At 49.1% G+C, this 57,671-nt stretch carries 46 protein-coding genes, 1 other RNA gene and 1 riboswitch (2 of these 48 only partly in view); of the genes, 34 read left to right on the plus strand and 13 right to left on the minus strand.

Translation table 11 applies throughout. The features are described 5' to 3' along the window. The 3 genes in view from NQ534_RS11550 to NQ534_RS11560 are tightly spaced (at most 25 nt apart) and all read left to right on the plus strand, a layout consistent with a single transcriptional unit that may run on beyond the window. Positions 1-121: the final stretch of a M20/M25/M40 family metallo-hydrolase gene (locus NQ534_RS11550; RefSeq protein WP_074679980.1), read on the plus strand. 1,274 nt of this gene lie to the left of the window's left edge; the window shows 121 of its 1,395 coding nt (coding positions 1,275-1,395); its start codon lies off the left edge, out of view; it ends in the stop codon at positions 119-121. Then, on the plus strand, positions 108-1,025 hold the full coding sequence (locus tag NQ534_RS11555) for an aldo/keto reductase (protein ID WP_006859884.1): 918 nt from the start codon (positions 108-110) through the stop codon (positions 1,023-1,025). Before NQ534_RS11550 ends, NQ534_RS11555 begins: the two co-directional genes overlap by 14 nt. Before the next feature lie 25 nt (positions 1,026-1,050). Next, positions 1,051-2,331 carry an L-cysteine desulfidase family protein gene (locus tag NQ534_RS11560; protein WP_006859885.1) on the plus strand — a complete coding sequence of 427 codons (1,281 nt, stop codon included), beginning with the start codon at positions 1,051-1,053 and terminating at the stop codon, positions 2,329-2,331. 155 nt (positions 2,332-2,486) lie between these two features. Here the strand turns inward: NQ534_RS11560 and NQ534_RS11565 are convergent, their stop codons facing one another. Further along, positions 2,487-3,251 carry a DeoR/GlpR family DNA-binding transcription regulator gene (locus NQ534_RS11565; RefSeq protein ID WP_006859886.1) on the minus strand — a complete coding sequence of 255 codons (765 nt, stop codon included), beginning with the start codon at positions 3,249-3,251 and terminating at the stop codon, positions 2,487-2,489. Positions 3,252-3,529: 278 nt separating this feature from the next. Here NQ534_RS11565 and NQ534_RS11570 point away from each other — a divergent pair, with 278 nt between their 5' ends. The 7 genes from NQ534_RS11570 (at position 3,530) to NQ534_RS11600 (ending at position 11,582) form a co-directional block, all read left to right on the plus strand. Then, the gene (locus NQ534_RS11570) at positions 3,530-4,519 is read left to right on the plus strand and encodes an autoinducer 2 ABC transporter substrate-binding protein (RefSeq protein WP_006859888.1); all 990 of its coding nucleotides are present in this window, start codon (positions 3,530-3,532) and stop codon (positions 4,517-4,519) included. A gap of 91 nt (positions 4,520-4,610) precedes the next feature. After that, complete coding sequence (locus NQ534_RS11575) at positions 4,611-6,107, plus strand: sugar ABC transporter ATP-binding protein (RefSeq protein ID WP_040781231.1); 1,497 nt, start codon at positions 4,611-4,613, stop codon at positions 6,105-6,107. Between the two features lie 15 nt (positions 6,108-6,122). Continuing rightward, positions 6,123-7,136: an ABC transporter permease gene (locus NQ534_RS11580; protein WP_006859890.1), complete on the plus strand. Its 1,014-nt coding sequence runs from the start codon at positions 6,123-6,125 to the stop codon at positions 7,134-7,136. Beyond that, positions 7,133-8,140 carry an ABC transporter permease gene (locus NQ534_RS11585; RefSeq protein ID WP_006859891.1) on the plus strand — a complete coding sequence of 336 codons (1,008 nt, stop codon included), beginning with the start codon at positions 7,133-7,135 and terminating at the stop codon, positions 8,138-8,140. Before NQ534_RS11580 ends, NQ534_RS11585 begins: the two co-directional genes overlap by 4 nt. Before the next feature lie 12 nt (positions 8,141-8,152). Next, positions 8,153-9,667, plus strand: a complete 1,515-nt coding sequence (locus NQ534_RS11590; protein ID WP_040781234.1) for an FGGY-family carbohydrate kinase — start codon at positions 8,153-8,155, stop codon at positions 9,665-9,667. 19 nt (positions 9,668-9,686) lie between these two features. Continuing rightward, positions 9,687-10,493: a BtpA/SgcQ family protein gene (locus NQ534_RS11595; protein WP_040781236.1), complete on the plus strand. Its 807-nt coding sequence runs from the start codon at positions 9,687-9,689 to the stop codon at positions 10,491-10,493. Positions 10,494-10,517: 24 nt separating this feature from the next. Beyond that, a complete protein-coding gene (locus NQ534_RS11600; RefSeq protein ID WP_006859894.1) occupies positions 10,518-11,582 on the plus strand; it encodes an aminopeptidase in 1,065 nt (354 codons plus the stop codon). Positions 11,583-11,653: 71 nt separating this feature from the next. Here the strand turns inward: NQ534_RS11600 and NQ534_RS11605 are convergent, their stop codons facing one another. Both NQ534_RS11605 and ffs read right to left on the minus strand, forming a co-directional pair. After that, the gene (locus tag NQ534_RS11605) at positions 11,654-12,556 is read right to left on the minus strand and encodes an RpnC/YadD family protein (protein ID WP_006859895.1); all 903 of its coding nucleotides are present in this window, start codon (positions 12,554-12,556) and stop codon (positions 11,654-11,656) included. Positions 12,557-12,774: 218 nt separating this feature from the next. Further along, an RNA gene (ffs, locus tag NQ534_RS11610) (signal recognition particle sRNA large type) lies at positions 12,775-13,036 on the minus strand. 343 nt (positions 13,037-13,379) lie between these two features. On the opposite strand from ffs, the gene NQ534_RS11615 reads away from it, so the two are divergent. The 5 genes from NQ534_RS11615 (at position 13,380) to NQ534_RS11635 (ending at position 20,366) form a co-directional block, all read left to right on the plus strand. After that, complete coding sequence (locus NQ534_RS11615; RefSeq protein ID WP_006859897.1) at positions 13,380-15,011, plus strand: extracellular solute-binding protein; 1,632 nt, start codon at positions 13,380-13,382, stop codon at positions 15,009-15,011. Between the two features lie 159 nt (positions 15,012-15,170). Further along, complete coding sequence (locus NQ534_RS11620; RefSeq protein ID WP_242655295.1) at positions 15,171-16,040, plus strand: ABC transporter permease; 870 nt, start codon at positions 15,171-15,173, stop codon at positions 16,038-16,040. Between the two features lie 22 nt (positions 16,041-16,062). Continuing rightward, positions 16,063-16,923, plus strand: a complete 861-nt coding sequence (locus tag NQ534_RS11625) for a carbohydrate ABC transporter permease (protein ID WP_006859899.1) — start codon at positions 16,063-16,065, stop codon at positions 16,921-16,923. A 71-nt stretch (positions 16,924-16,994) separates the two neighbouring features. Beyond that, positions 16,995-17,996, plus strand: a complete 1,002-nt coding sequence (locus tag NQ534_RS11630) for a family 43 glycosylhydrolase (RefSeq protein ID WP_143115757.1) — start codon at positions 16,995-16,997, stop codon at positions 17,994-17,996. Positions 17,997-18,053: 57 nt separating this feature from the next. Then, on the plus strand, positions 18,054-20,366 hold the full coding sequence (locus NQ534_RS11635) for a helix-turn-helix domain-containing protein (RefSeq protein ID WP_143115758.1): 2,313 nt from the start codon (positions 18,054-18,056) through the stop codon (positions 20,364-20,366). Between the two features lie 19 nt (positions 20,367-20,385). Here NQ534_RS11635 and NQ534_RS11640 read toward each other — a convergent pair whose 3' ends face one another. The 3 genes from NQ534_RS11640 to NQ534_RS11650 form a co-directional block, all read right to left on the minus strand. Further along, the gene (locus tag NQ534_RS11640) at positions 20,386-21,003 is read right to left on the minus strand and encodes an HAD family hydrolase (protein ID WP_006859902.1); all 618 of its coding nucleotides are present in this window, start codon (positions 21,001-21,003) and stop codon (positions 20,386-20,388) included. Positions 21,004-21,237: 234 nt separating this feature from the next. Then, positions 21,238-22,905 (minus strand): glycoside hydrolase family 13 protein, encoded by a 1,668-nt coding sequence (locus NQ534_RS11645; RefSeq protein ID WP_006859904.1) that lies wholly within the window; start codon positions 22,903-22,905, stop codon positions 21,238-21,240. 163 nt (positions 22,906-23,068) lie between these two features. Continuing rightward, complete coding sequence (locus NQ534_RS11650; RefSeq protein WP_006859905.1) at positions 23,069-23,989, minus strand: helix-turn-helix domain-containing protein; 921 nt, start codon at positions 23,987-23,989, stop codon at positions 23,069-23,071. Between the two features lie 232 nt (positions 23,990-24,221). After that, positions 24,222-24,424: riboswitch (cobalamin riboswitch) on the plus strand. 328 nt (positions 24,425-24,752) lie between these two features. Between NQ534_RS11650 and NQ534_RS11655 the strand changes: the two genes are divergently transcribed. The 6 genes from NQ534_RS11655 to NQ534_RS11680 all read left to right on the plus strand — a co-directional run bounded on the left by NQ534_RS11655 (position 24,753) and on the right by NQ534_RS11680 (position 32,962). Beyond that, entirely contained in the window at positions 24,753-25,775 is a 1,023-nt protein-coding gene (locus tag NQ534_RS11655) for a sirohydrochlorin cobaltochelatase (RefSeq protein WP_006859906.1), read from the plus strand. Positions 25,776-25,829: 54 nt separating this feature from the next. Beyond that, entirely contained in the window at positions 25,830-26,747 is a 918-nt protein-coding gene (locus tag NQ534_RS11660; protein WP_006859908.1) for a hypothetical protein, read from the plus strand. Beyond that, complete coding sequence (locus tag NQ534_RS11665; protein WP_006859909.1) at positions 26,747-27,898, plus strand: ABC transporter substrate-binding protein; 1,152 nt, start codon at positions 26,747-26,749, stop codon at positions 27,896-27,898. The genes NQ534_RS11660 and NQ534_RS11665 overlap by 1 nt, the downstream gene beginning before the upstream one ends. Positions 27,899-27,997: 99 nt before the next feature. Next, positions 27,998-29,026 (plus strand): FecCD family ABC transporter permease, encoded by a 1,029-nt coding sequence (locus NQ534_RS11670; protein WP_040781361.1) that lies wholly within the window; start codon positions 27,998-28,000, stop codon positions 29,024-29,026. A 578-nt stretch (positions 29,027-29,604) separates the two neighbouring features. After that, positions 29,605-30,702, plus strand: coding sequence for an ABC transporter ATP-binding protein (locus NQ534_RS11675; protein WP_040781239.1), 1,098 nt, complete (start codon positions 29,605-29,607; stop codon positions 30,700-30,702). Between the two features lie 583 nt (positions 30,703-31,285). Further along, positions 31,286-32,962 carry an ATP-binding cassette domain-containing protein gene (locus NQ534_RS11680; protein ID WP_040781241.1) on the plus strand — a complete coding sequence of 559 codons (1,677 nt, stop codon included), beginning with the start codon at positions 31,286-31,288 and terminating at the stop codon, positions 32,960-32,962. 107 nt (positions 32,963-33,069) lie between these two features. On the opposite strand, the gene NQ534_RS11685 is transcribed toward NQ534_RS11680, so the two are convergent. After that, positions 33,070-33,645, minus strand: a complete 576-nt coding sequence (locus tag NQ534_RS11685) for a TetR/AcrR family transcriptional regulator C-terminal domain-containing protein (protein WP_040781244.1) — start codon at positions 33,643-33,645, stop codon at positions 33,070-33,072. 182 nt (positions 33,646-33,827) lie between these two features. Here NQ534_RS11685 and NQ534_RS11690 point away from each other — a divergent pair, with 182 nt between their 5' ends. The 4 genes from NQ534_RS11690 to NQ534_RS11705 all read left to right on the plus strand — a co-directional run bounded on the left by NQ534_RS11690 (position 33,828) and on the right by NQ534_RS11705 (position 40,633). Further along, complete coding sequence (locus NQ534_RS11690; protein WP_006859916.1) at positions 33,828-35,915, plus strand: efflux RND transporter permease subunit; 2,088 nt, start codon at positions 33,828-33,830, stop codon at positions 35,913-35,915. A 30-nt stretch (positions 35,916-35,945) separates the two neighbouring features. Next, positions 35,946-38,474, plus strand: a complete 2,529-nt coding sequence (locus tag NQ534_RS11695) for a YhgE/Pip domain-containing protein (protein ID WP_006859917.1) — start codon at positions 35,946-35,948, stop codon at positions 38,472-38,474. Positions 38,475-38,851: 377 nt separating this feature from the next. Then, complete coding sequence (locus tag NQ534_RS11700; protein WP_006859919.1) at positions 38,852-39,703, plus strand: AraC family transcriptional regulator; 852 nt, start codon at positions 38,852-38,854, stop codon at positions 39,701-39,703. 204 nt (positions 39,704-39,907) lie between these two features. After that, the gene (locus NQ534_RS11705) at positions 39,908-40,633 is read left to right on the plus strand and encodes a nitroreductase family protein (RefSeq protein ID WP_006859920.1); all 726 of its coding nucleotides are present in this window, start codon (positions 39,908-39,910) and stop codon (positions 40,631-40,633) included. An 83-nt stretch (positions 40,634-40,716) separates the two neighbouring features. Here the strand turns inward: NQ534_RS11705 and NQ534_RS11710 are convergent, their stop codons facing one another. The 5 genes from NQ534_RS11710 to NQ534_RS11730 all read right to left on the minus strand — a co-directional run bounded on the left by NQ534_RS11710 (position 40,717) and on the right by NQ534_RS11730 (position 47,825). Then, on the minus strand, positions 40,717-41,697 hold the full coding sequence (locus NQ534_RS11710) for a hypothetical protein (protein ID WP_006859921.1): 981 nt from the start codon (positions 41,695-41,697) through the stop codon (positions 40,717-40,719). A gap of 426 nt (positions 41,698-42,123) precedes the next feature. Further along, on the minus strand, positions 42,124-43,452 hold the full coding sequence (dnaB, locus tag NQ534_RS11715; protein WP_006859922.1) for a replicative DNA helicase: 1,329 nt from the start codon (positions 43,450-43,452) through the stop codon (positions 42,124-42,126). A gap of 15 nt (positions 43,453-43,467) precedes the next feature. Then, a complete protein-coding gene (gene rplI, locus NQ534_RS11720; RefSeq protein ID WP_040781249.1) occupies positions 43,468-43,914 on the minus strand; it encodes a 50S ribosomal protein L9 in 447 nt (148 codons plus the stop codon). Between the two features lie 13 nt (positions 43,915-43,927). Beyond that, positions 43,928-45,976, minus strand: a complete 2,049-nt coding sequence (locus tag NQ534_RS11725) for a DHH family phosphoesterase (protein WP_040781252.1) — start codon at positions 45,974-45,976, stop codon at positions 43,928-43,930. Positions 45,977-46,058: 82 nt separating this feature from the next. Continuing rightward, a complete protein-coding gene (locus NQ534_RS11730) occupies positions 46,059-47,825 on the minus strand; it encodes a DUF885 domain-containing protein (protein ID WP_006859925.1) in 1,767 nt (588 codons plus the stop codon). 336 nt (positions 47,826-48,161) lie between these two features. On the opposite strand from NQ534_RS11730, the gene NQ534_RS11735 reads away from it, so the two are divergent. Genes NQ534_RS11735 through NQ534_RS11755 form a run of 5 tightly spaced genes read left to right on the plus strand, consistent with a single transcriptional unit; the run spans position 48,162 to position 51,865 of the window. Next, entirely contained in the window at positions 48,162-48,656 is a 495-nt protein-coding gene (locus NQ534_RS11735) for a SipW-dependent-type signal peptide-containing protein (protein ID WP_157200707.1), read from the plus strand. Beyond that, positions 48,653-49,459, plus strand: a complete 807-nt coding sequence (locus NQ534_RS11740) for a SipW-dependent-type signal peptide-containing protein (RefSeq protein ID WP_006859928.1) — start codon at positions 48,653-48,655, stop codon at positions 49,457-49,459. Before NQ534_RS11735 ends, NQ534_RS11740 begins: the two co-directional genes overlap by 4 nt. Positions 49,460-49,474: 15 nt before the next feature. After that, positions 49,475-50,779, plus strand: coding sequence for a hypothetical protein (locus NQ534_RS11745; RefSeq protein WP_006859929.1), 1,305 nt, complete (start codon positions 49,475-49,477; stop codon positions 50,777-50,779). Beyond that, a complete protein-coding gene (locus tag NQ534_RS11750) occupies positions 50,754-51,254 on the plus strand; it encodes a signal peptidase I (RefSeq protein WP_006859930.1) in 501 nt (166 codons plus the stop codon). Before NQ534_RS11745 ends, NQ534_RS11750 begins: the two co-directional genes overlap by 26 nt. Further along, positions 51,251-51,865, plus strand: coding sequence for a hypothetical protein (locus NQ534_RS11755; RefSeq protein ID WP_006859931.1), 615 nt, complete (start codon positions 51,251-51,253; stop codon positions 51,863-51,865). Before NQ534_RS11750 ends, NQ534_RS11755 begins: the two co-directional genes overlap by 4 nt. A gap of 316 nt (positions 51,866-52,181) precedes the next feature. Here the strand turns inward: NQ534_RS11755 and NQ534_RS11760 are convergent, their stop codons facing one another. Next, a complete protein-coding gene (locus NQ534_RS11760) occupies positions 52,182-54,785 on the minus strand; it encodes a TIM-barrel domain-containing protein (protein WP_050778254.1) in 2,604 nt (867 codons plus the stop codon). 209 nt (positions 54,786-54,994) lie between these two features. Between NQ534_RS11760 and NQ534_RS11765 the strand changes: the two genes are divergently transcribed. From NQ534_RS11765 to NQ534_RS11780, 4 genes are all read left to right on the plus strand, one after another. After that, positions 54,995-55,207 (plus strand): glycoside hydrolase family 25 domain-containing protein, encoded by a 213-nt coding sequence (locus NQ534_RS11765; protein ID WP_040781255.1) that lies wholly within the window; start codon positions 54,995-54,997, stop codon positions 55,205-55,207. After that, complete coding sequence (locus tag NQ534_RS11770) at positions 55,182-55,685, plus strand: hypothetical protein (protein ID WP_006859938.1); 504 nt, start codon at positions 55,182-55,184, stop codon at positions 55,683-55,685. The genes NQ534_RS11765 and NQ534_RS11770 overlap by 26 nt, the downstream gene beginning before the upstream one ends. 115 nt (positions 55,686-55,800) lie before the next feature. Then, positions 55,801-56,697 (plus strand): alpha/beta hydrolase, encoded by an 897-nt coding sequence (locus NQ534_RS11775; RefSeq protein ID WP_040781369.1) that lies wholly within the window; start codon positions 55,801-55,803, stop codon positions 56,695-56,697. Between the two features lie 404 nt (positions 56,698-57,101). Further along, on the plus strand, positions 57,102-57,671 hold the beginning of the coding sequence (locus NQ534_RS11780; RefSeq protein WP_006859942.1) for an ABC transporter substrate-binding protein. It continues 723 nt past the right edge of the window; 570 of the gene's 1,293 nt are visible here — the first part of the coding sequence; it begins with the start codon at positions 57,102-57,104; its stop codon lies off the right edge, out of view.

Here is a 57,671-nt window from a genome sequence, read left to right on the forward strand (position 1 = left end):
CCACAGCGCGGATGAGGCACAGTCCATAGAAAATCTGAAAACAGCGGTAGTTGTTTACGTTAAGGCACTTATAAAAATAAATCAGTGGATAAAGGAGAAGAAAAAAGATGAAAATGTTTAAAATCAGTCCGGAGGTGCCGGAGGTTTCCAGAATCGGTCTGGGGTGTATGCGGATTCCGGAGCTGGAAAATGAAAAAGCGGTAAGAACCCTGATAGAAGGAGCTCTGGAATGCGGAATTAATTTTTTTGACCATGCGGATATTTATGGAGGCGGCAGGGCGGAAGAGCTTTTTGGGGATGCTTTAACGCCGGAACTGAGAGAAAAGCTGGTAATTCAGACAAAATGTGCAATCCATCCGGGAACCAGCTATGATTTTTCAAAAGAGCATATTCTGGAATCGGTAAACGGCAGCTTAAAACGTCTGAAAACGGAGTATGTTGATTTGCTGCTGCTGCACAGACCGGATGCACTGATGCAGCCGGAGGAGGTTGCGGAAGCGTTCGAAATTTTGAAAAGAGAGGGCAAGGTAAAAGCGTTTGGTGTCAGCAATCACAATCCGATGCAGATTGAGCTGCTGAACAGCGCGTGTGACAATCAGATTTGTGTAAACCAGATTCAGTATTCTGTAGCTCACTGCCCGACGATTGATGCCGGATTTAATGTGAATGTCGGCAATGATGCCGGATGCAGCAGAGACGGCAGTGTGATAGAATACTGCCGTCTGAAAAAAATAACGCTGCAGGCATGGTCGCCGTTCCAGTATGGGATGTTTGAGGGAACCTTTATCGGAAGTCCCAGATTCCCGGAACTGAATGATGTGTTAAACCGTCTGGCGGATAAGTATCAGGTGAGTGTAAATGCGATTGCGATTGCCTGGATTCTGCGCCATCCGGCTGGCATACAGGCGATTGTCGGGAGCACGAAGCTTCAGAGAGTACGCGATACGGCAGAAGCAGCCGGGGTTGAGCTGACGAGAGATGAGTGGTATGAGCTGTATATGTCGGCGGGGAAGAATCTGCCGTAAACGGTAAAAGGACAGGTGAGATAATTTGGATGCGAAATGCTACCAGACGTATCTGGAGATACTGCATGAGGAGCTGGTTCCGGCACTTGGCTGCACGGAGCCGATTGCGATTGCTTATGCATCGGCTTACGCAGAAGAAGTGCTGGGAGAATTTCCGGTGCATATGGATATTTTCTGCAGCGGAAATATCGTGAAAAATGTGAAAAGCGTTACTGTTCCGAATTCCGGGGGATTAAAAGGAATCGAAACGGCTGCGATTCTGGGGGCGGTGGGCGGAGATGCGCACAAAAAACTGGAGGTTCTGGAGGGCGTGACAGACGAACACCGGAAATTGACGAAAGAGCTTCTGGAGGGGGATTTCTGCACCTGTCATCTGCAAAAGGGTGCGGCAAATCTCTATATCCGTGCAGAGCTGCAGGGGAAGGAGCACAGCAGTCTTGTGGTGATAGAGGACAGTCATACCAATATTGTTCTTGTCCGGAAGGATGGGCAGACGCTTTTTGAAGCTGCAAAGACAGGCGGAACGCCAGAGGAAAAAACGGAAAAGCGGGATTTGCTGAGTATAGAGAAAATTCTGGAGTTTGCGGACAGCGTGAGCATGGAAGACATAGAGGAAGTTATCGGCAGACAGGTAGATATGAATACGGAAATTTCGGATGAAGGTCTGAAGCATCCTTATGGCGCGCAGGTAGGAAGAACGATTCTGAAAGCATATGGCGGGGATGTTAAGGAACGTGCCAGAGCCAGAGCGGCGGCTGGCTCGGATGCCAGAATGAACGGCTGTTCCATGCCGGTGATTATTAATTCCGGCAGCGGCAACCAGGGCATGACCTGTTCGCTTCCGGTTATTGAATACGCGAAAGAATGGAAGGTTTCCAGAGAGAAAATGTACCGGGCGCTGGTTGTCAGCAATCTGGTTGCGATTCATCAGAAAAAATATATCGGCAGCCTTTCGGCTTACTGCGGTGCCGTTAGTGCGGCGTGCGGTGCAGGCGCGGCAATTACCTGGATGCATGGGGGTGATTACGACGCGGTGTGCAGGACCATCACAAATACCATCGCAAATATGGGCGGAGTGGTCTGTGACGGCGCAAAATCCTCCTGTGCGGCAAAGATTGCCTCAGCGGTGGATGCGGCAATTCTGGCATATTCGCTGGAAAGAGAAAACCGCTGTTTTCAGCCGGGCGAAGGTCTGGTGCGCAGCGACGTGGAAGGCACAATAAAAAGTATGGGATATGTGGGAAGAGTGGGGATGAAGGAAACAGATGAGACCATCCTTAATCTGATGCTGCAAAAAGATGTCTGAATGTAAAGGAACATACCCTTGATTATTGTTTTTTTATATGGCAACGGTGGCTCAATACCTTCCTTCTGATATTTTTATTATATTAGAATAATGGTTATGGATATAGAAACGCCCGGCTTTCACCGGGACGATGTCTACAGTCTGACCGGACAGCTTCAGGGCTGTCCGGTCGTAATAATTTCTACACCTTTTTCGGAGAAACCGCGCCGGTTACGCTCGTCAATCTGGTTAATGATAAGCTTGTCTATTGCGGAAATATCACATAAATAGCAAAATACTTTTTTATCCAGTTTACTGTTATCTGTTACCATAATAATTTCATCTGCTGCGCGAATCATGGCAGATTTAATATCTACCTCTCCATAGGTGCGGTTTGAAATGCCAAAATCCAAATCTACCGCGTCACATCCGAGAAAGGTCTTGTTTACATGGAGACGGGAAAAAAAATCAACTGCGATGTTTCCTGTCAGAGTATAAACGGGGTCACTCAGAGTACCACCGCAGACAATCACTGTTACATTTTCTCTGCCGGATAGTTCCATAGCTATTTTAATATCATCCGTTACGACTGTAATATTTTTCTGGGTAATATTTTTGGCAATTTCCAGTGTGGTGGAACCGGAATCCAGAATGATAATGTCTCCATCCTTGATGTAATTAGCAGCGGCGATGCCGATGCTTTTTTTTGCTGCCTGGTTATGCTCTGCTTTACGGGCATAAGGGATTTCATGGAGTCCCTCCGTAACAGCGACAGCGCCGCCGTGGGTTTTTACAACCAGTCCCTCGGCAGCCAGCATTTCGATGTCACGACGGATGGTAACTTTCGAAACGTTAAAAATTTTTGCCAGTTCGGTAGTATTGGCTTTCTGGGTTTTGTTAATATACTCCTGAATGTGCTTTTGGCGTTCGATTTGAAACATACTGATTCCTCCGTGGATTATTTGGAATTATTCACGTACGCATGCCTTATTCTGGTGCTGTCAGCGTTTTGAAAGGCCGTTCTATCTATTATGACAGATTATACCATAAAAGTGCACAAAGTAAAAGAGAAAATAAAAATAAACAAAAACACAAAAAAATACATTGACAAGAAAGGAAAAGCAAGTTATAATTACCAATATCAAGGGAAAAGGAACACGAAAACAAGTAAAAAGACATGAAAATAAAACGTGTCAGATAAGAAAAGGAGGCAAAGTACATGAAGAAGAAAATGGCAATGGTTATGGCTGCTTCAGCAGCAACGGCAATTTTTGCAGGCAGCGCAATGACGGCGATGGCAGAGGGTTATACAATTGCAAATACCCCGAAGTGCATCGGTATTTCCTGGTGGGACAGAATGCAGGTGGGAAATGAAAGATTTACAGAAGCGACAGGAAATGAGGTATATCAGTCGGGACCAACCGGAGATGCAGACGTAGCGGTGCAGATTTCCAGTATTGAAGATGCAATTGCATCAGGGGTCGATGCAATTACAGTAATCCCTTCTGACCCGTCTGCAGTGGAAACTACGCTGGCAAAAGCACTGGATAACGATATTGTCGTGATTTCGCATGAAGCGGAAGGGCTTGAAAATACAGACTATGATCTGGAAGCGTTTGTAAATGAAGAGTATGGCGCGCATATGATGGATTTGCTGGCAGAGCAGATGGGTAGCGAAGGCGGATATGTTATTATGATGGGAACACTGACTGCCTCTTCACATCAGCAGTGGACGGAAGGAGCAATTAAGCGCCAGGAAGAAATGTACCCGGACATGTATCAGGTATGCGACCCGGTTGAAGGCTCCAGCCAGGAGGCATCCTACAATGCTGCAAAAGAGGTAATAGCTGCTTATCCGGAAATTGGCGGATTTATTGGCTGCGATACAAATAATCCTCCGGGAATTGCAATGGCGGTCGAGGAAGCCGGTAAATCAGGGGAAATTGCAGTAACCGGTACCTGTCTGGTTTCACAGGCAAAGGATTATCTGAATAGTGGAACTATAAAGACATTTACTTTCTGGGACCCGGCTGATGCGGGAGAGGCAATGTGTGCGCTGGCAGTAAAAGTTCTGGATGGGGAAACCATTGAAGATGGTATTAATCTTGGCGTGGATGGCTATGAAGCATGCACGGTAAAGGATAATATTATTTATGGAGAGGCATGGGTAGACGTAACAACAGACAACATGGGTGATTACGATTTTTGACAGACGGCTGATTACATGCGGAAATTGACGGGGCTGTACTGTACGGTCCCGTCTTTTGTTTTTTGGCTATTGCGGCGGGGGTGGTGGAAATTTGAAAAATATCGTCCGGATTAATAATATGTATAAATCCTTTTACGGCGCAATGGCGCTGGACGGGATGAACTTTGAAATTAACGAAGGGGAAATACGCTGTCTGATTGGTGAAAACGGATGCGGAAAATCCACAATGATTAAAGTGATTTCGGGATTCCATCCGTTTGACAGTGGAGAATTGTATATCAATGATAAGTTATATAAGAAAATTACTCCGGCGGAATCTATCGCAGAAGGGGTGCAGGTAATTTATCAGGATTTTTCGCTGTTTCCCAATATGACGATTGCGGAAAATATAATGATGTACGCTACGGTGGCGGAAGGCAGGACGATCGTACGGTGGAAAAAAATCCGGGAAAAAGCGGTGGAAATTCTTCAGCGCGTTCAGTTTGAGATTGATCCGGATACTTATGTGTCGAAGCTGAATGTAGCACAGAAGCAGATGGTGGCGATATGCCGTGCAATCGTGCAGAATGCAAGACTGCTGATTATGGATGAACCTACTACAGCACTGACGAACAGAGAAGTAGAGAGGCTGTTTGAAATTGTACGCAGACTTCAGCAGGAAGGGGTATCTGTTCTGTTTGTGAGCCATAAACTGGATGAAATTTCAGAAATATGCGATAGTTATACCATTATGAGAAATGGGAAAAATGTGTTTCAGTCGGAAAAAGGCGATGGAAAGATGCCCAGAGAAGATATGGTTCGTTATATGACCGGCAAAAAATTTACAAGTGAGACACATGTTTATGTAAAACGGGATTCGGTTCCGGCTTTGAAGCTGAATGCGCTGACATTAGATGGAGCTTTTGAGGATATTAGCCTGTCTCTTTATAAAGGAGAAGTGCTTGGCATTACAGGGTTGCTGGGCTGCGGCCGAACGGAACTTGCGGAAACGCTGTTCGGATTGCGGCAGGCAACGGGCGGAAATATTGATGTTTCTGGCAAAAATACAGGTGTTTTCCGAAGGGTGGATGATGCACTGAAGAATAATATTGCCTATGTGCCGGAGGACCGTCTGACAGAGGGACTATACCTGGAGCAGAGCATTGCGGATAATGTGATTGCCCGGATCGTACGGAACTATGCAGGAAAATGCGGACTTCTGAGAATGAAAGCATTGAAAAAGAAACAACGGGAAGTTCTGAGTTCCATGAATGTTGCCGGTATGGTTCCGAAAAATCCGGCAAGTTCTCTGTCAGGTGGGAATCAGCAGAAAATCGTACTAATGAAATGGCTGGCTTCCGAACCGGATATTCTGATTCTGAATTGTCCGACAGTAGGGGTGGATGTGGGCGCCAAAAGCGATATTCATAAAATCATACGTGACCTTGCAAGAGAGAAGGGCGTGGCAGTGATAGTGGTATCTAACGATATGTATGAAATTATGCAGACCTGCAATCGCGTCCTGATTATGAAGGAAGGCAGGATTTCAAAAGAACTTGATATCAGAGATACAACGATGGATGAACTGGAATTACTGGCGGCAGAATGAGAAGGAGGAAGAAGGATGAAGAAAATATGGAAAAGCAGTCAGTTTGCCCTGTTCTTTCTGCTGGCGGCTGCAATTCTGATTTTTGGTGTGATTAACCCGGACATTTTGTCTGCAGCAAGCTTATATTCGCTGGCGAGAACCTGCGCTGTTCCGGCAATTTTTGCGCTGGCGATTATGGTAGTGATGATACTTGGAGAGCTGGACATGTCATTTTGCGTGATAGGTGCTTTTGGCTCCTATGCAACGATGTATTTCTTGACATCATACGGTTATATGGATGTGCCGCTGATTGTTATCTTTCTTATGTCCATAGCAGTTAGTGTAGCGCTTCAGCTTGTAAACTGGGTCCTGATTGACCGGATGAAAATGCAGTCTTTTATCGCGACGCTTGGTATGCAGACATTTTTGAAAGGAGCGGTTCTGGCATTTATTGGCTCATCATATATTTATACGCTGCCAACGGCGGCAGTAGGCTTTGGCTCTACCTATCTGGCGACTGCGAAATATGCAAGCGGGGTAGAAAGTCAGCTCCCGGCGGCAATTCTTCTGACGCTTGCAATGTATCTTGCTTTACATATTGTACTGGAACACACCTGTTTTGGAAGAAAGCTGTATGCTATAGGTGGTGATGCGGATGCAGCAAAGCGTGCAGGCATATCTGTTTCACATATCCGTTTTTCTGCTTTCGTGATTGTAGGAGTGATTTGCGGGATTGGCGGGGTAGTACATAATAGTCTTGGACGCTGCTCGCTGCCGATGCCGACGGACCTGGTGGGACAGGAGTTAAACGGGATTGCAGCTGTTGTGCTGGGGCGGGGCGCCGCACAACAGGCAAAGGGTACTGTTATTGGTACATTGCTGGGGGTTCTGCTTTTGCAGTTTATTTCCAATAATCTGATTATGATTGGCGTTCCTTCGTATTATCAGGACTTTGTGACCGGTATAATTATTTTTGTGGGGCTGATTTCACAGTCTTATCAGAGAAAGGGACGCAGAGGAAAACTGCGGAAAAAGGAGGCGCAGGTATGAAAAAGGAAAAGAGTTTCTGGTCTGGTGCAGACCGGGATGTTATGAAAATGACTGTCATTACAGTTCTGATTTTTGTGATTATGGTTTCCATGAATGAAAAATTTCTGAGAGCCAGTAACCTGACTTCTATGTGCTTCCAGCTTCCGGAACTTGGATTGTATTCGCTTGCCATGATGATGGCGATGCTTTCGGGCGGGATCGATTTGTCAGTAGTTTCCACCGGGAACCTGGCGGCAATCAGCGCGGCACTGATTCTGCATCCGGCGGCGGAGAACGAAGTAACCGGCGGAGTTTTGTTCGGTTGTGTGATATTGGCTGTTCTGGCATCGTTGGCAGTGGGGGCTTTGTTTGGATTCATAAATGGTTTTGTAATTGCGAATCTGAATGTGCCGCCAATGCTGGCAACGATGGCTTCACAGACCTTTATCAAAGGAATTTCCATTATTGTAACACAGGGAAAGAGCGTTTCGGGAACGCCGGAGCAATTTGTTTATTTTGGTTCAGCCACTCTTCTGGGAATTCCGTATACTATGTGGCTGTTGATAGTGGTGTTTGCAGTAACAGCAGTTTTGCTATATAGGACGCGGTTTGGCTTTGAAGTAAAAATGGTGGGTGCAAATCCAAAGACCAGTCATTTTACCGGAATGAATATTAAAAGAATATACATTAAGGCATACCTGTATTCCGGCATCGTCAGTGCAATCTGTGGTCTTGCAATTCTGATGAGAACGGACACCGCAAAGGCGGATTATGCATCTACTTATGTTATGCAGGCGATTCTCTGCAGTGTGCTTGGGGCAACGAATCCGGATGGGGGAACCGCAAAAATCTCCTGTATGGTGCTTTCTCTGCTGTCGCTGCAATTTTTGTCATCGGGCTTTAATATGATGCATTTGAGCAGTTATTTTAAAGAATTTACCTGGGGATTGCTCCTGATTGCGGTGCTGAGTATTAATTTTTTCACAGCTTATATCCGCCAGAAACGCGGTCTGCATAAGGCATAAGGAGGAGATGTGTTGAAAAAGTATTTACTTGGATTTGACGTGGGAACCTCGGAATCGAAAGGAACGCTTACGAATTTGACAGGAAAGGTTCTGGCGACTGCAGCCGTAAAGCATGGCGTGATTTCCATGCAGCCGGGATTTGCGGAGCATGACCCGATGAAAGACTGGATGGAGGATTTCAGAAAAGTAATTTGCAGTCTTCTCGGACAGGTCCGGGGAAATGCGGAAGAAATTGCGGCAGTGGGAATCAGTACGATTATGGCGGCGGTTACATTTGTGGATGAAAACTGTGAGCCTTTGCGCAACGCCATATTATATGGCATTGACACAAGATGTGTGAAGCAGACAGAAGAAATCAATAGAATAATCGGGCGTGAGCGCATGGAAGAGGAATTTGGAACACTCTGTACAGTAGAGCATTTTGGACCGAAGATTTTGTGGGTAAAAGAAAACGAACCGGAAATTTTTGCAAGAACAAAGCATATTACTTTTGCATCTGGCTTTCTGACAGCGCGGCTTACCGGAAAGTATTTTGTGGATAAATATTCTGTCAGCAGTGCGCTGCCTATGCTGGATGCGAAGACAATGCAGTGGGGAAGATTCTGTGATTTAATCTGTCCCCGGGAAATACTGCCGCAGATTGCCGAGAGCACCTATTCTGTTATTGGAACGGTTACCCGGCAGGCGGCAGAAGAAACAGGGCTGGCGGAAGGTACTGCTGTTATCTGCGGTACAACGGATGCCGGTGCGGAGGCGGTAAGTGCTGGTGTGGTACAGCAGGGGGATACGATGCTTATGTATGGGTCTACCGCTTTCTTTATCGGGGTGACAGAGAAGAAAACGGATCATACGAAGTTATGGCACTGCGATTATACCATTGACTGGCTGCACTGTTATACTGCGGGAATGGCAACGACAGGTTCGCTTACCAGGTGGTTGCGGGATGAAATGGCTTTGGATCTGGTAAAGAAGGAGGAAGCTGGCGGTGAAAATGCCTACACAGCGCTTTTCAGGGAAGCTGAGGAAATACCGGCGGGCAGCGAGGGACTGATTGTGCTCCCTTATTTTCAAGGAGAAAGGATGCCCTTGCAGGATCCAAAAGCAAAAGGTATGATTTTTGGACTGAATCTGCGCCATACCAGAGGGCATGTTATACATGCAGCTCTTGAAGGAATTGGTTATGGGATTGCACAGAATATGCAGCTTTTTGCAGATGCAGGAATACCGGCTGATTGTGTGACAGCAGTGGGAGGGGGAACAAAATCTCTTTTGTGGCTGCAAATTGTCAGTGATATCTGCGGGATTACCCAGCAGGTTCCGGAAATAACGATAGGCGCTTCTTATGGGGATGCCCTGATGGCTGGTCTGGCCGTGGAAACGATAGAAGGACCGGAGGCGATAAAACGTCTTGTCCAAATACGGCATGTGATTAAACCGGATATGGAAAATTTTCGTAAGTATCAGAAATATAAGGAAATGTTTGCGCAGCTTTATGAGCGCAATAAGGATATTATGCACAAACTTTAAAAGGATGGAGGATATTACAATGAAGTGGATTAAAGAAGTATTTGGAACAGAAAAACCGATTGTTGCAATGTGTCATCTGCAGGCAATGCCGGGGGATCCCTATTATGATAAGTCCAAAGGAATGAAAGAGATTCTTGATAAAGCAAGACATGATTTGCTTGCACTGCAGAGAGGCGGTGTGGATGCTGTAATGTTTAGCAATGAATTCAGTCTTCCCTATCTCACAAAAGTAAAAACAGAGACGGTTGCCTGCATGGCACGGATTATTGGAGAACTGAAGGAAGAAATTGAAATACCGTATGGGGTGAACTGCCTGTGGGATCCGGTTGCATCTCTTGACCTGGCAGTGGCGACAGACGCAAAGTTTATACGTGAGATTTTTACCGGGGTTTATGCGAGTGATTTCGGGTTGTGGAATACGAACTGCGGTGAGACGGTGCGTCACCAACGGGAAATCGGCGCTGAAAATGTAAAACTTATGTTTAATATTGTACCGGAAGCAGCACAGTATCTGACGGACAGGTCTATTGAATCTATTGCGAAGACGACGGTATTTAACTGCCGTCCGGATGTGCTTTGCGTATCTGGTGCGACCGCAGGTTCTGCGACAAATCCGGATACCTTGAAGCGGGCAAAATCGGCAGTTCCGGAGACACCTGTTTTTGCGAATACTGGTTGTCGTGTGGATACGATTGAAGGGCTTCTTCAGATTGCAGACGGGGCGGTTGTTGGAACAACTTTTAAGGAAGACGGAAAATTTGAAAATCTTACAGACGAGGGGCGCGTAAAAGAATTTATGGATACTGTAAAGTCCTTCCGCAAATAGATAACACGCACAGAGAGGTGTAAAATGAATACCGATAAGAGATGGAAAGTGTTAGGTGAATCACTGGTTAATTATTCTCTGACCATTCAGCCGGGAGAACGTCTGATGATTGCTATGTATGAGACGGAATCATATCCGCTGGCGTTGGCTGTTTACGAAGCATGCATAAAAGCGGGAGGCTATCCGCAAATTCAGTTTATGAGTGAGGCGCTGAAACATGCTGTGCTAAAATATGGTAACGAGGAGCAGATTTCCTGGGTGCCGGAAATTGAAAAATATGGGATGGAGTGGGCAGATTGTTATCTGGCGCTCAGAGGAGCATTCAATTTGAATGAATGTTTTGATATTCCGGCGGATAAACTGGCAAAATATCAGAAGGCAATGGGCGTAATATCCGGGCTGCGCTGGAAAGAAACGCGCTGGGCACTGGTGAGGGTGCCGAATGAACGGTTTGCACAGCAGGCAAACGTAAGTTATGAATATATGATGGATATGTTTTTTGATGCCTGCAGTATAGACTGGGCGGAGCATGTAAAGGAATGGCAGAGAGTGGCGGATATTCTGGATAAGGGGAATCATCTGCGTCTGACCGGAGACGGAACAGATTTTTCTTTTGATTATGGCGGAAAGAAGTGGATTGTTGCCGATAATAAGACTAATATTCCGGATGGAGAAATTAATGTGGCGCCCATCTGGAATACGGTGCAGGGAGTGGTTTCTTTTGATTTTCCTGCAACTATCGGAGGAAAGGTAATCCATAATCTGAAGTTGACCTTTGCAGACGGTGTGGTAACGGAAGTACAGGCAGATGACAATGTGGACTTTGTAAAACAGATTATTGCCACCGATGAGGGGGCTAATCGTATAGGTGAGTTTGCGTTTGGGACAAATCCATATGTTAATGTGTGTACAACAGATATATTGATTGATGAAAAGATTTTTGGCACGATTCATATGGCGCTTGGAAGACCGTATGATAATGCGTATTATTCGTCCATCCACTGGGATATTATTAAAGATATGCGCAAAGGTGGAAGCGTGACGGTGGACGGAAAAGAGATTTACAGAGATGGGAAATTTTTGATATAACTCCATGTATAACAAAGTCTCCCCGGCAAATGAGCCGGGGAGTTTTTCGGTGATGCATGTTGCTTTAATGGTTATGCAGTGGGAGAACTGACGTTATCAGGTGAACTGTGCTTTTTCTTCAATTCTTCAAGCTGTGCACGAAGCGCAGCAAGTTCACCTTTCAACTCACTGTTTTGCGTTTCCAGTTCGTCAATTCGTATCCGGTATTTGTCATTTGGCAATTCTATGGCGCCTGGCAGTAATGGTTTCATTTGCTCGCCTCCGTTTTTTTGATAATACAACACAATGTTTTCATACAGAAGATTCGTGAGCTCAACTAACTGATTGGCATCGTCTCTGGTAATGTTGCCGACCATCAGATTCGCTTTTATACTATTTAGTATATCAGATTCAACGATCTCTTTCAACTTCTGAAATTTATCAGGTGAGAAAATTTTTGATTTCCTGCTGTCCAGAAGCAGCCTGCGCAGGCGCAGTACCTGGAAAGGGATAAGTACGATCAGCTTTTTTCTGTTTAGCTCGGCCAGTGGATGACGGAGGTAAACATAATTTTTTACTTTATAATCAAACGTTCCTTGACCGGCAAAATGTATATGTATGACGCTTTCCTCCGGAACATTTTCCTGCTCACTGAGGTAAACGATGACCGGTTCTGGAAAACACAGAGAAAGATGGTCGCTGCGTGTTTCCAGAGCATGGTAAAAGCCGTACTCGAAAGCACGGAGGACAATAGACTTATCATATGTCATCTGTGCCTCAAGATGATAGTGATACTCTCCGGCGACAGTAATAAAAATATCCGCAAACCGGTGTTCCAGAGCAGCGTTTGTTGATTCACGGTTATTGTATATAATACTGCTGCCAGGGGAATGGTCTGTATCAAATAAACCATTAATAAGTAATATAATGGCGGCATCAGATAGTGAAAAAATTCTTTTAAAAATACGGTCAAAAACCTGATTGGTTATTTCCATAGGCAAACTCCTTTTTATTCATAAAAGTTTTTTATGTTAGCATGCGTATACGCGAATTCGTGGCGATTAGCCGGATCTTTTGAAATGTATCTATATGATAGCATGACAAAAAGGCTATGTCAATAATATTATTTGATGACACTAAAGATATATAAAACGGAAGAAAAAAAGCAGCTTCCATGCTGCTTCTTAACATCAGATAATTCTGCATTTTATATCCACGCGCCGCACTTCGAATTCCCACCACAGACGTTACCTCTACAGTTAACTCGGCCCAGGCACCCTTGCAACACACAAAAGGTTCTGCTTAGTGCTGCTTCATTCCTGACCTGACACGGTTCACAGAGTTCTGTTGTGCAAGACCCAGACGTCAACGCCACTTATAGAGGGCAGCTCCACAATGAAAAACCCTCGGATTGGCATCACCCCTGCTGTAGCGGATTGCAGGTACAGGGCACCGCTATCTCCCCGGTTGCGTGGACTTTTTAACTATACCCTGTTTTCGATGAAATGTCAATGAAATTAAGCAGAATCTTATAATCAATTCGTATGTGCCACTTCAGAACCCGGCTATTTCATGAAATATGACAATTTTGAACAGACAAAACAAACGATTTCAAACAAAATCCGTGATAATACTGTGAAAATGCATAAAAAGGAAAAAACTGTTCCTTTAAAATTGTACAGAAATGACATATACTGATTTCATCAAAACCAAAACGCATTTGAAACGGCCGAAAAAATGAAGTGGGTTTGAGACAGATGGCTTTGTTCGGGAACACGATGTTTCCGGTAAATTTGAAAAGGGAAGGAGAGCTTTTATATGAGGAAAAGATTTATTAGAAAAATAACAGTGGTTTCTATGGCAGTAATGATGACAGCGGCAGGTGGAAGGACAGCTTTTGCAGAAGAAATACCCGATATAGATGCGACAGGTACCGTTTATGATCTGGGAGGACAGACTCTTCCTATCTGTGAACCGGGCGAGGTAAGTCTTACTTATATGGGAAACGATACCTGGTGTGCGGGCGTGAGCTACAATGATGGAACAGCGGTACAGAAGGAGATTGAGAAGCGTACCGGCGTACATATTGAATGGGATACCTACAGCAGTGATGTAGAGACTGTGCTACAGACCAGAATGGCTTCCCTGGAAGGGCTGCCGGATATGGTGGAGGTACCTCCGTTTGATTCTAATGTAGGAGTAGATACATATTCCAGAAACGGCATCCTGATACCGCTTAATGATTTGATTGCGGAATATGCGCCAAATATCCAGGCGCTATTTGAGAAGTACCCGGCGCTTGAGGCAATGTGTACCTCCTCTGATGGCAACATCTATGCTCTGGCTGGATGGTGGGGCGATATCAATGATTATGTGCCGGACTATCTTTATATCCGGCAGGACTGGCTTGATAATCTGGGACTGGAAATGCCGGGCACGATAGATGAGCTTTACGATGTTATGGTAGCGTTTAAGGAAAAGGATGCGAATGGAAACGGGGATCTGAATGATGAAATTCCGCTTGCTACGAAGGCAGGTCTGAAAAATCTTTATTTTCTGATGACCGGTTTTGGATATGATACGAACAGCCTCTGGTACACTGATGCAGAAGGCAAGGTACATTACGCAGCGGTGGAGCAGCAGTACAAGGATATGCTGACTTTTTTGAATAAGTGCTACTCTGAAGGTCTGATTTCAGATGACCTGGATGGCACGCTGCTTACTCAGAATATCACAGAAGACAGGGTGGGAATTGTGTGCCATGATCCGGCAGACAATATGGCTTCTTCTGACGATCTGGCAATGACGAAAAATCCTGACTGTAATTATCAGTTTATGCCGGTGATTCAGGCAGATGAAAATGGGACTGCACAGATGACGAAGCGGGCATTAACCTGGCATTATTACGGAATTACTTCTGCCTGCGAAAATCCGGAAGCGGCAATCCGGTGGATTGATTATGTGTACGCCAGTGAAGATGGCAGAATGCTTTACAGCTATGGAATAGAAGGATTGTCCTATGAAAAGGATGAAAATGGCAATATTACTTTTACGGATCTGATTACCAATAATGAGACTTATACATCTGCATTTTCTGCGCTGCGCAGTATCGGCGCGTGGCCAACTTATTTTATTAATGATTCTGGTGAAGCTTTCATGAAAATTTTTGAAGGAACCAAGGTTGAGGATGCGTGTAAGGCAGCTTACGGAAATATGAAGGATCCGTTCCCGGAGATGCTGGGAACTGCGGAGGAATCAGAGATATATACAAGCATGTGGCCGGATCTGTCCACTTATCTGGATGAGATGTTTACGGCATTTGTAATAGGTACAGAGTCATTGGATAATTTTGACAGTTACGTAGAAACAGCGAATAGCATGGGGATGCAGCAGATTATTGAGACGAAAGAAGCGCAGTATGTCAGATATCAGGAGATTACTGCCGGGTGAAAATGAGAAATTCAGAGAAAACATATGGATAATATTTTAAGAAATTGAAAGAAGTAAACTCCGGCGCCGGTTCAGGAAACGGCGCCGGAAAGAAAAATAAGGAGCTGAGGCAAGATGACAGTGATACGGACATGGAAAAAGTATATTAAGCGGGACTGGATGCTGTTGTTGATTATCCTGCCTGGGGTAGTTTACTTTGCTGTCTTTTGTTATGGACCAATGTATGGCATTCTGATGGCATTTAAAGATTACAATATCTCAAAGGGGATATGGGGCAGTCCCTGGGTGGGGTTGAAGCATTTTAAAGAGCTTGTAAATTCTGTTTATTTTGGAAGGCTGGTGAAGAATACCTTTCTACTGAGTATTGAGCAGCTGCTCTGGTCCTTTCCGGTACCTATTGCCTTTGCTTTGTTGTTGAATGAGATACGGAGCAAAAAATTTCAGCGATTTGCCCAGACTGCGGCATATCTTCCGCATTTTGTTTCTGTGGTGGTGGTAGTGGGTATTCTAAAGGATATGCTTTCCTCTGATGGAGGCGTGCTGACTCAGTTTCTCTCTTTTTTTGGTGTGACACCGAAAAATTATTTTAATTTACCGGAGGCTTTCAGACCTTTGTATGTTGGTTCGGGCGTATGGCAGGAGTTTGGCTGGAATTCTATTATCTATGTAGCTGCTATTGCAGGAATCGACCAACAGCTTTATGAATCAGCAGCTCTGGATGGGGCGGGGCGATGGAAGCAGCTGATACATATTACACTTCCGTCTATTGCGCCAACTATCATTTTGCTGTTGATTTTAAATATGGGGAATATGTTGAATATAGGCTATGAAAAGGTTATTCTGATGTACAATGAAGCTACCTATTCCACAGCGGATATTTTTTCCACCTATGTATACAGGAAAGGATTATTGAACGCACAATACAGCTTTGCTTCTGCAGTGGGGCTGGCTAACTCGGTAATCAATGTCATTATTCTGCTGTGTGCAAATTTTCTTGCAAAAAAGACAACGGAAACGAGCATTTTCTGAATGACAGGAGAGGAGGCGGAAAATGAACAAAAAAGGGAAAATACAGAGAGCGGATATTTTGGTGACGATGATGACGGTTCTGATAATAATTATTACTCTGTATCCGGTTATTTATGTAATCAGTATGTCTTTCAGTGACCCGAACCATGTGCTGGCAAAGGATGTATACCTTTTTCCTAAGGGGTTTTCATTAAAAGCATACAAAATGATTCTGAATAATAAAACAGTTCTACGTTCCTTTGGAAATACAGTATGGTATACAATTGTGGGAACGCTTATCAGTGTGACGATGACTGTGTCTACTGCCTATCCCCTGTCCAGAAAACGGTTTTTTCTGCGTAAACAGTTATCATTTTTGATGACGCTGACGATGTTTGTCAGTGGAGGACTGATTCCGCTCTATATTCTGGTACAGAAGCTACATCTCTACAATACAAGATGGTCTGTCATATTGCCTTATATTATCAGTGCCTATAATCTGATTATTACCCGCTCTTTTTTTGAGTCCCTGCCGGAGGAGATAGCGGATGCGGCTAAAATAGATGGGGGAACAGAGTGGACCATTATGACGAAAGTTTTTATTCCGCTTTCGAAGCCGATTATTTCTGTACTGACTTTATTTTATGGGGTGGGATACTGGAACAGCTATTTTGCGCCGCTGATTTTTCTGTCTAATGATAAATTACAGCCGATTCAGCTTTATCTGCGGGGCATTCTACTTACCAGCGAGATGCAGTCTGCCGGTATGGGGATGGATGCGGTGCTGATGAATGAACAGATGAAGTATGCCGTGATTGTGGTGGCTTGTTTCCCGATTATGCTTTTGTATCCTTTTATTCAGAAATATTTTGAGAAGGGTGTACTTATCGGGGCCGTAAAATAGAAGAACGGCACAATATCTGGAAAATAATTTTGGGATATATGTTAGGGTGTGTTTTGCCGGGAGGAATGAAGATGAATATAAAAGCGCCGGAAAATATGAGCAGCGTGGAACGGATTGCGTTTTATGACTGCGAGGAAAATAAAAAATTTTATCAGTATGGAACAGCGGGAGGTTGGAAAAAATACAGGGAAAACCCGGTGTTTGGAGGAGAACATGGTACCTGTTTTGACGTGTCATTGCTGCGGGATGAGGAAGCTTCTTTATTTAAGATGTGGTTTTCCTGGAGACCCAGAAAGGCAATCGGCTATACTGAGAGCAGAGACGGAATGCATTGGAGTGAACCCAGGGTAGTGCTGGAACCGCTGAAAGAATCTGCCTGGGAGGCGGATGAGATAAACCGTCCTACGGTAATTTTTCATAATGGGAGATATCAGATGTGGTATTCCGGTCAGATGAAACCGTATCAGGAGAATGGACGCTCCGTGATAGGATATGCGGAAAGCATGGATGGAATTCATTGGATCAGACGGGAAACACCGGTAATGATTCCTGACCAGCTTTGGGAAAAACAGGCTGTTATGTGCCCGCATGTGCTTTTTGATGATGAAGATGGACAATATAAGATGTGGTATGCGGCAGGCTGCAACCATGAGCCGGATGCTATCGGATATGCCTGGAGCAGAGATGGTATCCGGTGGGAAAAATATAGGGAGAATCCAGTGCTTTCACCGGACATAGAACATTTGTGGGAGCAGCATAAGGTAGTAGCACCATGTGTGATTAAGGAAGATGGCTGGTTTTACATGTTTTATGTGGGACATCTCCATGAGGAGCGGGCGCAGGTAGGACTGGCACGCTCAGAAAATGGTATTACCGGCTGGGAAAAGCACCCGGATAATCCCTTAATCTGCCCGGATGAAGGAAGATGGGATTCTGTAGCAGTATACAAGCCGTTCGTTTTAAAGGTGGGAAATCAGTGGTGGATGTGGTATAATGGGGCAGAATATGAAGAGCCGGTCTGGGTATTTGAGCAGATTGGTCTGGCAGTGCTGGATAGAGAAGCGTTGTTTTAGGAAAAACGGGAAGTGAAAAAGGAGTGGGAGAATTTTGTTGTAAATGAGGGGTGGAGAATGAAGAACAGAAGAAAAAACCAGACAAAATCTAAAATGTTTGCCTCCTACATAGTGATTCCGGTCTTGATTCTGACAGTGATATCCTGTCTGTTTTCATCAGCTTATTATGAAGTATCGCAAAGACGAAATTTAGCTTTTGAGGATTCGGCTTCTGAAAATGTCAATGAACAGCTGAAGGGAGTGATGGATAATCTGTTGAAATCAGCGGTTCAATATTCTATGACACCCTGGGTCCGGCGATTGAAATATATGCAGAAGATTCCCGATATGATGCAAAAGAGCATTACCGCGTCTGACATTCTGGATTATGCCAGTACGGTGTCGCTGGCTGAGATAAATGAGAATCTGGTGGAATCCATCTACATTTATTACAGTCTGGAAGGTTTTGGGATTAGCAGTATTGGTCGGGTAACATGGGATGAATATATAGATATTTACGGGATTATCTGTGAAGAGAAAAGCGTTCAGACCGGAGAGGTGCTGAGTGAGAATAATCAGCAGGCTATTTATCACCATGTTTCAATGATTAAAAATGGAAAGCGGATGGATGGTTTTTTCCTTATCCAGACAATTCCGATGGAGAATACGTACAATGGAGAAGTAAATATTTTGTTTTATGTTTCCTATGATGCATTATGTGACTATATTTGGAAATTTGCAGGTGACGGGACAGAACAGCTTTATCTTACGGATGGACAGGAAATACTGTGCAACCTTGCGAACAGAGCAGGGGATATGGAACAAATTGGAAAAGAGCTGCGGACAGAGGGGGCGGAGGAAACGCAGCTTTTACCGGGGGACTCCATCAAAGAATTGAAGTCCGGGGAAAAGGGATTTGTTTATCGGAAGAGCCTTGATAAATATGTTTCAGAATATACGAAGACAGGAATGGATATTGGTGTATTGCAGATTCTTGAACCGGATTTTCTGCGCAGTGATTTTTTTAGTTTTTTAAAGTGGATTGTGGCAGGGGATTTTTTGTTGTTTGGATTGATTGTGATTGTATCATCCCGGCTTACAAAGCGCAGCTACCAGCCGTTGGAGCACATTATGAATCTGATTGACGAGAAGAATCGGGAAAATCTTGATGAATATCAGCTGATTGAACATACGTTGAAAGCATTCAACTCCCAGAAGGAACGGCTGGATATATCGGTTTATGAACAGAATCCTTTAGTGGAGCAGTATCTTCTTCATAATCTGTTGAATCAGGGGCGTCTCCGGCAGGATGAGGTTAAATATATTAATACTATGCGGAGGTATGCAGGGTTCCGTTGTCTGGTGTTGAAGGATAGCCTGGAGACCGGGCAGTATGCGGGGGAAATAGATGCCTGTCTGGCGGTATATCCGCAGATTCACGCCGCTTCCCTGAAGGGGGAGAACTGCTATATCTGGGTACTCAGCTACGGTGAGGAGAGTCTGGTAGAAGAGATTGTGGACACTTTGGAGCAGACCTTTACGGAGATGGACTATCGGGAGGCAGTAATGGCTATGAGCGGCAGATATGAGGAACTTCTCAGGATGCAGGAAGCGTTTCGCGAAGCGGTCTGTACGCTGAGTTACCATTATTTCTATCCGGAGAGAAAGCTGTTGCTATATGATGGAGATTTTATTGGGGAACGGGAACAAAGTAAAGTGACCTTTGAGATAGCGGACGGAGTCATGGAGGAACTCCGGAAATATGTGGAAGCTCTTCAGCCCAGGGCGGTTGTTACAGTGTATTGCCAGTTGGTCTGGTATAATTTCCGGGAACGTATGCTGAGCCGGGAAAAATGGTTTGCAGGAATCCACGAGTTAAATGAACATATGGCAGATATGTTTAGGGACTCCGGCAGAGAGGAGGCTCTTGAACGTATCGGGCTTCTGGAACCGGAAAATTTTGGGAGTTTAGATGGCTATCTGCAAACCTTTGAAGTGAAAATTACCCAACTGATAGAACGCTGTGCTTCCCGGGAAAATCCTATATATACAGTGCGTAATCAGATGATACGTCAGTATGTGGAGGAGCATCTCGCGGACGCGAACCTGTCGCTGAGCGAGACAGCACGGGTAACGCGCTACACCTCCACCTATTTTGGCAAATATTTTAAAGAACAGTTCGGATGCGCCTTCCAGCAGTATGTGGCTGTGCGGCGGATTGAATGCGCAAAGAAATACTTACTGGAAGATCCGGAACGGAGAAATATGAGTATCCAGGAGATTGCGCTGGCCTGCGGTTTTACCAATGACGTGACCTTCCGCCGGACTTTTAAGCGGTATACGGGAGTTACGCCGTCCCAATTCGAAAAGGAAAACCTGAGCGAGACGTAATCAGTGCTGAATAGCTGACTTAAAACAGCGAAACAAGGTCCATCGGGCAGGAAATCCTCATATCAGGCTCTGCCACGCTGCCGAAGCCATACTCGGCAAAGACGAAGGGGATTCCGGCTTCTTTGCAGGCATCGGCATCGCCCTGGGTGTCGCCGACATAAACCGGATCCTGCAGATTGTTTTCGCGCATCAGACGCAGAATGGTCTGTCCCTTGGAGGTGCCGGTCTGCCCGAAGCAGAGGTGGTCTTTAAAATATTTTCCGTATCCGGTCTTGCGAAAAAGCAGCTCGATATAGCCGGACTGGCAGTTGCTTACAATAAAGAGCGGGTATTTTGCGGACAGAGCCTTCAGCGCGTCCTCCAGACCTTCATACACAGTCCCCGGTGTTTTTTCGAGCTCTTCGTGCTCCTGCGTGAAGCACATTTCGGCAAGCGCGCACTGGCGCTCATAGGGAAGACTGGGGAGCAGAGTGGCAAAAATCACATCCATCGGTTTTCCGAAAAGCTGCTTTAAATCGTCCGGCGTCACCCGGATGGGCAAATCAGTATTTTCGCTGATTGTCCGGTTATAGGCAACGGCAACGACATCCGTAGAATCCCAGAGCGTGCCGTCTACATCAAAAATAATTCCATCCATGACAGTTCTCCTTATATATCTTGAGATAGTTTTTTCCGGGCACATGCCGGAACTAAAAACGTCCACCGGACGTTTTTTCGTATGCATGGCAATAAAAAACTGCCCGTCGTTCCCGCCCGCGCCTGCAGGAGCAGACTGGTGGGAACATCTGCGGACAGTTTATCATAAAAAGAGAAAAATCACAATGAAATTATCAAATATAGCGGGTAACAAATTATGAAACACAGCCGGGGGCTACAGCTCCAGCACTACTGCCTGATAGCCCTCCAGATGAAGCTGCGTGCCTTCTGCGGCGAGCTGTCCGAGATTGTTGAGCAGCACTTTTTTATAAGGCGCATCAAGTGTGACGGTCTGCGGCTGTTTCTGGTAATTGGCGATAACCAGCAGCGTCTGCTGGCTGCCGCGGCGGTAAAATGCCATCAGATTGTGACAATCTTCCCACACCGGTTCCAGATCCCCGTAAACAATGGTGTCAGCGTACTGCGGATTTTTTCGCAGCGCTGTCAGCTTTTTATAATAATTCAGTACGGAATCTTCGCGCTGCGTCTGTTCGGCAGCATTGATCTTTGTGTAATTTGGATTCACGCGCAGCCAGGGCGTACCGCTGGTGAATCCGGCATTTTCGCTGTCGTTCCACTGGAACGGAGTGCGGGCGTTGTCACGGCTCAGGCGGTTGACCGTTTTCAGTGCTTCCTCCGGAGAAAGCCCGGCATCTAAGGCAACCTGGTATTCGTCGAGCGTGCTGATGTCGTCCACTTCGTCAATCGAAGTGAATGTCAGATTTTCCATGCCAAGCTCCTGCCCCTGGTAGAGGAAGGGCAGACCCTTCAGCATAAAGGAAATAGTTCCGAGCATTTTTTTGCTCGTCTCGCAGCAGTCGCCTTCCGGAATGTAGCGGCTGACGCCGCGGGGCTCGTCGTGGTTTTCAATAATATTCGAAAGAAAACCGATGTTTTCTACCTTGCGCTGGCTCTCGAAGCAGCAGTGCTTAAAATCATCCGGCGTAATCAGGCGGCTGTCGTACCAACCCTTCGGACTGCCGCCGAAGATGGTCTCGTTAAAGTCGAACATGGTGGAAAAGCAGCCGTTATCGCCGATGAAATCCGGCAGCTCCTCCTGTTTTTCGTTGAAGACCTCGCCGACGGAAAAGGCGTTGTGGGGCTTAAAGGTGTTGTCTGCCATTTCGTGCAGGAAATCGAGTACACCCTGCGCGTCCTCCAGCATATAGTGAATCGAGGAAAGCCCGTCCTCGCGGTCAACCGGATAATCCTTAAAGGGCAGCGCTTTTTTGATATTGATAATCGCATCGATACGGAAGCCGGCAACGCCCCTGTCCAGCCACCAGTTAATCATTTTGTAGATTTCATGGCGCACTTCGGGGTTTTCCCAGTTTAAATCCGGCTGCTTTTTGTGAAATACATGCAGGTAATATTTGTCGGTTCCGGGAATCTTTTCCCATACCGGACCGCCAAAATAAGAACGCCAGTTGCACGGCAGCTTTCCGTCTTTGCATTCTTCGATATAAAAATATTTTCCGTAAGGACCGTCCGGGTCGGCAAGCGCCTTCTGGAACCATTCGTGCTCATCGGAGCAGTGGTTTACGACCAGATCAAGCACGATATACATATCGCGTTTTTTGGCTTCGGCAATCAGCTCATCCATGTCCGCCAGCGTTCCGAAGCGCGGGTCGATATTGTAATAATCGGAAATGTCGTAGCCCTGGTCTGCCAGCGGGGAGCAGAAGCAGGGGGAAATCCAGACGATATCCACGCCAAGCTCCTTTAAGTAATCAAGTTTTTCAATAATTCCGCGAAGGTCTCCGATACCGTCCCCGTTGGTATCATAAAAGCTCTTCGGGTAAATCTGATAGGCAACCTTTCCATGCCACCATTTTTTCTGCATAATCAAATCCTCCTTCCGGGTAATTCAGACCGAATGCGCTCCGTTACTGTGAACGGAGTAAACAGTAACTGCGCCCCGGCTCTTACAGGCTGGATACAGTATAATTCCAGAGCCGGAAAAAATCTTCTGCAAATATGACTAAAAATTACGAAATATTGACTTTCTAAAGCCCTTTCCGGTATTGCAGGGGCGTACACCCGCACACCAGCCGGAAGGTACGCATAAAGTTGCCCAGATTATTGAAGCCGCTTTCCAGGGCGATTTCCGTTACAGAATGGTCGGTTTCTTTCAGAAGACGGCAGGCATACCGGATACGCATCTCATTTAAATAGGTAATTGGCGGTCTGCCGATGATTTTTTTGAAGAAGCGGCAGAAATACTGCTCGTTCATGTTTGCCTGGGCGGCAAGCTCCTGCATGGTAACTTTTTCGGTCATGTGTTCCTGCATGTAGGAGAGCGTTTTTTTGACGGTGTCTACCCGCCTGTCTGCGGGCATCTGGGAGACAGCAAGGAGATTCTGCTCGGAAAAGGCGGCGAAAATATTTAAAAGCGACGCCTTTGCGCGCATATACTGCGGGAGGCTGCTCACACGATACTGGCTGCGGAGGTTGGAAGCGCCGGAGGGAAGCCCGGCGGCGTCCGCAATCTGCAGAAATTCGCGTTTCAGAATGACGAAGCAGGGATTTTGGCGATAAATCAGTCCGGGAAGCGATAATGAGCCTTCTGCAAGCGGCTGCACAAGCTTTTCCTGCACCGGGTCTGCGGCAAAAGCGCGCAGCATGGACAGGGAAAAGACGAACGCCATTTCCCGGTAATCTTTTTCTGAATAAATGTAATGGAGGTCTCCGCTTTTTATCAGACAAAAGCACTCTTCTTCAATTTCATATTTTTCCATATTGATTTCCAGATGAAAACAGCCCTGTTCAAAATAAATAATCTCCAGCTCCTCATGCCAGTGGTGCTTTGCCAGAAACGGCGTACCGGCGGGAGAGGCGGCGCTGTCCGCCTGATAACAGGCGCAGGGAAAAGCGGCGGTGCCGTGCAGCCGGTTTTCTTTCAGGGGCGTGATGTCAGAATGCTTCATAGATTCCTCCTGTGGGGTTGAGGCGTAAAAACATGATTCAGGTGTGAGCAAATCCCATTTGCGAAGCAAATATAAAATGGATCTGCAAAGGTTACCGGAACAGAGTGAACAGCAACACTGTATCATATATTGGGGATACTGGCAAGCGTAATAACAGGATAAAAATACTATTAAATCAATATTTATAAAATACTTGTACTTTTGAAAAAAGGGTGATATGATGTATATAACTTCATAGAGCAATGCAACAGGTGCAGAGAACGGCATCGCCGTACTTTTGTTAAAAGGGAAACAGGTGAAAATCCTGTACGATCTCGTCACTGTATGCAGGGAGTGCAGAACAAAGCGCGTCGGCGCAGCCACTGGGAAACCGGGAAGGCAGTTTCTGTGTGATGATCTGCAAGTCAGGAAACCTGCCTGCTGCTGGTACGGGACCAGGGATACCGGTCCGAATCACGAGTAATTGATTGTACCGTTTTGCATGTTCTGCAGCCGCACGAATCTTTTACTTATCCAGGTAAAAGATTTTTTATTTTGTGAGAGATTTTCGCAGATTTCTGCCGGATAAGAAAGAGCGGAAAGCAGATTTTTGCGGTTGTGCATGTTCCTTCTTCCGTGCCGAAATGGAGACGACGTCCGGGCAGAAACGCCCTGTGGATTCAGAATTTCTGAACCGGCGTCACGGATATTGCTGATGCAAAAATTTACATACATCAGAGACAGAGCGGACTGCTTTGTCTGAAAAATTAAGGAGGATAAGAACATGAAAAACAGATTGTGGAAATTGCTGGCAGCAGGAGTTGGAGCAGCAACCTTAATGATGGGCGCTGTAGGTGTACAGGCAGAGGAAGCAGCTACAGAGGCTGTATCGGAAGAGGCGACCGAAGCTGCAGCAGAGGATACGACTGAGGCTGCGGAGGAAGAAGCAGAGGACGAAGAAAACTATGAGACCGGCGATGCTTCCAAGGACAATCCGAGAAACCAGGATGAGATTGGCGAGAAGGAGCTGCTGGTAGTAAGCTTCGGTACAAGCTACAATGACAACCGTGTGGCAACCATCGGCGCTATCGAGAACGCGATGGAAGAAGCATTCCCGGATTACTCCGTAAGAAGAGGCTTCACAGCACAGATTATCATCGACCATGTAAAAAATCGTGACGGCGAAGTAATTGATAACTTTGGCGAAGCGCTGAACAGAGCAATCGACAACGGCGTAAAGACGCTGGTTGTACAGCCGACACATCTGATGAATGGTCTGGAGTATAACGATGTGATTGATGAGCTTGCACAGTATGCAGAGGAATTTGAGCAGGTTGTGGTAGGCGATCCGCTTCTGACTACCGACGAGGACTACGACACTGTAATCAGTGCGATTACAGAGGACACAAAGGCACAGGATGACGGCGAGACCGCAATCGTGTTCATGGGACATGGCACGGAGGCAGAATCCAACCAGATTTATGCAACCATGCAGGAGAAGCTGACAGCGGCAGGCTATGCAAACTACTTTGTAGGTACAGTAGAAGCAACTCCGTCGCTGGATGATGTACTGGCAGCAGTACAGGCAGGTGAATATAAAAAGGTAGTTCTTCAGCCGCTGATGATTGTTGCGGGCGACCACGCAAACAACGATATGGCAGGCGACGAGGAAGGCGCATGGAAGAAGACTTTTGAGGATGCTGGCTATGAAGTAACCTGCAATCTGAAGGGTCTGGGAGAGATGCCGGCAATCCAGGAGCTTCTGGTTGCACATGCACAGAAGGCGATTGACAGTCTTGCTGAATAAACGGACATGTCTGCTGATGCAGGCGTCACCATTTATGAAAAGAGGCATATTTGAATGAAAAAGTTTAAAGCAACAGTGCTGGCTGCGGTATTCGCAGCCGGCATGATGAGCGCACTGGCGTGCGCAGAGGAAACGGAAACAGAGGTAACGACGGAAGCGGTCTCAGTGGCGGCAGAGAGCGGCACAGAAAGCCAGGTGGCGTCGAAGGATGAAATGGCGCCGGTCGAGGATATTGTGACGGAAGACATGACGCCGGTTTATGCAGACAGTCTTGTGGACGGCGTGTACAGTATCAAAGTGGATTCCAGCTCCTCCATGTTCAGCATTGAGGAATGCGAGCTGACGGTGGCGGACGGAAAAATGACAGCCGTCATGACAATGGGCGGTACCGGTTATCTGTACCTGTACATGGGCACCGGCGAGGAAGCCGTTGCCGCATCGGAGGAGGAGTACATACCGTTTGTGGAAACAGAGGACGGAAAGCACACCTTCGAGGTTCCGGTGGAAGCGCTGGATATGGGCGTTGACTGCGCTGCATTCAGTAAAAAGAAGGAAAAATGGTATGACCGTACGCTGGTATTCCGGGCAGATTCCCTGCCGCAGGAAGCATTTGCGGAGGGCACCATTACATCGCTGGAGGATTTGAACCTGGAGGACGGCAGCTATCAGATTGAAGTCGGGCTGGAGGGCGGCTCCGGCAGGGCTACGGTGGAATCTCCTGCAACGCTGACGGTGGCGGACGGCAAGGCTACGGCTACGATTATCTGGAGCAGCAATTCCTACGATTACATGATCGTAAATGATGAAAAGCTTGAGCCGGTTACGATGGAAGAGCATTCTACGTTTGAAATTCCGGTGACGGGCTTCGACTGGAAAATGCCGGTGGTTGCGGATACGATTGCCATGAGCACGCCGCACGAGATTGAGTATACCCTGTATTTTGATTCATCGACGATTGAAAAGGCGGAATAATGAAAAGAACGATTGTTTTTTTCCGGACGTTCCTGCTATCAGTGTTTTTTCTGCTCTGCTGCGCCGCTGCGGTGTGCGCGGCAGAGCCGTCTGATACGGCGCCGGATTTTGGAAGCATGAAGAAAGAGAGCAGTATGGAGCTTCTTTATGCAGAGCAGTTTTCAGTGGACTATTATGAGGGCGGCTATGCCCTGATTACAATCAGGGAGAGCGGCCGTTTTCTTGTTGTTCCGGAGGATAAACCGGTTCCGGAAAATCTGGATGAGGATATTGTGGTCATTCAGAAGCCTCTTCAGAATATTTATCTTGTCGCCACCTCGGCGATGGACCTGTTCTGTGCGCTGGACGGCACGGACGCCATCAGCCTGTCGGGCACAGACGCTTCCGGCTGGTACGTGGAGAAGGCGCGCGAGGAAATGGAAAATGGTAATATTGTCTATGCCGGAAAATACAGTGCGCCGGATTATGAGCTGATTTTATCGAAGAACTGTGACCTGGCGGTGGAATCCACCATGATTTATCACACGCCGGAGGTAAAGGAAAAGCTGGAGGAATTTGGCATTCCGGTGCTGGTGGAGCGTTCTAGCTACGAGACGCATCCACTTGGCAGGACGGAGTGGCTGAAGCTGTACGCGGTGCTCCTTGGAAAAGAGGAGCTGGCGGATACGCTGTTTTCCGAGCAGGCGGAAAAGCTGGAGGAAGTGCTTGCGCAGGAGAATACCGGGAAAACGGTGGCATTTTTCTACATCAGCTCCAGCGGCTATGCAAATGTGCGTAAAAGCGGCGATTATGTGGCGAAGATGATTGAGCTGGCGGGCGGAAAATATATTTTTGACGATCTGGGTGATTCTGATAATGCGCTTTCCACCATGAATATGCAGATGGAGGAATTTTACGCGAAGGCAAAGGATGCCGATTATCTGATTTACAACAGCACGATCGACGGAGAGCTGTATACGCTGGATGAATTGTTTGCCAAAAGCAGTCTGCTGAAGGATTTTAAGGCGGTACAGAACGGGAATGTTTACTGCACCGGGAAGAATCTTTTCCAGGAGACGATGGGACTTGGTACCATGATTGCCGATATTCATACGATGCTCACGAGCGAGACGGGAGCGGATGAATTTACGTATATGCACAGGCTGAAATAATGTAACAGTCCGGGCAGGCTGCTCTGCCTTGGAAGAATGGCGTCTGTCCGGCATGGGCAGACAGGATTTGTTTTAACAGCGGTAAGGAGCGCGGAAAGCATGAAGCATAAATCTTATATCCGGTATCAGATTTCGTTTATTTTATTGTTTGTTCTGCTCGCTGTGCTCTTTTTCTGGAATATTAACTCCGGCAGTATTCATCTGTCGGTAAAAGAAGTCTACGATATTATTGTGCACCGGACAGGGGAGGATACTGCGTACAATATTGTCTGGGAAATCCGCCTGCCGCGTATTCTGGCGGCGATTATCCTGGGAGGCGCGCTTTCCGTGTCCGGTTTTCTGCTGCAGACGTTTTTTAACAACCCGATTGCCGGTCCCTTCGTGCTGGGCATTTCCTCCGGCGCGAAGCTGGTGGTTTCCCTCGTGATGATTTACCTCCTTGGCAAAGGGCTTGTAGCCGGGTCGCAGATACTGATTCTGGCGGCGTTTGCCGGTTCTATGATTTCGATGGGCTTTATTCTGTTGATTTCCAGAAAGGTAAACAGTATGTCTATGCTGGTAATCGGCGGCGTCATGATCGGCTATATCTGTTCCGCAGTTACGGATTTCGTGGTGACTTTTGCGGATGATTCCAATATCGTGAATCTGCACAACTGGTCGATGGGCAGCTTTTCCGGCATGAGCTGGGACAATATTTCTGTGATGGCGGTGGTGGTTTTTGCAGCGCTGGCTATCACCTTTTTGATGTCGAAACCGATCGGGGCATACCAGCTCGGCGAGGTCTATGCCCGCAACATGGGTGTGAATATCAAAGCGTTCCGCATACAGCTGATTTTGCTCTCCAGTCTTTTGTCCGCCTGCGTTACTGCCTTTGCCGGACCGATTTCTTTCGTGGGTATTGCGGTTCCGCATCTTGTCAAAAGTCTGATGAAAACAGCAAAGCCGATTCTGGTGATTCCGGCGTGCTTCCTGGGCGGCGCAGTCTTCTGTCTTTTCTGTGACATGATCGCCCGGACAGTATTTGCCCCCACCGAGCTGTCCATCAGCTCCGTGACGGCAATCTTCGGTGCTCCGGTCGTCATATATGCCATGTTCGCGCAAAAATCAAGCCGTGCGAAAATGGACTGATGTCTATGCGGCTGCTTGCAGACGCAGGAGACAGCAGCCATTTTCATAGGGCGGAGCCCGCGACCGAGATGGAGCGAAGCGGAATCGAGGTGAGCACGGCTTGATTTCGGGAAAAGAGAGAAAATGGACTGATGTCTATGCGGCTGCCTGCAGACGCAGGAGACAACAGCCATTTTCATAGGGCGGAGCCCGCGACCGAGATGAAGCGAAGCGGAATCGAGGTGAGCACGGCTTGATTTTAGGAAAAGAGCGAAAATGGACTGATGTCTATGCGGCTGCTTGCAGACGCAGGAGACAGCAGCCATTTTCATAGGGCGGAGCCCGCGACCGAGATGAAGCGAAGCGGAATCGAGGTGAGCACGGCTTGATTTCGGGAAAAGAGAGAAAATGGACTGATGTCTATGCGGCTGCTTGCAGACGCAGGAGACAGCAGCCATTTTCATAGGGCGGAGCCCGCGACAGAGATGGAGCGAAGCGGAATCGAGGTGAGCACGGCTTGATTTGAGGAAAAGAGAGAAAATGGACTGATGTCTATGCGGCTGCTTGCAGACGCAAGAGACAACAGAGGGGAGGTTTCTATGGATAATTTTTATATTTATACAGACCACATGACGGTCGGCTACAACGGCAGACCCTTAATCCGCGATATTGAAATCAAGGTGCGTCGCGGGGAGATTCTTACCCTCATTGGTCCGAACGGCGCCGGAAAATCCACCATTTTGAAGAGCATTACGAAACAGCTTTCCCTGATTGGCGGCACGGTTTATCTGGAGCAGAAAAATATGCAGGCGATGTCGGATAAAGAGCTTTCGCGCAAGCTGTCGGTGGTGATGACAGACCGCATCCGGCCGGAGCTGATGACCTGCGAGGACGTGGTGGCGGCAGGGCGTTATCCGTACACCGGGCGGCTGGGGATTTTGACGGACAATGACCGGAAAATTGTGCGGGAATCTATGGAGCTGGTGCATGCACTGGATTTGTGCGACTGCGATTTCACGCAGATCAGCGATGGACAGCGCCAACGGGTTTTGCTTGCAAAAGCCATCTGTCAGGAGCCGGAAATTATCATTCTGGATGAACCGACCTCGTTTCTGGATATCCGGCACAAGCTGGAGCTGCTGACAATCCTCAAAAAGCTCGTGCGTGAAAAGCAGATTGCGGTCATCATGTCGCTGCACGAACTGGATCTTGCGCAGAAAATTTCCGATACGGTCATTTGCGTGCACGGGGATAAAATCGATAAATACGGGACGCCGGAGGAAATATTCACGGACAGCTATATCCATAAGCTGTACGGGCTGACAAGCGGCAGCTATAACGCGGATTTCGGCTGCCTGGAAATGGAGCCGCCGCACGGCAGACCGGAAATTTTTGTAATCGGCGGGAACGGGAGCGGTATCGCACAGTACCGCAGACTGGCGCGCGGCGGCGTGCCGTTTGCTGCCGGTATCCTCCACGAAAATGATGTCGATTACGAGGTGGCGAAAGCGCTGGCGGCAGAGGTAGTCTGTGAAAAAGCCTTTGAGCCGGTCAGTGGGGAAACATACCAGAGGGCTCTTGCTGTCATGAAGGAGTGCCGTCAGGTGCTCTGCTGCCTGCAGGAATTCGGAACCCTGAACCAGAAAAACAGGGAGCTTCTGGAGGAAGCGAAACGGCAGGGAATAGAAATTGTGTAGCGACTGGGAACGGAAAACGGGGGTTGACATCCGCCGGAAATGAAATTATAATGGCAGAAACGAACGGTTATCGGAAAGGAGAAGAAATGAAGAAATAACAGACTTCTAGTAACAGAAAAGATGTCAGAGTGTTCTGCAGACTTTTGCAGACAGATGTTTTTTGGTTGCCATGCATCCGAAGGGAGCTGCCGGTGGCAGGTCCTGCAGGTGTTGCTGGAAGTGGGGTTATGTTCATTTCTTCTCTTTTTTCATGCGCGGAAACGGCGATTGCCTGCGCCGCAGTGCGGGACAGACGCCCGGCGGCTAAATATATGCACGCCGGTAAGCCTCCGCCGGATGACAATACATGCGGAGGGTTTCTGCCAGGCAGATAATGTGTGTGGCGAATCGCCACCGGGCGAACAATGCGTGTGGCGGTCGTCTGACGGACAGATAAAACGCACGGCGGGTCGCTATCGGACAGACAAACCGCGCTGGCATACTTCCCGGTGCGCGCGGGGCGTTGTGCAGATGAAAACAGAGAAAGAAAATACCGGTGAGCATCCCTCCTCTGGCAGCAGCTATTATGCCAGGGAGGGATTTTATGTCACAGATAAGCGTATCAGATCTTACCTTCTGCTATGAAGGAAGCTTTGACAATATTTTTGAAAATGTATCTTTTTCCATTGACACAGACTGGAAGCTGGGCTTTGTCGGGCGCAACGGAAAAGGAAAAACTACTTTTCTGAAGCTGCTGCAGGGAGAGCTGGAATACCGGGGGACAATCAGTGCTTCCACCGCCTTTGATTATTTCCCATACCAGGTGGACGAACGGCGGCAGAAAGCGTGCTTGGGTGAAATTCTGGAGGAAATCCGGCCGGACTGCGAGCTGTGGCGGGTAATCTGCGAGCTTGACAGGCTGCAGGCGCCGGCGGAGGTGCTTTACCGGCCGTTTTATACATTAAGCTACGGGGAGCGCACGAAGGTGATGCTGGCAATCCTTTTTTCGCGTGATAATTATTTTCTGCTGATTGACGAGCCGACCAATCATCTGGATGCAGGGGCGCGGGAGCTTGTGAAAGCGTATCTGCGCAGCAAAAAGGGGTTTATTCTGGTATCCCACGACCGCGATCTGCTGGATGCATGCGTGGACCATGTGTTGGCGCTCAACCGCAGAACCATTGAGGTGCAGAGCGGGAATTTTTCCTCCTGGTGGGAAAACCGGGAGCGCAGGGACGCTTTTTGCAGGGCGGAAAATGAAAAGCATCAGAAGGAAATAAAGGCGCTTGGCAGGGCGGCGGAGCGCGCGCAGAGGTGGGCGGAGGCGAATGAGAGGAGCAAAATTGGATTCGACCCGGCTAAGGAGCACGACCGCGGCAACGGCACGCGCCCGTATATCGGAGCAAAAACGAAAAAAATGCAGCGCCGGGTAAAAAATCTGCAGACGCGGATCGACAGCGAGATTGCGCAGAAAGAGGGACTTCTGCAGGATGTGGAAAATCCGGCGGAGCTGAAGCTGATGCCGCTTTCCTTCCGCAGGGAGGTGCTCGTGCGGGCGCGCGACTATACGCTTGCTTACGAAAACGGCGATGGAAGCTGCCGCGTGGTTTTTGACAAGCTTTGCTTTGAACTGCGCCGGGGTGAGCGGGTTTTCTTAAACGGGAGCAATGGCTGCGGAAAATCCAGCCTCCTGAAGGCAATCCTGGCACAGCAGGAGAAGAAGAACGGCAATGCGGCCGCCGGATATGGAAAAGAAGACCGGAACCGCGCGGAAACAGACGGTGAGAACATATGGAGTGGGGAGACGGACCGCACGAATGTATGGCGCGGGGAAACGGATTGCACGAATGCATGGCACGGGGAAACGGACTGCGCGGGCATACGGGAGAACGGGCTGCTGGAGATCTCCTCCGGACTGCGCATTTCTTACGTCAGTCAGGATACGTCTTTTCTGCACGGGGATATCGGCAGCTTCTGCGCACAGCAGATGCTGGAGGAAAGCCTGTTTAAGGCGGTATTGCGGCAGCTTGATATGGAGCGCGCGCAGTTTGCGAAAAATATGGAGGATTTCTCAGAGGGGCAGAAAAAGAAGGTGCTGCTTGCGGCAAGCCTGCTTCAGCAGGCGCATCTTTACATCTGGGATGAGCCGCTGAATTATATCGATGTTTTCACAAGAATGCAGATAGAGGAGCTGATTCTGAAATATGCGCCGACCATGCTGATTGTGGAGCATGATGTGCGTTTCCGGGAGCGGATTGCCACAAAGATAGTGGACCTGTAGGGATTGTCGGGGAGTCGGATGCCCCGACGCAGCATACGGGGCATCTGGCTGGCAGGGATGGCGGCATGGGAAATTTGCTTCTTGCTGCAGCCGGAGCAACATAAATATCAGTCCGGCTCAGGCGCCAGGATACCGTTGAGAGATTTCCGCATGGTTTCATAGATAAAACGGACGGTGGCTTCCCGGTTACGCGAGGAGCCATCCTTCAGCCAGTTTATTAGGATTCCGGCAATCGCCTCTGTGTAAAACTCTGTTACAAACTGACGGTAATCATCCTCCAGTTTCAAATGAAAATTTTCTTCCGCGGACTGTATGAGGGAAGAAATGATACCGGTAAATTCCGGGTAAAAGAAACGCTTCATTTCCTGCTGTCCGATAGAATCGTAGGCGCAGTTTAAAATATGGTCGTTCGATTCCACATAATCCATCACAAAGAGAATTGCTTCTTTATAATCTTTAATCAAATCAAACTGTTTTACCACTTCGATTGCTTCTGTTTCCAGCATCCAGCGCAGCAGCGCATAAATATCCTCGAAATGATAATAGAAGGTATTACGGTTTACACCGCAGTCGGCAATCAGCTCGCTGACCGTAATTTTGGAAAACGGCTTCTTTGCCATAAATTTTTTCAGAGATGCCGCCAGCATTTTCTTGGTATTCAGTGAGATTTCTTCATGCTTCATATACACTTCCCCCTTCTTATTAATTATACAGATGTCCGGCAAATTTTCAATAATCCGGAAAAAATTTATTAGACAAATTTTAATTTATGCCTATTTATGCACATTTGGCGTTGTCTGTCCATTCCAAATGACGGAAAATTACGCTATGCTTATTCCCGAAAACGAGAAAAGGGGTATGTCTGATGAAAAAGTTTTATACCGGAGTGGTAAAGTGCCGCAAAGCGATTATGGTATTGTTTATTGCGGCGGCAATCGCCGGTCTGTTCCTCAGCAGGCTGGTGTCAGTAAACTACGATATTACCGATTATCTTCCGCCGGATTCACCGTCCACGGTGGCGCTGGATGTGATGGGGGAGGAATTTGACGGCGGGATACCGAACGCCCGCGTGATGATTCGCGATGTGTCAGTCGTGCAGGCGCTGGAATACAAGGAAAAGCTGAAGCAGATTGACGGCGTGCAGGAGGTTACCTGGCTGGACGATGTTGTGGATGTGCGCGAGCCGCTGGAGACACAGGAGACGGATACGGTGGAAGCCTACTACAAAGACGACACGGCGCTGTTTACCGTTACCGTCGAGGAGGAAAAGCGTCTGGAGGCGGTAGAAGCCATGCGTGAGCTTGTCGGAGAGAACGGTGCGCTGACCGGAAACGCGGTTTCTACGGCAACGGCAACGACGGATACGGTGGCGGAAATTTCCAGAATCGTGGTAGTCGCGGTATTGTTTGTACTGCTGGTGCTGATTCTGACAACAAATTCCTGGGTAGAACCGTTGATTGTGCTGGGCGGTCTTGGCGTCGCTATTTTAATCAACAACGGGTCGAATCTCATCTTCGGGGAGATATCCTTTGTGACGAACGCCGCCGGAAGTATTCTGCAGCTTGCGGTATCGCTGGATTATTCCGTATTTCTGATTCACCGGTTTGAGGAATGCCGGAAAACAAATCCGAATGTCGAAGAAGCGATGGTTGACGCTCTGTGCAAATCTACGGGCTCGATTCTTTCCAGCGGTCTGACAACGGTAATCGGTTTTGTCGCACTCTGCCTGATGCGTTTCCTGCTGGGACCGGACCTTGGACTTGCGCTGGCAAAGGGCGTGGCGCTCAGTCTGATTACGGTGTTTATCTTTATGCCGGCGCTGATTTTATCGCTGCACAAGCTGATGGATAAAACACGTCATAAGAATTTTATGCCGTCTTTCCGCGGCTTCGGACGTCTGGTACAGAAGCTAATGCTGCCGCTGGTGTGTGTGTTCCTGGTTCTGGTTGTGCCTTCCTACCTGGCATCAAATTCGAACAGCTATTACTATGGTTCCAGCCATATGTTTAATGAAGAGACCCGGATGGGAAAGGACATCGCGCAGGTTGAGGCGGTTTTCGGACAGAGCGACAGCTATGTGCTGCTGGTGCCGGCAGGTCAGACCGCGGTGGAAAAGGAGCTGTCGGATGAGCTGCACACGCTGCCGGAGATAACAGGAATTATTTCTTATGTGGATATGGCGGGCTCGGAAATTCCCACGGAGTTTCTGGATGCGGACACACTGGCGCAGCTGCAGTCCGATAATTACAGCCGGATGGTGCTTTCCGTGGATGCCGACTACGAAGGCGAGGAAACCTTCCGGCTGGTGGAGCAGATACGGGAGATTGCGGAAAAATATTATCCGGGCACCTATTATCTGGCGGGCGAGGGCGTCAGCTCTTATGACCTGATGAATACGGTGACGGCGGATATGGTGAAGGTAAACGCGATTGCCATCGGCGCGGTGCTTGTGGTACTGCTGATACTGCAGAAATCCATCGTGCTGCCGGTAATCCTGGTACTGTGTATTGAAACGGCTATCTGGATCAATCTTTCCATACCGTATTTTGCAGGCGATATCGTATTTTACATTGCGTACCTGATCATCAGCTCCATCCAGCTTGGCGCGACCGTGGATTATGCGATCCTGTTTTCCGACCGCTATCGGGAAGCCCGGCTGACGTATTCCAAAAAGGATGCGATCGTGGAGACTGTTTCCGCGGTAACGGTATCGGTGCTGACATCGGGCAGCGTACTGACGGTGGTGGGCTTTCTGCTCGGCAAAATGTCTTCCAACGGACTGCTGGCGCAGCTCGGTATGTTCCTCGGCGTCGGGGCAATCTGCTCGCTGGTGATTGTGCTTTTTGTCCTGCCGGGATTCTTATATCTGCTGGACGGGTTATTTATAAAGAAGAGCGCCAAGGAGCACAAACCCCGCGCCCATGCGAAAAAACATGACGTGCAGGCTGGTTAAACAAGATATTTCAGAAGGGGGAAAATCATTATGAACCGAAACAGGAATTATAAGAAAACGATAGCGGCGGCGCTTTGTGTGGCGCTGTCCGCAGAAGCAGTCGCTCCGGCACTTGCGGCAGGAGCCATAGAGGATAAAGATGAAAATGTGTATGTCAACTTAAACCAGGATGGCAGCGTTTCCGGAATTTATGTGGTAAATGAATACACGCTCGGAGAGGACACGGAGATTGTGGACTATGGAGATTATTCCGCTGTAAAAAATCTTTCCACGGAGGATGAAATTCTTCTGGAGGATGGCAAGGTGACGGTGAATGCGGCAAAGGGAAAATTCCTTTACCAGGGCGACATGGCGGATACAACGCTGCCCTGGCTGATTGACATTTCCTATACGCTGGATGGCAAAGAAATTACCGCGGAAGAGCTTCCGGGCAAAAGCGGAGCGCTTAAAATTTCGGTGTCGGTGAAGGACAATCCGGCTTCGGACGACGAGTTTTTTGACAATTATCTGATGCAGGCGACGGTGACGCTGGATACGGAGAAATGCAGCAACATCCGGGCGGACGGCGCGACAGAGGCAAACGTCGGCAAGGACCGTCAGATTTTATACAATATCATGGCGGGGCAGGAAAAGGAATTTACGATAAGCGCTGACGTGACAGAGTTTGAGATGGATGCGCTTTCTTTCCAGGCGGTTCCGATGTCTTTTGATATCGATGTGGATTCTCTGGACACAAGCTCGATTACGGAAAAAACGGATGAGATCAAGGATGCGGCGGAGGAATTTGATGATGGAGCGGGAGAGCTTGACGATGGCGCGCAGGAGCTTCTGGACGGCGTAGAGGAACTGAAGGATGGTGCAGAGGAACTGAAGGACGGCGCTTCTGATTTAAACAGCGGTACGGGAGAGCTGGTATCCGGAGCGGGCGAGCTGTCTTCCGGCACGGGCGAGCTGGTATCCGGGGCAAATGAGCTGTACTCCGGAGCGGCTTCCTTAAACAGTGGACTGAAAACATTAAACAGCGGCGCAAAATCTTTGAATAAGGGTATCCAGAGCGCTGCGTCGGGCGCACAGGCTGCGCAGAAGGGCGCGAAGGAGCTTGCGGAAGGGGCAAAGGAGGCTGCTGAGGGCAGCATGGAGTTAAAGGACGGTTCCGCAACACTGGCGGAAAGCCTTAAGCAGCTGCAGACGGGCGCAGGCAGTCTGCAGGCGGCGCTGAACACGCTGACGGAAAAATCGCCGGAGCTTACCGGAGGCTCGTCGCAGATTCAGGCGGCGCTTCTGCAGATCCAGAAGAGTCTGGACGGCATCACGGTCGGAACAGAGCAGATGCAGACGCTGCTTGACAGTTCCACCGCGATTCTGACGGCAATCGGGCAGGCGGCGGACGGCGCGCAGGCGGTATCCGACGGACTGGCGCAGATACAGGGCAGCTATAGTCAGATTGACGGGCTGGAAACACAGAACAGCAGCGCGTCCGCTTATCTGAGGGGAATCGCTGCGCAGGCATCGGGAATTTACAGTGGACTGGATGATAAGACGAAGCAGTTAATCAGCAGCATGGCCGGCGTAGATGTCCAGAGCGTTATTGATATGGTGAATAATGTTGCCAGCCTTCTGGACGCCAATACAACGGCATTTGAATCTTTAAAGAGCGGCATCGATGCGGCAGGCACGGGAGCCGCCAGCGTTTCGGCAGGCATGGCACAGCTGGAGCAGCAGTACCAGCTTTTCGATGCGGAGGTACAGAAGCTGCCGGTGGTGCTGGAAAACATGATTACGGCAAACATGGAGCCGCTGAAAGAGGGAATTGACCAGCTTGTAACGGCGGACGCCACATTGAACGCAGGTATCCAGGAATACACGGAGGGTGTTCGGGCGGTTAAGGAAGGCTATGATGCGCTGTATACGGCATTCGGACAGGTGACGGAAGGCGCTGCATCGCTGGCAGAGGGCGCGGAGGCGCTTGCGGAAGGCAACAGCGCGCTTGCCGAGGGCTCAGAGGAGCTTTACAGCGGAACAAAATCTCTTGCTTCCGGGGCAAAACAGCTTTCCTCCGGCTCAAAAGAACTGGCATCCGGAGCGGGAAGCGCCGCAAAGGGCGCGTCGCAGCTTCAGTCCGGCGCCGGCAGCCTGGCAGGGGGCGCAGATGCGCTGCGCCAGGGCGCAGGCTCCCTCTACAGCGGAACCATCACGCTGCAGGACGGCGCGACACAGCTCTATGACGGTACCGTGGAGCTGTCGGACGGTGTCTCGGAGTTGTATGACGGCGTTGTGGAGCTGAAAGACGGCACCGCAGAGCTGAAAGACGGTACAAACGAGTTCGTGGAAAAGACGCAGGACATCGACGAAACCATTGATGAAGAAATCGACAAGGCGGTCGATAAGATTGCCGGCGGCGACTTCGAACCGGTTTCCTTCACCTCAGAGAAAAATGAAAACATCGGTCTGGTACAGTTTGTCATGAAAACAGAATCCATTACCATACCGGAGGTGGAAGAAACAGAGACAGAGGAAGTGGAAGAAAGCATTTCGGAGAAGCTGAGGGATTTATTCTAACGGGAGAAAGGTAAGATACTGTTCACGCAAGGCTCAAACACCTGCTGTGAACGGAGTGAGCAGCAATAAATTTAATCCCCTTCGTCAGGCGAAAGCCTGATGAAGGGGATTATTTAGGTGAATCTGGTAGAAGGAATCGGTCCGACACTGCAGATAGCAGAATTTTACCGTTGCCTCCCTTTTGCATTTCTGATATAATTCAATTTTATATAGTGCATTGTCTTAACGGAAAAGAGAGAGTTTGTATGGGGATGTCCATTCAAGTTGTTTCGTTTTGCTGATATGATATGATGCAACCTCTCTTTTTGGTGCAGAAATTAAGAGGAAAAAAGCGAAGAAATACGATATACTGAAAAATATCAGGAGGATAACGGGTTATGGAATGGATAGAGAGACTAAATGATGCGATGGATTATCTGGAAGGGCACCTGACAGAGGAAATTGATTATGAAAAGCTTGGAAAGATTGCCTGCTGCTCTTCGTATCATTTTCAGCGCATGTTTGCCTATATGGCGGGTGTTCCTTTATCGGAATATATTCGCAGAAGGAAGATGTCGCTGGCAGCCGTTGATTTGCAGAGCGGGAATATGAAAATTATTGATGTGGCTGGAAAATATGGATATAATTCGCCAACTGCATTTAACAGGGCGTTTCAGTCTGTCCACGGAATGGCGCCTTCAGCCGTGAAAAATGAGGGAATATCTGTAAAAGCCTTTCCTCCTGTCCGGTTTAAGATTACAGTCAAAGGAGTGGAAGAGATGAATTACCGAATTGAAACAAAAGAGGCTTTCCGTATTGTGGGCGTGTCTGTGCCGCTGCATAAGGATATTGAGAAAAATTTTGCGGCGATACCGCCAAAGTGGGAGGAGATTTCTGCGAATGGAACACTGCAGAAACTTATAGGCATGATGGATACCCCGCCTATGGGTGTTCTTGGCATCAGCACCTGTAATGATACGGAGCCGTGGAGATACTATATTGCGGTATCTACTTCACAGGAAAACAATGACCTTGAAGAATACGTTGTTCCGGCAGCTACCTGGGCGGTGTTTCCCGGAGAGGGGACAAATCAGTCTATCCAGGAACTGGAGCGGCGCATTGTGACGGAATGGCTGCCAACTTCGGGATATGAGTATGGGGATGCGCCCGATGTTGAGGTTTATTTGAATCCGGACCCGCAGAATGCACAGTATGAGGTCTGGATACCGGTAGTGAAAAAAGAAAACTGAATTATGCGCATAAAAATAACCGCTATCTTTCGCCAAATGCGGTTATTTTTGTAACCAGATATGAAATGGGCTGACCGTCTATCGGCAGCGCTTTTGTTGTTTTTTGGCTGGCGTTTAATCTGGTATGAAGTATATGCTGTTTGACGCAGATAATTAGAATGTATATAATGGAAAACAGAAGTATGGAATGGAGGGAAGAGACATATGAATGAAATCATCCGGTCACTGTATGAGCGGAAGTCGATGCGTGTTTATGAGGAATGCCCGATATCGCCGGAGGATAAGCGGCTGATTCTGCAGTCCGCAATGGAAGCGCCGACGGCTGGAAATCAGCAGATGTATACGATTCTGGATATTACGAATCAGGAGCTGAAGGAAAGGCTCTCGGAAAGCTGCGACCATCAGCCTTTTATTGCAAAAGCGCCGATGGTGCTGATTTTCTGTGCGGATTATCAGAAGTGGGTGGATACGTTTACAGAGGCTGACGCACAGCCGCGAAAACCAGGCGTGGGAGATTTGATGCTGGCGGTTTGTGATGCGGTGATTGCGGCACAGAATGCGGTCGTTGCGGCGCAGAGCCTTGGGATAGGTTCCTGCTATATTGGTGATATTATGGAGCAGTGTGAGCTGCACCGGGAGATGCTGAAGCTTCCGGAATATGTGTTTCCGGCGGCAATGGTGGTGTTTGGCTATCCGACGCAGCAGCAGAAGGAACGACCAAAGCCGGAGCGCTGCCGTCTGGAGGACATTGTGCAGGAGAATGTCTATCGCAGACGGGAGGGCAGCGAGCTGCGACAGATGTTTGAGAAGGAGACAAGGAACCGTAGTTTTGAGGAGTGGGCGCAGGCGTTTTGTAAGCGGAAATATAATTCCGGGTTTTCAAGGGAAATGACGCGCTCGGTGGAGGAATATCTGAAATCCTGGATGTAGAAACGGGGCATTGATTTGCGGCTGCAGAAAAATTCCCCCTGCAAGAGCGTGCTTTCAGGGGGAAAGGCTTTGGTAAAATGTTCTTATGGTAAAGATAAAAGGTCTTTTAGTATGGCGGAAGCGGACATTTTCTGAAAACCGTCCGGGTCTGTGAGAGCGGCTTTGCCGGAAGTATCCCACCGCATCTGGTCGTAATCGCAAAGGTAGCTGCTGTCACAGGAACAGTCCGGGTAGCGGCTGTACCAGTCGGGATAGTATGTGCGCATGTAATGGCTGGCAAGGCGGACAGCCTGGCTGTCTACAGGGGCGGCAGAGGAAGTGCAGTTACCGGAACGTGTGCTGGCAGCTGTAGGAGTATGGCTGCTGTGGACGGGAGAATAGCTGATGCCGGGAGTGCTGCAAATGGCGGAGACCCTGGCCGGGCGGGGCGTGCCGCATAGCCGGACGCCGGGCGGGCTGGAGTGAAGCAGGACGACACTGCCATCGCTGCATTCTCCGATGGCAATCCAGACGTGGTCGGGCGAACTCATGATGTCTCCGGCGCGATAATTGACTATCTGGTTGCGGGGGATGAAGGTCCCCCAGCCGCGTGCGGCGAAATTGGCTGCCATATGGTGTGCAGGCATGACATAGCCGTATGGCGTGGCGCCGCGGACAGATGGGGTGGATGTATTTTGGACGTGAATGCAGCGCTGGGCGGTGTCAGTGCTTTCCGGATGTGAGAGCATAAAATGCTGATTGTAATTGGATAGAGGCATATGCATCAGATTATAAATGCACCAGCCTACGTATCCGGAGCAGTCGAGCCCGTCGTGAATCTGATAGCGGGTGGTGCGATAGTCGTAGGAAGCGGTCTGCTGACTGGCAAATGTTTTCCAGCGCGGACTGACGCCGATGGTGCAGGCTTCCCGTCCGGCGCCGGTGTCGGATTCGTTCCAGCCGCCGCCCCATACGTACATGGTGGAGCCGACCGGCTGAAGAGCAATCTGAAGGAAAAATTTTAAGGCAGGAAGCTGCGGATTGTGCAGCGTTCCTGCCTTTGTGGTCTGGGAAAAATGTGGCAATAGAAGACCTCGCTTTATGATAGTGACCGGGCTTCGCCCTATAAGCACACCGCCCTAACCAGCCTTTTGCATGCAAGTACGACGCAGGAGCCGGAACAGGCTCTAACGAGCCATGCTGTCATCTCGATTCCGTTCGTAAACTCACTTCATCTGCGCTGCACACTTTCGCACTAAGCTCGAAAAGACCTCGCTAAGTGCTCAATGCGTCGCTGACCGGGCTTCGCCCTATAAAATGTGCACAGAAAACATCTGCTTACGTGCAAGCACGACGCAGGAGCCGGAACAGGCTCTAACGAGCCATGCTGTCATCTCGATTCCGCTACGCTCCATCTCGCTGACCGGGCTTCGCCCTATAAGCACATCGCCCTAACCAGCCTTTTGCATGCAAGCATGCACGGCTGTTTACGACGCTGTCCTTGCATGGCTCTACTTACGCATGTTTGCGAATTTGGTGTATTGTGGGAGCCAGGCAAGCTCGATGGTGCCGATGGCGCCGTTTCTCTGCTTGGCGATGATGATTTCGGCTACGTTGGGTTTGGCGGTGTCTTTGTTGTAGTAGTCGTCACGGTAGATGAACATGACGACGTCGGCGTCCTGCTCGATGGCGCCGGATTCACGCAGGTCGGAGAGCATCGGACGATGGTCGGGACGCTGCTCGACGGCGCGGGAGAGCTGGGAGAGTGCAACGACGGGAACGTTCAGCTCACGTGCGATTGCTTTCAGGGAGCGGGAGATATCGGAGATTTCCTGCTGCCGTGATTCGGAGCGCCGGTTTCCTGTCATTAGCTGTAAATAGTCTATGATGATAATGCCCAGATTATGCTCCATCTTGTATTTGCGGCATTTGCTGCGCAGCTCCATGACGGAGATACCGGGAGTGTCGTCGATTATCAGGTTGGATTGCCCGATGACGCCGGCACCCTCAATCAGCTTTGCCCAGTCCTCGTCGGAAAGATTTCCGGTACGGATGGACTGGGAATCGACGCGGGATTCGAGGGAGAGCAGACGGTTGACGAGCTGCTCCTTCGACATTTCCAGACTGAATACAGCAACCGTGACATTTTCGCGGAATGCCATATGCTGGGCGATATTCAGCACCAGCGCCGTTTTTCCCATAGAAGGACGCGCCGCCACCAGAATAAGGTCTGATGGCTGGAAACCGGCGGTTTTATAATCCAGGTCGATGAAACCGGTAGGGATACCGGTAACGTTTCCTTTGGTCTTTGAGGCGAGCTCTATTTTATCCAGCGCATTTAAAACGACCTCCTTGATGGGAACGAAGTCCCCGGAGGTGTTCTGCTGGACAATATCAAAAATACGCTTTTCCGTGTCGGCGAGAATATCTTCCGTCGATTCTTTTCCGGCATAGCAGGCATTTGCGATTTCCTCATTTGCGCGAATCAGACGGCGCAGCGTCGCTTTGTCGCGCACGATATTCGCATAATGCCGCACGTTGGTAGAGGTATAAAATGTATCCAGCAAATCTTTGGCAAATTCCAGACTGGATATTTCCGGCGGGACATCCTTCTGCTGCAGGCGGTCCTGCAGCGTGACGAGGTCGACCGGTTTTCCTTCGTTGTAAAGCTCTACCATCGTGTCAAAAAGGACGCCGTACTGCTTCTGGTAAAAATCATCGCTGGTAATAATTTCCGACGCGGTGAGAATCGCATCCGTATCCATAATCATGGAGCCGATGACCGACTGCTCCGCCTCCGGGCTGTGCGGCATGACGCGCTTGATTAGAGATTCATCCATAATACTTGTGTCCTTTTATGCTTCTTTTACAGTTACCTTCAGCTCGGCAGTCACCTGCGGATGCAGCTTTACCGGAACGGTTGTGGTGCCAATCGCCTTAATCGGGGAGGCGAGCTGGATTTTCTTTTTGTCGATATCCAGATTATGCTGTGCCATTGCGGCTTCTGCGATTTCTTTGGAAGAAACGGAGCCGAAGGTCTTTCCCCCTTCGCCCACTTTGATGGAAACCACCACCTCTTTGCTGGCGATTTCTTCTGCGAAAGCCTTTGCCGCGTCAAGCTGCTCCTGCGCCACCTTTGCCTGGTTGGCTTTCTGCAGCTTCAGGTCGTTCAGATTTTTGGCGTTGGCTTCCACGCCGAGCTTTTTCGGCAGAAGCATATTGCGCGCATAGCCGTCGCTTACATTTACCATGTCCCCCTTTTTTCCGAGAGACTTTACATCCTGCAATAAAATTACTTTCATAATCTTTTCCTCCTTAAATAGCGCCTTCATCTTTCATGGTCTGAAGGGTTTCTTTTAATTTGTCTACTGCCTGCTGCGGTGTTACATCCTTAAGCTGCGCGCCGGCAATGTTCATGTGTCCGCCGCCGCCCATGCGTTCCATAATAATCTGTACATTCACCTCATCAATGGAACGGGCGCTGATATAAATCTGATTATTGTATGAGGTCAGTATAAAGGAAGCCTTTACGCCGGTAATATTCAGCAGCTCGTTTGCCGCCTGTGCGCCCACAATCGTCGGGCTGTCCAGTCCGGTGGACGGAAGAATACTGATGGCATAGTTGTCCAGATACAGCTCGGCATGGCGGACAGCCTCTGCGCGCGCCTTATAGGAAGCCATATCATTGCGCATCATCTTGCGTACCTTTGTGACATCCGCTCCGCAGCGGCGCAGGTAAGCGGCGGCCTCAAAGGTTCGTACGCCGGTTTTCGCCACGAAATTGTTGGTATCCACAATAATGCCGGCATACAGACAGTCCGCCTCAATGCTGGTGAGCTTCACGCCGTCGTCAAAATACTGCAGAATCTCCGCCACCATTTCGCAGGCGGAGGAAGCGTAGGGCTCAATGTAGGAGAGCGTTGCGTTTTTGATGACCTCGCTGCTCTGACGGTGATGGTCAAGCACAGCAATCGTGCGCGAGCGCTCCAGGAGCTCCGGGTATTCCGTGTTGCTCGGACGGTTGGTATCCACGACCACCAGCAGGGTATCGTTGTCCACCAGCTCGTCGGCGTCGCGGTGGTTGATGAACATGTCCGATTCGTATTCTTTGTTTTCCCGGAACAGATTTAAGTACGGGCGGATGGACGTGCTGTTTTCGTCAATCAGAATGTAAGCGCGCTTGCCAAGCACCCGTGCCGCCCGGTAAATACCGACGGCGGCTCCGAAGGTATCGATATCCGTTACCTTGTGCCCCATGATAATCACATCGTCGCGCGTGCTGATAAACTCGCGCAGCGCCTGCGCTTTCACACGCGCCTTTACGCGGGTATTCTTTTCCATCTGCTGCGACTTTCCGCCGTAGTAGGAAATACCGTCAGGGGTCTTTACCACCGCCTGGTCTCCGCCGCGTCCAAGAGCAAGGTCGATGGCGGCGCGCGAAAACTCGTAGGTCTCAATGTAGCTGGAACCGTTTGCGCCGATGCCGATGCTTAAGGTCAGCCGCATATCATTGCCGATATTGAGCGTTTTGATGTCCTCCAGCAGCGAAAACCGGTTTGTCTTGACAATATCGAGGTACTTCTGCTTCATGATAATATAATATTTGTCCTTGTCAAGCTTCTTCATAAGACCATGATGATTGCTGATAAATTTGTCGATCTTACGGTCGACAAGGGCAAGCAGCAGCGAGCGGCGCACGTCATCCGTGCTGTCCAGCACCTCGTCATAGTTATCGATGTAAATCAGCCCGACCACAAGACGCTGCTCTTCATTGGCGCGGAGCGCTTTTTTCAGCTCGGTATTGTCAAAAATGTAAAGCGTGTGCAGATAGCTCTGCTCCGCCGGAATGGACATTAAATCCGTGGAAGCGCTCCATTCGTCGATACAGATGCGCTTCAGCTCCGCACGGTAGTCACGGTCGTTCATGCGGAATTCAAAACTGACCGGTTCGCGCGACTGCGGAAGCTTGTCGGGCGTGATTTCCGGAATCAGATTGGTAATGCTTTTGTGGTAGCGGTTGCTCTTTTCCAGCATCATGCGCATGTGCTGGTTCATCCAGATGATTTTCCCGTCTATATCAAGCACGCCGTAAGGAATGGAAAATTCATCGAGCATCTGCTTCTGCACCTGCCCGTACTGGGCGGCAAAGGACACGAGGTCCGTCATCACCTTCGGCTTATACACAAACACCAGGACAATCACTACCGCCAGATAGCACAGAGTAAAGATTGAAGCTACAATCCCCGCTTTGATATCCATGAAGCATATAATAAAGGATAAGATGATAAACAGAACCGCCGTGATTACCGGCCAGGCCAGGTAAGGGCGCAGTCTTCCGCTGTATTTTGCTTTTGATTTTGGCATAATCATTCCTCGCTGTAAATGGTAGTTATTTATAGAATACATTATTATACCACACTTTTGTAAAAGAAAAAAGCCAAAATAGTTATTTGTTCGTGTTGTAGTACAGCTTCAGATATTTTTCTACTACGGGAAACGGCGCGGGACCAATCTGCAGAATCTGCCTGTGAAAATCCTTCAGGTCAAAGGCTTCCGGCCAGTTTTGGGAGCAGTAGCTGCGCAGGTCCAGAAAACTCAGATATCCGAGATAATATTTCAGGTAGTTTGCAGGTGCTTCGATGATGGCGTCAAAAATAGCGTCGGCGCTGTCCGGGTTTGTAAAGCCGAGGCTCTTAAGGAAGGCGGCGGTCTGTTCGCGCGTGTAGCCGCGGTAATGGATACAGATATCCAGAAGCGAGGAAAGACCGAGCATGACGGAGCGGTTCAGACGGCGGTATTCGGCTTCTGCCTTTGCGGCGCCGGAAGCGGAATCCGGCAGGGCATAATCGTAGCTTTCCATTTCCACATAGGTTGCCCATCCTTCGGTATAGCCGCCAAAGGAGAAGAGAGCGCGTACCGGGTCCAGATAATTTCCGGAGCTGACATTCTGATAAAGATGACCGGGATAGCCCTCATGCGCAAGCGTGGTATAAAGCTCCAGCGGGGAGGAAACACCGGCGCGGTTGATATAAATGACGTTTTCCGTCGGATTATCGATGGGCGGCGTCAGATAAAAAGCGGGACTTAAAAAATCCTCCAGGGATTTATGTACATATTTTACAGAACAGGATGTCTGCGGGGCGGCGGGATAATCGTCGCTCATTTTTTGCTGCAACTGTACCAGAATTTCCTCCGGGTCCGTCAAAATTCCCTCCAGATGTTCGCCGGAAGCGGCGGACGGATATTCCAGGAGCAGCGCGCGGCAGGCGAGTACGTCTTTGGAGAGCTGGTTTCGGATGCGCTGTTCAATGGCATCGACGGAGAGATAGGAGCCGACAGAGCTTTGCATCAGATACTCGTAATATGCCTTCCCGTAAGGAAAATAGCAGAGTCCGTTTTCGTTCTGTCCGGTGCCCTTCAGCGTTTCCAGTCCCTCAATGAGAAGCTCGTAGGCGCCGATTACATGCTCCGCCACAGCTTTCTGGTTTTCCGCTTTGAACTGCGCCCGTTCCCCGGCGGACAGAAAGTCGAGCGCATCCAGCTTTTCATTAAAAATAGTCACCAGCAGATTGTCAGCGGCGTCGCCGGAGCCGATAAAGGAACGGCACTGCGCCAGAATGGCATCGGCGTTTTTGTTGCTCATGAAAAGACCGGCGGCGGAGCGGGCGCGCTCAAATTTTAGCAGCGAGGCAAAATAGGTGTCCGTCTGGGCAATCAGACTGAGATATTCTTCAATGTCCGCTTTATCGGAAAAGGTGTATTCCGAGAGCAGAACGGGAAGCTGTGCCTGGATGCCGATGGTCGGTCCGAGCGGTTCCTGGTACAGTGCAAGGGCTTCCGCTTTTTTCTCATTTTCCAGAGCAAGAAGGAGGACATCGTAGGTAATCTGATTCTGCCGGGAAAGGTCGCTGTAAGAGATTTCAGAGAGCATCTGCAGATATTGCTGCGCGGAGGGCGATGCGGAGAGCACCAGGGAAATCTCCTCAGTGTTTCCGAAGGTTACCGGATAATCGGTAATGCCGTAGTCGGTGGGATTTTCTAGTGTATAGTGCAGGGTAAGCGTGCTGGCGGTAATTTCCTTCTGGAACATCGTCTGCGTAAAAGACTGAAATTCACCGGCAGCCTTCTGCGCACCGGCGGCGTTGTGGTAGCGCAGGGCGGCACAAAGCAGCAGACATCCGGCGGGAATTAAGGCAAGAGATAGCTTTTTCATAAAAATGCTCCACTATGATTTGTTTATTTTATGCCCGGCTGTGTCACGATATGAGGACAGAATCGTGTGCGATCTCTGCGATGCTTTTAAATCGGATCGGGTATCGCTGTCAGATGAGCAGCACTGAGCCCTGGCATCCCGCTGCTTTATTTGATTGTTTATATAATATGATGCTTTAAAGTATAAAATATAAAATAACACTTGCAATATGAAATGAAATGTGTTATACTGCAGGAGAAGTCGATGGAAAGCTCTTTTCCATATCAATTTCCGGCGAATCCGCCAGAGGCTCAGAGAAATGTAAAAATTAAAACAGAAAGGAACGTGAGCAGAAAAATGAAAAACTTTTTTATTGCCATGTTGGCAGGTGCGCTCATCCTGGGCGTAGGTGCAGGGGTGTCTTTCGCCTATCTGACCGCACAGGATGACGCGCAGAACAGCTTTGGGGTATCCTCCGTGGATATTACTATTGATGAAGAATTTGAACCGCCCGGAGAAATCACACCGGGAAAGGTCATCACAAAAGCGCCGCGCATATGCAGCAGCTCGGATACCGACTGCTATGTGCGGGCTGCCGTCCGCTTCACTGACAGCGATGCGGAAAACTGCTGCGAGGCGCTTGCCATCAATCCGGGATGGCAGGCTGGGGAGGATGGCTACTATTACTGGCAGGAACGGCTGCAGCCGGGCGGATGGACCGGTACACTGTTTGATAAGGTAACGATAAAACAAAACGCAGAAGAAATACCGCCGTTTGACATTCTGGTGTATGCGGAGGCGGTGCAGTGCGGAAATAATACTATGAAGGAAGCATGGGAGGAAATAGCATGAAAACAGCAGATACACAGAAAAATATCGTAAAGACAGCAAATATAAAGAAAAGTATCATAAAGACGGCAGGGATTGCGGCGGCGCTGCTTGCGCTGGTATTTGTCAGCATACAGGGAACGCTGGCATATCTGACCAGCCGGGAGAGCCTTGCAAATACGTTTACAGTGGGAGATCTGGAAATCGGACTAAAGGAACCGGACTGGGACCCGGAGGATGGGGATGGTGTGAATGTATATCCGGGGTACAGTGTATACAAGAATCCGACCGTGAAGAACATTACGTCGGATAAAAACGGCGAGGAGCCGTGCTATGCCCGGATGCGGATTCTGCTGGCGGACAGCAGCGGCACGCCGGTGACGGATGCCGGGCGACTGGCACTGATGAAGGCGATGATACGCTACGACAGTACCTATACGGGTTCCTATGAGCAGACTGGCACGGCAAAGAAGCTTGTGCAGGGGCGGATACCGGGATATTCTCTTGCGGAACTGGAGACGCTTCCGATGATAAATCCGCTTTTTGAGATTGATACCGAGAGAACAACAGAGAATGAAATTGTCTGCAATTATATGGGGGACGATGCGAAGGGCATTCTGAAAATTGGGGAGCAGGCGGTGCTCTTTACGACCCTTGCGCTGCCCACGGAGTGGAAAAATGAGCAGATTCGGACGCTGGGGGATTTTCAGATTATTGTAAAAGCAGAAGCGATACAGGCATCCGGGTTTGCCGGGCAGAAGGAAGCGCTTGCGGCGCTGGATGAAGAGATGCGGACAGAGCCGGGAACGGTGTCCGGCGACGCATAGTGCGGGGACGGGCATATGGGAAGGAAAATCGGAGTAATTGTGCTGACAGCGCTGTTTGCTTTGTCGGTGACGTTTATGGGGTACGCCTTCTGGAGCATCCAGAGCCGGACGGACAACGTGCTCACGATGGCGTCCTACCGGGCGCGGATCGAAGAGACATATGAGGTGCCCGCGCATGTAAATCCTTCGGAATCGGTAGAAAAAATGGTGCATGTGAAAAATGAGGGCACGGTGGATATTCTGGTGCGCGTTTCGGTGACAAAGGCATTCGGAACGCGGGATGCACAGGGAAAGCTCCACGTTGCGGATGAGCTGAATCCGGACATGATTGAGATTGTGTTCAACAGCCGGCTGTGGGAGCAGCGGGACGATGGTTGGTTTTATTATAAAAAGATTCTGCGGGCGCAGGAGACGACGGAGGAGCCTCTGATGGAATCCTATACCCTTTCTGCGAAGGCGGGAAACGAGTATAAGGGCAGGGATGCGGAAATCGTTATCTGCATGGAATCCGTGCAGGCGGACCGGGATGCGGCTTCTGTCTGGGGCGTCCGTATGGAGGAGCTTGGGATTGTTTTTCCGGAGGCGCCTGCAGCGGAAAAGACGACGGTTACGTATCTTGGCAGAGAGCAGGGGTTTTCGGTGAACACGAAAAATACTGATTTATTTGCCGCTTTTAAAAATCTGACGCCGGGATGCGGGCGCACGCAGAAAATACTGGTGGAAAACAAGAGTGCAGAAGCAGTGGAGATATTTCTGCGCGCAGAGCAGACGGAGCAGGAGCGGATGAGCACAGAGCAGGCGATGCTTGTGCAGCAGCTTCTCACAAAATATGCGGTGATAGAAATCAGGGAGAATGGAAAACTGCTTTATGAGGGCGCAGTATGCGGCTCTGGCGGCGCAGGGAAGAGCGGTTTATCTTCCGGAGAGAATGGCGCCTTCGGACAGGGCAGTCTGACTTCCGGGCAAAGCAGCACCGTGTCTGCACAGGGGCAGCAGGAGGATGGCGCTTCCATGCTGCAGGACATCAGTCTGGGACGGTTTGCGTCAGGAAGCAAAAAAACGCTGACAGTAAATCTGCGGCTTTCTCCGGAGATGGACAATCGTTTTCAGAAGCTGACGGGAAAGGTGGCATGGATTTTTTCCGCCCGTGGAGAGGACGGAACAGTGACGGAGAGGAAGGTTCCGGTGACGGCGGACAGTACCCGCATTATGATGTGGGCGGCGCTGCTTGCAGCGAGCATGCTCGCCGCGGCAATCGCGGTGTGGGCGGAAAGAAGGGACAGGAGGAACAGGCATGAAGATGTGGAAAAGGATAACTGACGGGCTGCTTGTGGTATTTCTGCTGCTTGCGGCGGCGATAGCCGTGCCGCAGGTCTTTGGAATCCGTGTCTATACGGTGCTCAGTCCGAGCATGGCGCCGGAGATTCCGGTTGGCAGCGCGGTCTATGTGAAAAAGGAAGCATTTGAAAAAATCCGTCCGGGCGACATCATTACCTGCCGCCCGGACATGGGGGATATTTATATTACGCACCGGGTAAGTGAAAAGGATGAGGCGGGGAGGACCCTTGTAACGAAGGGCGATGCCAACGAGACGCCGGATGGAAGGCGTGTGCGGGAGGAGGAGCTGATGGGTGTTGTGCGCCTTTCTGTTCCATATCTGGGGTATGCCGCCATGCTGTTTAGCGGTATGGGGGAAAAACTGCTGCTTGCAGGAGTGTTTCTGTGGCTTCTGCTGATAAAGATGATTCTTTCAAATGTGCTGAAAATGCGCAAAGAGGGGGTGACGATATCATGAAAGCGGAAAAAGTAGCGGCGGCGTTTCTGGGTGTGTCTCTTTTTGCGGTCTCTTCGGGGCTGACAAACGCATATCTGACGATGCGCCCGCAGGCGCTGAAAAATCTGATTACACCGGGGACGGTGGACATCGGACTGACGGAGACTGCCTGGCAGCCGGAAAAGGCGAAAGGGCTTACGCCGGGGAGTATCGTGCCGAAAAATCCGGCGGCAACGAATACGGGAGAAAGCGATGCCTGGATTTTTCTGCGGATATCAGTTCCGGTAAGGCATATTTCTGTGGTGAATCCGCAGACGCACAGAAAGGAACCGGCGGCGGATATGGGTGTGTTTTCTTTTTCGACCACGGAAGGCTGGGAGCGCATTTCGGATGAAAGAACGGAAGATTCCGTAAATTATGTGTACGGCTATCAGAAGCTCGTAGAGCCGGGAGGGCAGACCGCCCCGCTGTTTGAGACCGTAACGCTTGTTAATTATCTGGAAGGAGAGCTGACAGCGGCGGATGTACTGCAAATTCCCGTCCAGGCGGTCGCCGTGCAGGACCATGTATGCGAGCCGGGCGCACCGCTGGCGGAGATATATGAAGTTTATCTTGCGCAGGAGGAGCCGTAAGGCGGGGATGGAGAGTCCGGTGTAAAATGGGTGTGCTTACAACAGGATTGTGATACTGTTGCGCAGAAGTTTACGGAAGGAATCCGACGTCCTGTGTCTGTCCGAAGACACGTTGATTTTTTGATTTTGCTGCGCCGCCTGTTAGCAGCAATTTTGCCTCCATAGAAGCAGGTCGGACAAAATTGCTGCCGCTATGCTCGCAAAATCTGCAAAATCTGCCTATCGTCTTCGGACAGACACAGGACGCCGTATTCCATTGCAAATTTCTGGCGTAGTCTGTTCAGTCTGTTAATAAGGGTCCGGAACAGTGCGCTGTTTATAGGGTTATACGGCAGGCGTCTCCCTCGGAAACGGGCTGGAAGCTCTTTCCGTTTACGATAACTTCGGTGAGCGTCTCTGGTGTGTAAAGAACGAAGCCGGTGCACGGAAGCTTTGTTTCGATGACCGCTGTTGTGCCGCACAGTCTGGCATCAAGAGTATAGGCGGTTCCATCCGCAGTCTGCGCGGCGGAATCCACATTGTCACGGGCGTCCGGTGCGGCGGAATCCGCATTGACGCTGGTATTCGGTTCGACGGCGGCATCCACATTGACACGGGCGTCCGGTGCGGCGGAATCTGCATTGACGCTGGCATCCGGTTCGACGGCGGAATCTGCATTGACGCTGGCATTCGGTTCGACGGCAGAATCTTGATTAATGCCGGTATCCCGCGCGATGTCGGTGTACAGCGTGGTATGGATCTCGCTGACCAGATTCAGACAGATGGTGAAATCCTCAAAAAAGGTTTCCGGGGAATGCATACCTGCGTTGTTTAAAAGCGGGAGAACCGTATTTTCCCGGAAATAAAGAGGCAGCTCATCAAGAGGACAGCTTTCGCAGGTCCATAAAGCTCCGGAAATGCGCCCGCCGGTGTTCAGATTAATCCAGCTTCCGGCAGGCAGGTATACGTGCTGCGTCTGCTGGTCAAAGACCGGCGCAACTAAAAGCGCGTCGCCGAGCATGTACTGGGTGGAAACATCGCGTGCGCTTAAATCCTCCGGGAATTCCAGGAGCATTGCCCGCATCATGGGCACGCCGGTCCGGCAGGTTTCACAGGCGATGCTGTACAGATACGGAAACAGGCGGTAGCGAAATTTGTTAATTTTCAAAAATGCCGCCTGCGCTTCGGCGGAGTATTCCCACGGCTCCCGTGGCGTTGCCTGTCCGTGACTGCGGCTCAAAGGACTGAGAAGTCCCATCTGGGCGCTTCTTACGTATTCTTCATCTGTCGGTTTTGTGCGGTTGCCCTCGTAATCACAGTTATAGAAGCCGCCGATGTCAAAGCCCCAGAAGGAGACGCCGCTGATGCCGATGCTTAAGCCTCCGCGCAGGATGGCGGCGAGATTATTTTTGTGGGTGGAGGAATCGCCTGCCCAGTTTGCCGGATAATTCTGGCTTCCTGCATAACCGCTGCGGCCCCAGAGCATTGCCCTTTTGTGCTGCGCCTCCTTTACCTCCTTTGATGCCTCGTAAATAGTTTTCGCGTAGAGCAGAGGATACTTATTGTGCGTTTCTTTGCCGGTCGTCCCGTCAGAGAAGACGGCGGTCTCCGGGATTTCTTCGGAGAAATCTGTTTTGATGACACCGACGCCAAGCTCCATCAGTCTGCGGATTTTCTGCTTTGTATATTCAGCGGCATCCGGATTGGTAAAATCAACAGCGCCGGTTACCATGCCTTTCACGTCGCCTTCGCCCTCGGAGAGAGCAAATACGCAGGGGCTGCCGTCGGCGTTTTTGACGAGATAGCCAAGCCTTTCCAGCTTTTCAAATTCCGGATTGACGGTTTTATTATCGGTCCCGATGTATTGTAAAATATACGGGTACATCCAAAGGGAAAGCTGCACGCCGTTTTCATTGAGCTGCGCAATCATATCCGCCGGTTTCGGAAAGCGCTCTTCATCAAATTCCAGCAGACCGTCTGTTCCGGAGGTCTGCCATCCGTCTATGTGGATGACATCCATCGACATGCCGAACCGGGCGGCGCGTTTTACAACAGTCTCTACCTCATCGCGGCTCTGGTAGCTCATTTTTGACATCCAGAAGCCGAACGCCCATTTCGGAATCATGGGGGAACGACCACTTAAGGCGGTGTAATCCTGGATCAGTCCTTTATAGCTGTGGTTGCAGAATACATAATAATCCAGATAAGAATCGCAGGAGGACATGGTGAAGGATACACCGGAACCTGCGCCCATATCGAAGACGGTTTTTGTGAAGGTATTCAGCAGTACGGAATAGCCGTAGGAGCTCATAAAATACGGCATTCCTTTATAAGAGCGTTCAGAATTTGTGGAGAGAGCGTCCTTCTGCCAGATTTCCACCCGCTGTCCGCGCTTGTTAAAGCTGGTAAACTTTTCGCCGAAGCCATAGAAGGCTTCATCGACATGCATATAAAACGTGTCATATGTGCCAGTCACCTGACCGGTGGCGGGATTGCAGGAAAAACCAAGCGGCATCGCCTTATATTTCTGGTCAACATCCAGGTCCTGGATATTTTCTCTGGTAAGCACTCTGCCATCCAGCATTACAGAAAGCTCCCACGGGCATTTGCGGAAGGCAAGAGAAAGGCGCGGGGTGCGTATGTACACAAACAGTTCATCCTCGGTTACGGAAAAATTCCGGAGCTTTGGAAATTCAAATACGGGATTCAGTCGCAAATCCTCGCGGCAGAACGGAAACATCTGAAGCCGGAAAACATTTTCAGCGGCAAAGGATATCCTTACGGCTGCCTGGTTGCCGAGATATGTATCGGCAAGAAAAGTGACACCGTCATCGTCGATGCGGTACTGACGCATGATGCTGATAAAATCCTGGTTTTTTATACGGGAAGGAACATGATAGCCTTTTCTGCCATTATTATCAATATTTACAATTTTTGTCACAGGGTCTGACCTCCTTTGGGTTTTGTTTTGGCGCACAGCAGGACAGCCTGGCTGCACAGTTACTATGATGCAGCAGTATAACACATATGACGGCTAAACTCTATTGTTTTTAGAAACTTTTGACAAAAAATTATTGCAAAAGCAGTCTTTCTCTAATACAATATCGATGAAGAAGGTAGTAATTAAGATGTTTGTAGGAGGTGTTTATGATGGCAACTTCGAGTATTACTGAAAATTTTATTATTTCCGGTGAGGAGCAGGCAGAAATGTTTGTAAATGCACTGGAAGCGTCATACCGGGAATCTTTAAACAGACCACCGGCACCGGATATGGAGATAACATATTTGCGGGGAGCTGAAGAAATCAGAAAGTTCCTGGAAAAACAAAAAAACATAGATGCAGAACTGGATATCTGTCATTAATATTCGTGAATATTTAAAGAAAGATGAGAGTGGAAACAGAGAGGATAGATTACGTCAGCTGCTTGCTGGATTTTCCTGTGGAAAAAATCCGGATGTGGAAAAGTTAAAACCTATTACCGTAAATGCAGAGTGTGTCAGTAAGACAATGAGACGGAAAATTGTCAGGGTTGGAAAAGCAGATATATCCGGCAATACGTATACGTTATGGGCATTTCTGATAGCACAGCTGGGTAAAAATTATACGGAACAGGCTGATAAAAATGTCACAGGAGAACAACTGTTGGAGGCGGCTGCAGGTATAATCAGAGAAATACAATATATGGTGGGAGGAACGGTGGTTTTTCTGGAGGCAGAGGATAATGAAAAATTAATGCAGTTCTATGAAGAAAAAAATGGTTTTAAGAGATTTAACACAAAAAGTACCGGGTGTGATACGGAAAGTTCGCACACACTGGTTCAATTGCTGAAGGTGATTTGATGTTTGGCATTACATTATGGTGAGTGTTTTTTGCCCCGGTATTTCCGGGTATAGAGAAGCATGTTATGTGTTCTATATCATTATGAATAAGCAGTTATGCGGAAAGGAAATCAATATGTCGAAAAAAAGCAAGCTAATCAGAGTAACATGGAAGGCGAGTGACGCAAAGCGCGATGCAGGGCTTACGACGCCGGAGGATATCCGGCGCTTTGATAATCTGCAGTACGGGAAGGATGCGGTGTGGAATCTGCTGGATGTTTACCGTCCGAGGGCAGCGGAAGGAAAGCTGCCGGTCATCGTGAATGTGCATGGCGGCGGCTGGGTATACGGCGATAAGGAGCTGTATCAGTTTTACGGAATGTCCCTGGCGCAGAGGGGCTTTGCGGTGGTGAACTTTACATACCGCCTGGCGCCGGAGGCGAAATTTCCGTCGGCGGTAGAGGATATGAACGCGGTTATTACATGGATGTATGAGAACCAGGAGACATACGGGCTGGATATGGAGCATGTCTTTTTTGTCGGCGATTCCGCGGGCGGAAATCTGGCGGCTATGTATTCTGCCATCTGCACGAATCCCGGATATGCGGCAAAGTTTGCTTTTAAGGTTCCACAGGGCTTTGCGCCGACGGCAGTGGGGCTTAACTGCGGGGCGTATGTGCTGTTCGGACACCATGAGCTGCTGCATGAATCGCAGGATAAGGAGCTGATTATGGAGGATCTTCTGCCGGAGCACGGTTCCCCCAGGGAGCAGGAGCTTGTAAATGTGCCGGATCACGTTACTGCCGCATTTCCGCCTGTCTATCTGATGACGGCGCTGGGAGATTTCTGCAGGCCGCAGGCACAGTTTATGGAAGAGGCGCTGAAGAAAAACGGTGTGTATTATGAATTTGGGCTGTTCGGCACGGAGAAGGAGCCGCTTTATCATGTTTTCCATGTCAATATCCGGGAATCGGAGGGACAGAGGTGCAATGATATAGAATGTGATTTCTTCCGCCGCATGATGGAGAAATAAAGCATTTAAAGAATGCCGGGGCGTCGCATCCGCAGGCATTATAATTGGGTGCTTTTGAACCCGACATCATTCAAAGTAAAGAACAAATAACAGAGAGAAAGGGAGACGCTTCCTGCTGCGGCATGGCGTTTCTCTTTCTTTTTTTGCTTTTGACGGGCGTTTCCGGGGTGGAAAAGGAGACGAAAAAGAAGGAGTTGTAAAACTGCACAAAAACGGGATATCAAAATAGTGAACATTTAACAAAGTTACGGAAAATATGAAAATTACAGTTGCCAAATTGTAGAATGTGTGCTAACATACAATTACAAAAACGTTACCGATAACGATAACGAAAACGGTAACGACAACGTTTTCAAACAATGCGGTCAAACGATCAGACCGCAAACTAAAAGGAGGAAAAAAGAATGAAAACGAAGAAAATGGTAGCGGCAGCAACAGTAGCGGCAATGGCAGTAGGTGTTTTCGGTGCTCAGGCGGCAGCAGAAGGCGGAAGCGTTTATTATCTGAACTACAAGCCGGAGGTAGATGCACAGTGGCAGGAGCTGGCAGCTTCCTACACAGAGCAGACAGGTGTTCCGGTAACGGTTGTTACAGCGGCATCCGGTACATATGAGCAGACGCTTACATCTGAGATCGCAAAATCAGAAGCGCCGACCCTGTTCCAGGTAGAGAACCAGTCCTGGCTGGACAACTGGGGACAGTACTGCTACGATCTGTCCGGAAGCTTCATCGCAGAGCATTCTACAGCAAACTGCCTGTCTATGGAAGGTGTTGAAGTAGCGGCGGTACCGTTCGCAAACGAGAGCTACGGTATTATCTACAACGTAGATTTGCTGAACGAATATTGTGGTCTGGAAAATGCAGTAATTTCCAGCCCGGAAGAAATCAACAACTTTGACAAGCTGAAAGCGGTAGCAGATGATATTCAGGCAAGAAAAGATGAACTTGGCGTAGAAGGTGCTTTCACCTCCGCA

Origin of the sequence: Marvinbryantia formatexigens DSM 14469 (genome assembly GCF_025148285.1) — a bacterium.
In the GTDB taxonomy this organism is placed as follows: Bacteria; Bacillota; Clostridia; order Lachnospirales; family Lachnospiraceae; genus Marvinbryantia; species Marvinbryantia formatexigens.

Bases quoted from the DNA above. Each gene is read 5' to 3' on its own strand.
- NQ534_RS11565 (WP_006859886.1), bottom strand. From the start codon at position 3,251: ATGTTTCAAATCGAACGCCAAAAGCACATTCAGGAGTATATTAACAAA.
- NQ534_RS11615 (WP_006859897.1), top strand. From the start codon at position 13,380: ATGAGGAAAAGATTTATTAGAAAAATAACAGTGGTTTCTATGGCAGTA.
- NQ534_RS11625 (WP_006859899.1), top strand. From the start codon at position 16,063: ATGAACAAAAAAGGGAAAATACAGAGAGCGGATATTTTGGTGACGATG.
- NQ534_RS11755 (WP_006859931.1), top strand. From the start codon at position 51,251: ATGAAAGCGGAAAAAGTAGCGGCGGCGTTTCTGGGTGTGTCTCTTTTT.
- NQ534_RS11740 (WP_006859928.1), top strand. From the start codon at position 48,653: ATGAAAACAGCAGATACACAGAAAAATATCGTAAAGACAGCAAATATA.
- NQ534_RS11775 (WP_040781369.1), top strand. From the start codon at position 55,801: ATGTCGAAAAAAAGCAAGCTAATCAGAGTAACATGGAAGGCGAGTGAC.
- NQ534_RS11690 (WP_006859916.1), top strand. From the start codon at position 33,828: ATGAAAAAGTTTTATACCGGAGTGGTAAAGTGCCGCAAAGCGATTATG.
- NQ534_RS11735 (WP_157200707.1), top strand. From the start codon at position 48,162: ATGAAAAACTTTTTTATTGCCATGTTGGCAGGTGCGCTCATCCTGGGC.
- NQ534_RS11765 (WP_040781255.1), top strand. From the start codon at position 54,995: ATGGCAACTTCGAGTATTACTGAAAATTTTATTATTTCCGGTGAGGAG.
- NQ534_RS11605 (WP_006859895.1), bottom strand. From the start codon at position 12,556: ATGGAAATAACCAATCAGGTTTTTGACCGTATTTTTAAAAGAATTTTT.
- NQ534_RS11635 (WP_143115758.1), top strand. From the start codon at position 18,054: ATGAAGAACAGAAGAAAAAACCAGACAAAATCTAAAATGTTTGCCTCC.
- NQ534_RS11645 (WP_006859904.1), bottom strand. From the start codon at position 22,905: ATGCAGAAAAAATGGTGGCATGGAAAGGTTGCCTATCAGATTTACCCG.
- NQ534_RS11585 (WP_006859891.1), top strand. From the start codon at position 7,133: ATGAAAAAGGAAAAGAGTTTCTGGTCTGGTGCAGACCGGGATGTTATG.
- NQ534_RS11620 (WP_242655295.1), top strand. From the start codon at position 15,171: ATGCTGTTGTTGATTATCCTGCCTGGGGTAGTTTACTTTGCTGTCTTT.
- NQ534_RS11670 (WP_040781361.1), top strand. From the start codon at position 27,998: ATGAAGCATAAATCTTATATCCGGTATCAGATTTCGTTTATTTTATTG.
- NQ534_RS11630 (WP_143115757.1), top strand. From the start codon at position 16,995: ATGAATATAAAAGCGCCGGAAAATATGAGCAGCGTGGAACGGATTGCG.
- NQ534_RS11680 (WP_040781241.1), top strand. From the start codon at position 31,286: ATGTCACAGATAAGCGTATCAGATCTTACCTTCTGCTATGAAGGAAGC.
- NQ534_RS11695 (WP_006859917.1), top strand. From the start codon at position 35,946: ATGAACCGAAACAGGAATTATAAGAAAACGATAGCGGCGGCGCTTTGT.
- NQ534_RS11770 (WP_006859938.1), top strand. From the start codon at position 55,182: ATGCAGAACTGGATATCTGTCATTAATATTCGTGAATATTTAAAGAAA.
- NQ534_RS11700 (WP_006859919.1), top strand. From the start codon at position 38,852: ATGGAATGGATAGAGAGACTAAATGATGCGATGGATTATCTGGAAGGG.
- NQ534_RS11595 (WP_040781236.1), top strand. From the start codon at position 9,687: ATGAAGTGGATTAAAGAAGTATTTGGAACAGAAAAACCGATTGTTGCA.
- rplI (WP_040781249.1), bottom strand. From the start codon at position 43,914: ATGAAAGTAATTTTATTGCAGGATGTAAAGTCTCTCGGAAAAAAGGGG.
- NQ534_RS11640 (WP_006859902.1), bottom strand. From the start codon at position 21,003: ATGGATGGAATTATTTTTGATGTAGACGGCACGCTCTGGGATTCTACG.
- NQ534_RS11745 (WP_006859929.1), top strand. From the start codon at position 49,475: ATGGGAAGGAAAATCGGAGTAATTGTGCTGACAGCGCTGTTTGCTTTG.
- NQ534_RS11600 (WP_006859894.1), top strand. From the start codon at position 10,518: ATGAATACCGATAAGAGATGGAAAGTGTTAGGTGAATCACTGGTTAAT.
- NQ534_RS11685 (WP_040781244.1), bottom strand. From the start codon at position 33,645: ATGAAGCATGAAGAAATCTCACTGAATACCAAGAAAATGCTGGCGGCA.
- NQ534_RS11650 (WP_006859905.1), bottom strand. From the start codon at position 23,989: ATGAAGCATTCTGACATCACGCCCCTGAAAGAAAACCGGCTGCACGGC.
- NQ534_RS11730 (WP_006859925.1), bottom strand. From the start codon at position 47,825: ATGAAAAAGCTATCTCTTGCCTTAATTCCCGCCGGATGTCTGCTGCTT.
- NQ534_RS11675 (WP_040781239.1), top strand. From the start codon at position 29,605: ATGGATAATTTTTATATTTATACAGACCACATGACGGTCGGCTACAAC.
- NQ534_RS11655 (WP_006859906.1), top strand. From the start codon at position 24,753: ATGAAAAACAGATTGTGGAAATTGCTGGCAGCAGGAGTTGGAGCAGCA.
- NQ534_RS11705 (WP_006859920.1), top strand. From the start codon at position 39,908: ATGAATGAAATCATCCGGTCACTGTATGAGCGGAAGTCGATGCGTGTT.
- NQ534_RS11580 (WP_006859890.1), top strand. From the start codon at position 6,123: ATGAAGAAAATATGGAAAAGCAGTCAGTTTGCCCTGTTCTTTCTGCTG.
- NQ534_RS11660 (WP_006859908.1), top strand. From the start codon at position 25,830: ATGAAAAAGTTTAAAGCAACAGTGCTGGCTGCGGTATTCGCAGCCGGC.
- dnaB (WP_006859922.1), bottom strand. From the start codon at position 43,452: ATGGATGAATCTCTAATCAAGCGCGTCATGCCGCACAGCCCGGAGGCG.
- NQ534_RS11570 (WP_006859888.1), top strand. From the start codon at position 3,530: ATGAAGAAGAAAATGGCAATGGTTATGGCTGCTTCAGCAGCAACGGCA.
- NQ534_RS11750 (WP_006859930.1), top strand. From the start codon at position 50,754: ATGAAGATGTGGAAAAGGATAACTGACGGGCTGCTTGTGGTATTTCTG.
- NQ534_RS11725 (WP_040781252.1), bottom strand. From the start codon at position 45,976: ATGCCAAAATCAAAAGCAAAATACAGCGGAAGACTGCGCCCTTACCTG.
- NQ534_RS11555 (WP_006859884.1), top strand. From the start codon at position 108: ATGAAAATGTTTAAAATCAGTCCGGAGGTGCCGGAGGTTTCCAGAATC.
- NQ534_RS11665 (WP_006859909.1), top strand. From the start codon at position 26,747: ATGAAAAGAACGATTGTTTTTTTCCGGACGTTCCTGCTATCAGTGTTT.